This window comes from Acidimicrobiales bacterium, from assembly GCA_030747595.1.
In the GTDB taxonomy this organism is placed as follows: Bacteria; Actinomycetota; Acidimicrobiia; order Acidimicrobiales; family MedAcidi-G1; genus UBA9410.
The window spans coordinates 114,524-169,892 of record JASLKK010000005.1 but is presented as its reverse complement, the minus strand read 5'-3'; the positions used below and the strand labels follow the sequence as shown (position 1 = coordinate 169,892).

The following is a 55,369-nucleotide window of genomic DNA, read 5'->3' as shown; positions in this document are numbered from 1 at the left end:
CTCTGGCCGTCATGACCTATCTGGCCTACGGGCTCTGTGCGGTGGCCAGCCTCGGGGTCCTGATTCGGCGCACTCCGTGGTGGGACGTCACGGCCCACGCGGCGGCCGAGGTGGGAACGGTGTTCTGCGGATTAGTGCTGGTCACCGGCTCCATCTGGGGTCGACCGGTGTGGAACACCTGGTGGGAGTGGGGCGACGTCAGACTCATGACCACGCTCGTCCTCTTCCTGATGTTCGCCGGGTACCTAGCCCTGCGACGCACCACCGGAGACCCCCGGGCGGTCTCCCGTCGGGCCGCCGTGGTGGCGCTTGTCGCCGTACTGGACCTCCCGCTGGTCAACCGGTCGGTTGAATGGTGGGAGAACCGGACCCTGCATCAGCAGTCCACCCTCGGCGACCTCAAGATCGAGGACCTCACCCTGTTCACCCTGATGCTGGGCTTTCTCGTGCTGGGCATGGTTTTAGCCTGGTTGCTACTGCATCGGTTCCGGGTGGGGTGGCTGGAGCGGGCGGCCCTGGACCACTCGGTGGCAGCCGCCATTGTCGAGCGTCGCGGTGAGACGCCCGACGATGAGCTCCGTAGGGCAGTCGGCGACCCGTCTCCCGGGGAATCGTCATGACCCATGTGGGCTACCTGATTGCCGGCTGGGGCATCACCTTGGGCACGCTGGCGATCTACGCGCTACGCCTCATCCGACGCGGACGGGATCTCAGCGCACAGGTGCCCGACGCCCACCGGCGTTGGTTGGAGGACCAGGGGTCCGGCGATGCCTGATCCCGGCGACAAGATGGGGCCAGAAGGCGACCTGATCGACGACCTGACACCGGTACCCACCCGTCCCGAATCAGGCTTGGTCCAACGACGACCCGGCGCGGTCGTGGTGCTCGTGGTGCTAGTGGCGGCCGTGGTGGCCGTCCTTTTCCAGACCCTGGGTGACGCGTCGCTCTTCTTCTACGAGGCGGACCGGGCCGTGGAGCTGCGTTCCGAACTCGACGGCGACCGGTTCCGGGTGGTTGGCACGCCCCAGCCAGGAATCCTCGAGGTTGAGGTGGACGGCGAGTCGGCAGTGGTCTTCACCCTGTGTGCCGGTGACGTCCTGGCCGACGTAGTGCACCTCGGGGACCCGGCCGAGCTGTTCCAACCTGGGGTTCCGGTGGTCCTGCAGGGCTTGTGGGTTCGTGGTCCGGTGCCTCCCGGTCTCGTTGCACCGGCCGCTGACGGTTGGCACCTCCGGACCGACCACATGGTGGTCAAGCACGACAACGACTACCGGGGCGAGGGTGCCGAGCTCAAGGCTTGTGGCCTCCCGGACGGCAACGCCTCGGCGAGCGGGTGAACGCCACCCTCGGAACGCTCTTTGTAGCCCTCGGGCTGGCTGCCTCGGTTGCCGGGATAGTCACCGTGGCCGTCGGACTGGCCACCCGCACGCCGTCGCTGGTCGGCCGGTCACGGACCTGGGCAGTGCTGCTGGCCGTGGCAGCCGTCGGCCAGGTGGCGGTTATGGAACGGGCGCTGATTACACGGGACTTCACCGTGGCCTTCGTGGCCGAGCACGGTAGCCACCGCACCCCGGCGCTGTTCAACGTGGCCACTCTGTGGTCGGCCCTCGAAGGTTCGATTCTCTTGTGGGTCCTGATCCTCGTGGGGTACCTGGTGCTAGTGGTCCGCCGGTTCCGGGATCGCCTCGACGACCCGATGGTCGGCTGGACCCTGTTGGTGATGTTCGCCGTCTGCGCCTTCTTCTTCCTTTTGCTGGCCGGCCCTGCCCAGCCCTTTGGCCGGTTCGAACCGTGGGCCGGCTACGACGGGCCAGGCCCCAACCCGCTGCTCCAGAACCACGTACTGATGGCCTTCCATCCGCCGGTGCTGTACCTCGGCTATGTCGGATTCACCGTGCCCTTTGCCCTGGCGGTGGCCGCCCTGGCCACCGGCCGGCTGGGCGAGGGGTGGCTGCTCGAGGCCCGGCGTTGGACCTTGACGGCTTGGGGATGCCTAACCCTGGGGATCATTCTCGGTGCCTGGTGGTCCTATGAGGTGCTGGGCTGGGGCGGCTACTGGGCGTGGGATCCGGTCGAGAACGCCTCGTTCCTACCGTGGTTGACCGGCACCGCCTACCTCCACTCGGTCATGGTCCAGGAACGAAGGGGGATGCTGCGGGTTTGGAACCTGTCGCTGCTGTGCGCCACGTTCGCCCTCACCATCCTGGGTACGTTCATCACCCGGTCCGGCGTGCTGGAGTCGGTCCACGCCTTCACCGAGTCGGGCATCGGCCCGTTGCTGTTGGGTTTCTTCGCCCTCGTGGTGGCCACCACGGTAGGGCTCATTGCCTGGCGGGGTGACGCCCTCAGGGCGCCGGGGTCCATCGAGTCGCCGTTGTCGCGCACCGGGGCGTTCTTGGGCAACAACCTGCTGTTCGGGGCTTTCGCCTTCGTGGTGTTACTGGGCACCGTGTTCCCGCTGCTGGTCGAAGCGGCCCAGGGCGATCGGATCGCCGTGGGCAACCCGTACTTCGAGCGGATGACCATGCCGGTGGGCTTCGCCCTGCTGTTCCTCATGGCCGTGGCGCCCGCCCTGCCGTGGGGCCGGGGAACCGTAGAGGTCCTGTCGGTCCGGCTGCGTTGGCCGGCGATGGCCGGCGCGGCGGCCATGGTCCTGGCGGTGGTCCTAGGGGGCCGCGGTTGGTCCCCGACTCTGGCCGTGGGCCTGGGGGGCTTCGCTGCCGGAGGGGCGATGCGGCACCTGATACTGGCCGTCCGGGCCCGCGGACTGCGCGGCCTGGTGGGACGGTCCAGCGGCGGGATGGTTGTCCACATCGGGGTGGCCGTGGTCGCCGTGGCCTTTGCCTGCTCGTCGTCGTTCGTCCGCCAGGCCGAGTTCCGGTTCAACGCGGTGGGTGACCGGGCCACGTTCGCCGGCCACCAGTTGGTCTTCGACGGCCTGTCGACCGTGAAACTGCCGGAGAAGACCGAGACCCGGGTCGCCGTGATGGTCGACGGCGAGCGGTTCGAGCCGGCCATCAGCGTGTTCCCGTTCGGCGGGCAGACCATCGGCACGCCAGCCACCCGGTCCACGGTCCGCGATGACGTGCAGTTGGCGGTGCTGGCGGTACCCGACCCCGATGAGGGGCTCGGCGACGCGTCCGGTGACGGGTCCGACAACACGGTGGTCCGGGTGACCGTGCAACCTCTGGTGGCCTGGTTGTGGATCGGGGGGGCAGTGATGGCCATCGGCACTGCGTTGGCCTCCGTCCCCGGTGCTGGCAGCCCGACCGGTCGTGCCCGGCGTAGGGGCCTGCTTGCCGACGAGAGCAGTGAGCAGTCCACATGAATCCGGTACGTCGCGCCGCGTTGGTTGTGGGCCTGGTGCTCGCCGTGCTTGTCATGGTGTTCGCTACCCGTGAGGCCGTGCGGGACCGGATGACCACCCACCTGGTGGGTGCCGTGGCACCACCGGTGGCGGGCATCACGCTCGACGGCACCGTCTGGGACATTGATGATCAACGGGGCCGCTGGGTGCTGGTCAACTTCTTCTCCACCACCTGCGTCCCATGCATCGAGGAACACCCAGAGTTGGTGGCTTTCGCCGAGGTCCACGACGGGTCCGATCCGGCGGTGCCTGAGGTCCGGGTGGTCAGCGTGGCCTTCGACGACCGCTCGTCGGCCATCTCCCGCTTCTTCGCCGAACACGGCGGCGGGTGGCCGGTCCTTCCCGCCGACACCGGTCGGATCGCCGTGGACTGGGGCGTGGTTGCGGTTCCCGAGTCATACCTCGTGACCCCGTCGGGTCACGTAGCCGCCAAGGTGGTCGGTGGCGTAGTCCGCGAGGACCTGGAAGGCCTTCTGAATCGAGGCCTGGCTGCCGTGGCCGGAGATCGGACCGGATCGTGAACGGTCGGCCCGCTCGTACCGGCTGGGGCCGGGCTATCTGGCTGCTGGTGCTCGTTGTGGTGGTGGGCAGCCTTGTGGTGTCCGAAGTAGCCGATCAGGCGCCGCGCACCAATGCCGATCGGGTCCACGCCCTGGCCGGGGACTTCGCCTGTCCGGTCTGTCAGGGCCAGTCCCTGGGTGAGTCCGATGTGCCCATTGCCCGAACCATCCGGACGACCATCCGCACGATGGTCGATGAGGGTCGAACCGATGCCGAGGTCCGGACCATGCTGGTGGACCGCTTCGGCGAGGACATCGACTACACGCCGACCGGTCGGGGCCTGACCGGCTTGGTCTGGGTGCTGCCCGTGCTGGCCGCAGCGGCGGCCCTCACCGGTGTGAGCCTGGCCGTCGCCCGCTGGACATCGGGTTGGCCCAGAACTCAGGCGGGTTCCGCTGCGGGATCGGACGGTGTCGGAACCTCGGGCAACACGTCGAATCGAAATCTGGCGCTGGTCGGGGTGGCGGTGGTCGCCGTGCTGGCCGGCGTTCTAGTGGCTCGCACAGCGGGGGACCGTACGGCCGGCAGTGCCCTCACCGGCGACATCAGGTCGTCAACGCGCACGCTGCTGGCCGAGGCGGGGGTGGCAGCGCCGGCTGACGCTGATGCGCTCTACACCCAGGTCCTGGAGATCCAGCCGTCCAACGTGGAGGCACTGGCCTACCGGGGTTGGTCTCGCTGGCGAACCGGCGACCGGGTCGCCGCTCTGGTTGACCTGGACGATGCCGTGGCCTCCGATGGCGCCTTTGCTGACGTGCGGGTGTTCCGGGCGTCGGCCCGTCACGCCGAGGGTGACCACGTCGGGGCCGCGGTCGACCTGACGGTGCTCGACGACCTAGAAGCACCGCCCATAGTGGGAGACCTGCTGGCCGCCAGCCGGCTCCGCCAGCGGATCGCCGGTGCGTTGGCTTCCGAGGGCGAGTTGTTGGCCGCCCTTGAGCTCCTGGATTCGGGTCTAGATGCCGCCGAGCGGGCGGGTGCGGGTCGCCAACCGGAGCGGGCTGCCCTACTGGCCGAGCGGGGATGGTTGCTGGCCTCGACCCGGGTGCCCGAGTTGGTCGAACGGGGTCTGGCTGGTCTCGACGAGGCGGTAGTCGTCGGGCCGACCGACCCGTACGCGTTGGCCTACCGGGCCGTAGTGGGCATGTCGGTGCCTGCCCGCGCCGATCAGGTGGCTGCAGATGTCCGGGCCTTCGCCGCCCTGGAAGATCCCCCGGCCGATCTCACTGCTTCCCTCATCTCGTTGGGCCTGCTCGACGGCTGAGCCGTTGGCCTGGCGCCTTTTGCCGGCCCGAGATAAGCCGGTCCGCTACTCGTGGTAATGGGCGTGCACGACGGCGCCGTCGGCCACCGTCAGTTCCCAGATCGAGGCGTACGCGCAGCCCCTTCCGCCGCTCAGTCCGACGCCGTCGGAGACCACGTCACGGATCACGTCGGGGATGACGTCGGAGTGGCTACAAAGCACCACGACCCGTCGGTCGGCGTCCTCGGCTCTGGCGTGTCCCCGGACCAGTTCGGTCATGGCGGACGAAGCGCCCTCGAACAGGGAAGGGTCGGTCTCCGGGAGTAGGCCGTGGCGGCCTGCGGTCGGCCCGACGGTCTGAAGGCACCGGACGGCCCGGCTGCTGCGGATTTCGGTCAGCGGCCGACCGGCCAGCAGCCCGTCTACATGGTCGGCTAGACGGGTGGCCTGGTCGGTACCGGCGGCATCCAGCGGTCGGTCGACGTCGTCACCCGACCAGCGGTAGGGATCGCCGGCCGAACCGTGACGGATGAGGAGGATGGTCATGGCTTGTCGTGTGGCTGGTCGTGAGGATCCTGACGGAGTGCCCCGAGGTCCCGAATGATGCCTGACACCGCCGCGGTCGCCGCTTCCAAATCGGCCTGTGTGGAACACCAGCCGACTGACAGGCGTAACGACCGGTAGGCATCGACGTCCATGGCCCCGGTGGCATTCGAGGTGAAGACGACCTCCCGGTTCCAGGCTCCGACTATGGCGGCCAGGGGCTCTCGGGTCTCCTCCGCAGCGTGACGGGCCACCATCTCTTCGTGGTGAATGCGACCGAGATCGCCGATGCCGTTGCTCAGGGTGGCTCTCTTTGGGTCCACGGCCTCCTGGCGGCCCGGCGAGGTAGACGCGCGATCTAGATAGTGGTGGGTCACGGGCGTGCGCACGGAGGCCTGAAGAAGGGTGCGGGTCAGGCTAAGACGTCGGTGACGCACACTGCATCACCCATGGGCAGCGACGACCGCGTCTCAGCAGTCGTCTCGCCATACAGGGCGCCCAGCATTCCGCGTACCAGGCCCCGGTCGACCGCGCAGATCACGGGATGGTCGATCGGTACGCCGCCGAACGGACAGTGTTCGGAGACGATCCTCAGACGATTGTCACCCGACCGTTCAGCTCGAGCGGCGAAACCGTGGGCGGTGAGGGCCTCGGCCACCACCTGCATGGCCGATCGCAACGACCGGTGGGCCTCGTCGGATCCGAGGGAGCCCGCCATGCTCCGACCGACCTCGGCGCCCACCTCCTCGGCCATCTCCTCGGCCTGGTCGCTGGGCAGGAGAGCCAGAGCACGGCCCAGCAGGCTGACCAGCACGGCGTCCTGACGGACCGGGAGTTCAAGGGGGGAGCTGGCGTCGGCCACCCGGTAGTGCTTGGAGGGCCGGCCGGCCGATGCGCCCTCGGGGCGTTCCACGGCGATTTCCAGATAGCCGCCGGCGGCCAGCTTGTCTAGGTGGTGGCGGGCCACGTTGGGATGGAGGTTGAAGGCCGCAGCGGTATCCGTTGCAGTGACGCCCGCGTCCTCGTCGACACGTTCACGGACGTGCAGGTAGATGTCCCGTCGAGTCGGGTCACCGAATGCTCCGGTGATCGCCGTGACCGCCGAAGAGAACTCGGTAGCCGTGAGGGGGGGCCCGTCCACCCGGTTATTCTACCGATCCCGGCACTCCAGACGGCCGCCAGCGGTCGTTTGGACTTGTCGGCCGTGCGCTCGACCAGCGTTCGGTCCCTCGACAGATCCTCGAACAGGAGCCCCGTGCCGGTCACCGAACCCCAGGTGGTTGATGCCCTCCGGCCCGTTCAGGACCCTGAACTCCGCCGCAGCATCGTCGATCTCGGCATGGTTCGTGAGATCGGTATCTCCGGCGCCCAGGTCACCGTCCAGGTAGCCCTGACTGTGCCCGGATGTCCGATGAAGGCCGAGATTCAGCAGTCGGTCGGTGATGCGGTCACAGCGTTGGATGGCGTGGGCGCCACCGAGGTCGAGTTCACCGTGATGACCGAGACCGAACTGGCTGAGCTGCGTGAGCGACTCCACGGCGATCCGGCGGCGACCGCCGGCACGAACTCGACCTACGGCCATTCCGAGGGACGGGCCGTGCCGTTCGCCGAGGCCAACTCGTCGACCAGGGTGCTGCTCATCGCCTCGGGCAAGGGCGGCGTGGGCAAGTCCTCGGTCACCACCAATCTGGCTGTGGCCCTCGCAGGTCGGGGCCGTGACGTAGCCGTCGTGGATGCTGACGTGTGGGGGTTCTCCATTCCCCGGATGCTGGGCGTCAACCAGCCCCCGACGGTTATCGACGACATGCTTATCCCGCCGGAGGGTCACGGGGTGCGTTGTATCTCCATGGGATTCTTTGCCGAGGAGGACCAGCCGGTCATTTGGCGGGGCCCGATGCTCCACAAGGCGCTTGAGCAGTTCCTGACCGACGTCTACTGGGATGAGCCCGACTACCTGCTGGTTGACCTCCCCCCGGGAACCGGAGACATCTCCATCTCGTTGGCTGGCTTCCTGCCGACTGCGGAGATGTACGTGGTGACCACTCCGCAACCCGTTGCCCAGACAGTGGCCCAGCGAGCGGCTTTCATGGCCGACAAGGTCAACCTGAAGGTCCACGGGGTCATCGAGAACATGTCGTGGTTCACCGGCGACGATGGCACTCGCTACGAACTGTTCGGTGCCGGAGGCGGACAGGTGCTGGCTGACCGGGTCGGCGTGCCGCTGCTCGGCCAGGTACCCCTGGTGCCGGCCATGCGCGACGGTGCCGATCGAGGGCAACCGGTCGCCATCGACCCCTCGACTGAGGTGGGCGCGGTATTCGCGGAACTGGCCCGGGTGCTGGACGTGGAGATGAAGCCGACGAAGCGTCGGCACAGAGAACTCAAGGTTCTCTGACGGTCAGGGAACGAAGGAACGGGAGCGGAACGTGGACGTACGCATCGGGGTCACCAACACCCCCAAGGAGATCACCGTCGAACTGGCCGACGACACTGACGTGGACGCCCTGGTGGCCGACGTCGAGTCGGCGGTGGGCGGCGACGGTGCTGTGCTGTGGCTGACCGACGTGCGAGGCCGCCGGGTGGGGGTACCTGCCGAGCGGATCGCCTACGTAGACATCGGTGCCGACGGCGGGCACAACCCCGTCGGCTTCGGCTGATTAACAGCCGGAGAGACGACACGTAGGGGTCGGGGAGCAGCGGGCCGGTGGCGACCCTCCCCGAGTTGGCCCGGGCCCATTCGGACCTCGACGAGGTCCGAATCACCCATCTTCAGAATCTGGTCAGCGTCTGGGGCCTCCTAGCCGACCTGTCGTTCGCCGACCTCATCCTCTATGCCCGGGACTCGCGTCGAGCGGACGGGTCGTTGGTCCTGTTGGGACACATGCGACCCACCACCGGGACCACCCTGTATCGGGCCGATCTCGTCGGCCAGGTATTCGAGCCCCGACGCAGGCCTCTGATCGTCAAAGCATTCGAGGCCGAGTGCACGGTGGACGGCGCGGTCGAGGTTGGTTCGGAGCGAACGGTGCACCTCACGGCCGTGCCGGTACGCCGCGATGGCGAGACCATCGCCGTGCTTGCTCGCGAACGGCTACGACCTGAGGACCGACCGGGCAGCGAGCAGGAACGCACCTACCTGACGGTGTTCGACCGCTTCGCCCGGATGCTCGAGCGAGGGGAGTTTCCGTACCAGGACGAGGAACGGCTTCGACATCGGACGCCCCGGGTGGGCGATGGTCTGCTACTCGTCGACGCCGACGGTCGAATCGAGTTCGCTTCACCCAACGCGGTCTCCACCCTGCACCGCATGGGAGTGACCCGGGGGGTCACCGGCGCCCGGTTCGACGACACCGGGCTGGGTTCGTCGATGCTGCGGTCGGCATTCGCCCGTCGCACTGCAGTGATTGACGAGATGGAACGGCCCGACGAGGTGGCGGTGGTCAGCCATTGCTTCCCCCTGCTGGATGCTGGTACGCCGACCGGGGCCATTGTCCTGGTGCGTGACGTTACCGAGCTGCGGCGTCGCGACCGCCAGCTGGTATCCAAGGACGCCACCATTCGCGAGATCCACCACCGGGTGAAGAACAACCTGCAGACCATCTCGTCGCTGTTGCGCCTCCAGGCCCGGCGCCTGGAGGGCGAAGAGGCCCGGGAGGCCCTCGGGGAGTCGGTGCGACGCATCGGCGCCATCTCGCTGGTGCACGAGACGCTGGCCCAGAGCGCGGACGACGAGGTCGGGTTCGCCGAGATCGTGCGACCGCTGGTCCGGGTGGTGGAAGAGAGCGTGTCCTCGCCGCTCCGCCCAGTGTCGATCACCGTCGAGGGTGATGCCGGTGTGGTGCCCGGCCAGGTTGCCACGACCATGGCCGTCGTCCTCACCGAGTTGTTACAGAACGCCGTCGACCACGCTTTCCCAGCCGCCCAATTGGCCGATCAGGAGGCTGGCGGTACCGATGGAGATTCAGCGCCGGGCTGGGTTCGCATCCAATTGGATCGTCGTGCTGACGGCTTGGTCGTGCGGGTGGTCGACGACGGCGTGGGAATCCCCGAGGGGTTCGATGTGGCCGACGCCACCGGGCTCGGCCTGACCATCGTGCGGACCTTCGTGGAAGGCGAGTTGGGGGGGCGTATCCGCCTGGTGCCGGTCGAGCGGGGCCGCGGCACGGTGGCTGAGGTGTGGGTCCCGAACAACCGGCTTGTCGGACCGTGGGGGGATTCACGAGATCCGGGGTGATGGGACCGCCTGGGTGAAGTGGCGACCTAGGGTCGTTGCCCGTGAGACCCGAACGGCCCGATGGGCGACCGCTGGTGGTGGCCCACCGCGGTGCGTCATACGACCGGACCGAGAACACGGTGGAGGCCTTCGTCGAGGCCCGGGTACAGGGTGCCGACTGGGTCGAACTCGACGTGCGACTCTCAGCCGACGACGTGTTGATGGTCCACCACGACGCCCATTTAGCCGACGGCCGCCTAGTGCGCGAGGTGCGGGCCGCCGATGCACCGGACCACATCCCCAACCTGGCAGAGGCCTTTGAGGCCTGCGACGGGATGGGCGTCAACGTCGAGGTGAAGAACCTTCCCGGCGACCCAGACCATGATGCATCAGCCATGGTGTGCGAGGCGGTGGCCGGTCTGGCTGTCGCCTATCGGTCGCCCAAGCAGTTGCTGGTGTCGTCGTTCGATATCACGGCGGTGGACCGGATCCGGGCCACCGATCCGTCACTGCCCACCGCGTGGATCGTGGCCGAGCGTCACGGGACCGACCTGATGCTGGACCGCACGGCGTCCCACGGGCACGGGTCGGTGAATCCGTGGGACGAACTGGTCGACGAGCATCTGGTGTCGGCCTCCCAAGATCGTGGTCTGGCCGTGCTGGTGTGGACGGTCGACGATCCGGGACGGATGGCTGAACTGATCGACTGGGGGGTCGACGGCATTGTGACCAACCGCCCCGGGTTGGCCCGGGCGGTCATCGACGGTCGGCGAGACGGCACCTGGGTCGACGGCTGATCGGGCCCCTTGTTCCACGCCCGTTGCCATGCGGTCGCCCTAGGAAAAGGCGGGCGAGGCCAGCGGGACTACCAGGTCCATGACGTCCGGGTGGTGGCGAACCACCAATCTCTCGGCTTCGCCGACGTGGTCGCCGTCTACCTGCCAAGGAAGGGGACGCGACGCGATCACCTCGGCCAACTCGACGCCGTCACGCACCTCAAGGCCGGCCCTGCCGTCCGACCGGGGGCGCCTGGCCGATTGGAGGCCGAGGGCGGCGGCCAAGGTGGTGGCCAGCGTGACCGCTGAGAGGTTCCGGAAGGTGGCCACCGAGAGGGGGCTGTCCAGGGTGGCGGCCGGTGCCAGTGAGAGCCCCCGGGTACCCAGATACGTGTAGGGGTCGGTGTTGAGGCAGGCAGCGAACACGCCGGGGATCCCCGGCCCCCCATCGGACGTCCCGCCGGTTGATTGACCCGTCGTTGGGTCAACGTCGGTGGGAAAGGTCACCCGGAAGGCGGGCCGCCGGTGGTCGTAGTGGCGGATCCAAGTATCGATGGTGGCGGCGATGTAGAGGGGATGGCCGGCGAACCGCTTCAGCAGGCCTCCCCGGCGTTCCACCTGTTCGACCACTGCGGCGTCGAACCCGATCCCGGCGTGGAACAGGAAGTGGCGGTCGTTCACCGAACCAAGACCCACCCGACGGATGGCCGCCGCATCGATGGCGTCCAGCAGCGCGCCGGTGGCCTCCACAGGATCGTCGGGCAGGCCGAGTGTTCGGGCGAACACGTTGGTGGAACCGCCGGGCAGCGCGGCCAACGCAGTCTCGGTCCCGACTAGTCCGTTGGCTGCTTCGTTGAGGGTGCCATCACCGCCCAGCACGACGACGACGTCGATGCCGTCGTTGGCCGCACTCTGGGCTAAGCGGGTGGCGTGGCCTCGACGGGTGGTGGCGGCCACCTCCAGTCGGTGGTCGGCTGACAGCGCCTTTTGGATGACGATCCGGGTCCGAGCCGTGACCGACGACGCCGACGGGTTGACGATGAGCAGCAACTTCATGGTCGGCACCCGACTCCGCTCGTCGGGAAGCGGCATGTCTCGAGAAGATGGGTGATGGGGTATCGCATCACGAGACCGTCGCGGCGTTGGTGCCCATGAGGGGCAGGAAAACGAGATCGATGAGGCTCGAGAGAGGGGCTGCCAGGTCAACGGTCGAGGCGTGGCGGAAACCATGCCTCCATTGGTTGGAGAGCGGTTGGGGAGGGCTGGATGCTGATGGTTCGTTGTCGCTCACGGTGATGACCCTACGGCGCCTCCGAGACCCGCTCGGAGGTGGGTCCGCTGGTGACCGACGACCGTTGCGAAATCCCCAGCCGCGGTTGGTCCCGTTTCCTTCGTCGTAAGGCAGACTCGGGCCCATGATCGTCGTCGTATGTGTCAAGCAGATCCCCGATCCGGCAGACCCAGGTGTGCTGGATCCTGAAACCAGAACCCTGAAGCGAGACGTCAAACTCATCCTGGATGAGTCGGACTCCTATGGCGTCGAGATGGGCCTGCAGTTGGTGGACGCCGCGGGCGGCGGCGAGGTGAGGCTCGTCTCCATGGCCCCCAACAATGAGGTAAGCGGTCTGCGGACCGCCCTGGCTATGGGCGCCGAGAGCGCCGTGCTGGTCAGCGACGAGGCCCTAGCGGGTTCCGATGCGCTCTCGACGGCCAAGGTGCTGGCTGCGGCGATTGCCCGCTGTGAGCCCGACCTGATCCTGACGGCCACCGAGTCCAGCGACGGCTACACAGGCACCGTGCCCGTGCAGATCGCCGAGTTGATGGGCCTTCCGTCGGTCACCTTTGGCAAGGAGATTGAGGTCGCCGACGGTGTGGCCACTGTGAAGCGTCAGACCGAGGCCGGTTTCGATCAGGTTGAGTGCCCGCTTCCCGCCGTGGTTTCGGTTACCGCCGGTGTCGTTGAGCCCCGCTACCCCTCGTTCAAGGGGATCATGGCAGCCAAAAATAAGCCGGTCGACGAGCTCGATTTGGCTGGCCTGGGCATTGACCCGGCCACCGTGGGCTGGGCTGGGGCCCGCCAGGAGATCACGACCATCACCGAAGCTCCCGCGCGGGAGGCCGGCGAGGTCATCGTCGACGAGGGTGACGCCCACGAACGCATCCTGGCGTTCCTGGATGACCTCAAAGTTCTGTAGGAGGCGATCATGGGAATCTCAAAGATCTGGGTATTCGGTGAGGCCACGGAGGCTGGAGCCACCGCATCGACGTTGGAACTGCTGACCAAGGCCCGCACGCTGGCCGACTCCGTCGAGGTGGTTTTGGCGGGCGACGGTTCGACAGTGGCTGGCCAGCTCGGTGCGCACGGCGCCACCGCTGTCCACACCGTGGATGATGCCGACGGTGCGCTGCCAGGTGCACGTGTCGCCTCGGCCATCGCCGGTGCGCTGGAGGCCGGGAACGGCCCCGACGTGCTACTGGCCACCACCTCCTACGACGGCCGTGACGTGGCCGGCCGCCTGTCGGCCAAGGTGGACCGCCCGGTGCTGACCAACGTTGTCGACCTGATCGCCAACGGTGACCGTCTGGTGGGTAGCGAGCCCGTGTTCGGCGGCACCACCGACGTACTGACCGGTTTCACCGACACCGGACTGGCCATATTCCTGGTGCGACCCAAGTCGTTCGTCGCTGAGGAGTCCGGCGGCGCGCCCGCCGCGGTGTCGGACCTCGCAGTCGGCGAACTCGGTGGCACCGGTGCCGCCGTCGTCAAGGAGCGCTTTGTAGAGGAGACATCGGGTCCGAAGCTGGACGAGGCGGCCGTGGTGGTCTCCGGTGGCCGTGGGCTGGGCGAGGCCGAGAAGTACGAGATGATCGAGACTCTGGCCAAGCTGGTAAAGGGTGCCCCGGGTGCATCACGTGCCGTGGTGGATGCCGGGTGGGTCCCGTATTCGTACCAGGTCGGTCAGACCGGCAAGGTCGTGAAGCCGACGGTCTACGTGGCGTGTGGAATCTCCGGAGCCACGCAGCACCTGGTCGGCATGAAGGGCTCAGCGAACATCATCGCCATCAACAAGGACGAGGAGGCGCCGATCTTCGGCGTCGCCGACCTCGGCATCGTGGGCGATGTGCACAAGGTGCTGCCCAAGCTGATCGAGGCCCTGCAGGCCCGAGGTTGACCCGCTGGGCTCTGGCCCAGATCTCAGGACGGGCGGTCGCTCGCGGCGAGCGCCCAGGCCAGTCCATCTAACGGGTCGTCGACGGCGATCCCCAGGAACCAACCGGCAGGACGTAGCACGCTGTCCCAACGCCACCATCTCAGGTCGGCTAACGCGTTGCCGAGGGCGTCGGGATGCGGTGGCCAATCATCCTGGGGTCCGTCTAGTCCGACGAGGGCAGCGGTGCACCACCAAGCTTCGAATCGACCCCGGGCCGCCCCTCTGCGTCGCCCATGGGCACCGCCTGAGGCGCCGGCCCAGGCCAGCAACCCGATGGCCTCGTCGGAGGCCAGTTCTCGGAGGCTGATGTGGCCAGCATCGATGGACCGACCGGCACTGGCCGCCGCCTCTGGCCCGGTTCCACACACCGCGACGGCCGTCGCTGTGCCCCGCGACTGTTCGGTCCATGTTGAGACGAGGTCCCGGAGGGCGGCGCGGGCCGAGTCGGCCTCGGGGCCCGCAATGGATTCGTTGACCTTGGGATTGGGAACCTGGGCGACCGAAGCGAGCAGCCCGGTAGGCGGCACCGGGTCGTCGACGCCGTAGGGGCCAATGGTCGGCCCGTCGGTGGCCGGTTCCCAGCAGGCCAGCTGCAGCGGAAGCCCCACCGGGTCGTCGTCGAGTTGGAGGCCACGGAGGTCCTCGCCGCGGGCCACCCGCTCGTGGGCCACCACGGCGCGGCGTGTCCCGGCGTTGGCCAGATGGGGTTCCAGGTCGGCCCAAGTATGTGACGAAGCGGCTACTTCGGCGAGCGGCGCCACTCCGAAGGTGGTGGCGTCTCGGACCACGGCCGCTGCTGCGAACGGCCCCGGGGCCTGTAGCGCTAGCCGGTGTTCGGCATGGTCGGCGGCCGGCCACAGTTGATGGCCTCGTTCCACGGCAGGGCGGGATCGGGTGGCGATCTGTTCGAGGGTGTCCCAGTCACCGTCGTCGCAGGCATCGTCGACGAGTCGGAGCAGGCCATCGAGGTCGCCCTCGAGGAGCAGTCGATCGAGGTCGGTCATATCGCTGGGTAACTGGCGATCGGTCAGACCAGTGGCCAGGGAACCCGGCGTCCGCTTGGATCCGAGGGAAGCTCGCCACCAGCGGCAACAGCGTCGGCCCGGGTCAGCACGGCGTCACGTTCGAGCGGGTCTAGGAGGTCGGCCAGTGCGGTCGAGAGCCCGTCCTCTGTAAGGCGTCGAAGGTCGGCCACCAGGTCGTCGGCCAGTGCGTGTCCGGCGAAGTCCCAGATCACCGTCCGGACCTTGAACTGGTGGTGGAAGCACAGGGCGTTGTCGATGGCCCACAACTTCCCGTCGTCGCCAGCCAGTACGTGGCCGCCTTTACGGTCGGTGTTGTTGGCCACCAGATCCCAGGCTGCGAGGCGCATGAGGGCGTCGGCATGGGCAGGGTCATCGCGCACGGTGAAGTAGTGCTGTTCGTAGTCGCACGGCACGTACAACTGGACTGAGCCTTCACCATGTGGTCCTTCACGAACCACGGTGGGCGGGATGAGCCCCCAGCCCAACTGGGCGGTCAGTTCCCACGCTGCGGCCTCCCGCCGGTAGAGCCCTGGGGGGAAGTCGTGGAGTGGCTGTTCGCCCCGCCCCGGCTTGTAGACACCCTGCAGGAACGGGTCCGTACCGGTCGCCGGATGGGTCACGTCGACCAGAAAGGTGGCGTTGGACGTCCACGGCATCCGCCCCAGGATCTCGATGCCGCCGTTGCTCAGCACCTCGACGGCCACCTGGTCGTCGAGCGGGCCTCGCCGACGGAACGGGTCGACCGGGTCTGCCGGAGTATCGGGAGTTCCCGGGCTGGTTGGCGAGGTGGCGGAACTCTCTGCCGGCGACTTAGTTGACACAGGGGCACCAGCCGGCGGCCGAGGGCTCCAGCGGGGCGCCGCACCAGTCGCACGGGGGTCGGCCGGCGGCCACCAGTACACGGGCCCGGTCGATGAAGCAGGCCACCATTTCGCGACGCATGGGGAACCGGGCCTGAGCGGGGGGTTCGTCCTCGTCGCGCAGCAACTCTTCGGCGATCAGCACCAGACGGTCGGTGGACTGTTGGTAGGTGATGCCCAGACTGCCTACCACCCAGTCGGCCTCGCCGGGATCCTCGAAGCGGACGTTGGCGTCGATCACTTCGAGGGTCCGCTCGTCGGTCGGAGGGAGGTCGCCCATCAGCCCGTCGAGAAATTCGGCCAGACCGGCCATCTGCTGCTTCTCGACCTTGAGCGACACGACCTGACCGGAACGTCGGGCCTGCAGGAAGAACACCCGACGCCCCTGGGGCCCGACGACGCCGGCGGTGAACCCGTCGGTGTCGTCCCAGTCGATCTCTGGTCGTCCCATCGTTCGAACCTACGAGTCGGTGGGGTCGTCGGCGCGCAGTTGGAAGGCGCTGGTCGGGATCCGGGTGTCGGTGCACTCGGCTACATCGAGCCCGGGGGCAGCGCGAGAGACGTTCCTCACCGAGTCGCTCATGATGGCGTCAGGCCTTTCAAGTCGCCGGTGGTGTTGATGGTCAAAACGACGGGTCGCTCCTTGGTGTGTAGCACGGCGCTCACCGAGCACGGTCCAACGACCAGCCGCTGGAAGAGGTCCAGTGGGGTGCCCACGGCTTGGGCGAGGGCCGCCTTGATGGGATCAGCGTGCGAGACGCAGACGATGGTCTCGCCGGGATGGCGGGCCACCAGGTCGGCCACCTGGCCGGTGATACGGGCCTGCATCTCGGCGAACGACTCGCCGCTCGGAAAACGGAAGGCCGACGGCTGGCGTTGGACGGTGGCCCACGCCTTGAGTTTCATGAGTTCTTTGAGGCGTCGACCGGTCCAGCGGCCGAAGTCGCACTCGTTGAGGCCTGGTGCCGTGCGGACCCGTAGGCCGAGGGCCCGGGCGATGGGTGCCGCGGTCTCCCGGGTCCGTTCCATGGGCGAGGCGTACACGGCGGCCACCTGCTGTCCGGTTCCGTCGCGCCCGGCGATGGCGGCCGCCACGGCCTCGGCCTGGGCATGGCCTTCGTCGGACAGGTGCAGACCGGGGGCGCGGCCGGGAAGGCGGGCGCCGGTGGTTGGCGTGCGTCCGTGTCGAACGTAGAGCACGAGGGTGGGGGGCATCGGTCGCCGAACCTACTCTGACCCTGTGACCCGACCTGTTTCCGACCAAGGCGCGTCGACCCTCCGGGCCGTCCACGATGAGGTGGTGTCCTGTCGAGCCTGCCCACGTCTGGTCTCGTGGCGCGAGCAGGTGGCTGCCGAAAAGCGTGCCGCCTACCGGGATCAGGAGTACTGGGGTCGTGGTGTGCCCGGGTTCGGGGACCCGGAGGCCCGGATCTTGATCGTGGGTCTGGCGCCGGCGGCCCACGGTGCCAACCGGACCGGCCGAGTGTTCACCGGTGACCGGTCGGGGGACTTCCTGTTCGCCGCCCTGCATCGGGTGGGTTTGGCCAATCAGGCCGAAGCGGTGGGCATCGACGACGGTTTGGCGTTGACCGACGTGTTCATCACGGCGCCGGTGAAGTGCGCGCCGCCGGCCAACAAGCCCACTCCCGACGAGAAGGCGGCGTGTCGGTCGTTCTTCGAGCGTGAGGTGACCGCCTTGGCGGCGGTGAAGGTCGTGGTGGTCCTCGGTCAGATTGGGTACGTGGCCGCGGCGTCCGAGTTTGGCCTACGACCCCGGCCGACATTCGGGCACGGGGTGGAGGCACCGCTCGACGATGGGCGCACGATCTTGTGCTCGTACCACGTGAGCCAACAGAACACGTTCACCGGTCGGCTCACCGAGCCCATGTTCGACGCTGTGCTGGTCCGGGCGATCGAGTTGGCCGGCGCCGGTGGACCGGGGTCGTCAACCGGCGACCGCCGGTAGCCTCTGGGCCGTGAAGAGCTCCTCTCGAATCCGTCGCCTCCTGCCCCTGGTGGCCGTCGTCCTGGTGGCCACGGCGTGCGTGGCCTCCGGTGAGCCGGTGTCCTGGGAGGATCAGGCCGACGCTTCCGGCGACGGTCTAGGGGAGCGTGAGGGCGTGGCCGCCTGCGTGGAGGCCAACGACGACCTGGGTTCGGTCAAGGCCAAGGCGTTCTGTGGCTGCGTGCTGGACGGCATCCAGTCCGAGGTGTCCTTCGAGAAGTTCCGTGAGTTGGATGCCTTCATCGACGACCAGCGGGACACCGTGACCCGGGACATGCTGGTTGAGCACTACGGCTGGTTCGTCGACATCTCCGACGACTGCGGCGCCTGACCCGACCCCCGCGGGCCCGTCGATCCGTCGGGCCCCGCTCAGGCTTAGCCGGTTCGTTTCAGACTGCCCGGACGGGTAGTCCGACCCGGGCCGTTGGATTGGCCCAATCCGGCCACCGGTCTCGGCTCTTGGCCGCCAACTTGTGCATGAGGGCGATGGCCCCGGGGTCGCTGTCGCCCGGCCGTCCCTCGATGACGCCGTCGGCCAGCATCCCCATGATGACCTGACGGCCCAGTTCGGTCCGCACGATGGTCAGCGTCCAGTCGTTGTTCTCGCCGATCCCGCCGGTGGAGATGTCGGCGTGTTCGGCGGCGAAGTCCGGACAATGGGTGCAGCCCTCACGGGTCCAGGCGTGGCACTCCTTGAGGTTGATCTCGTGGTAGTCGCCGTTCCGCATCCAGATCTGGAAGACACCCTTGATGTTCATCTTGACCATGTCCTCCTTCCGGAGGCGGTACTTGGCCCAGAAGAGCTCCTCGAAGATGGCGTCGTCGAACGACTTGGAGCACAGCAGACCGATATTGAGCTTGATCGGCTTGCCGGCCTTGCCCACCTTGCGGTGCCACATCACCGGCCCGATGGATGTCTGGCAGCTCATGCCGACCAGCGCGAGCGAGGAGAGGCCACGATCCAGAGCTTCGGGCATGGCCAATGTGTTGGCCGAGTAGGTGTAGCGGCTGCCCGCCCCGGCCAGCACCGAGGCACGGTCGGTGGCCACCGCGGGGACGGCCTTCCAACTGCTGGATCCGTCAGGACCCTCGGGTTCGAGGTGGCTGGTCAGCGCGCCGTCGATGATGCCGTTGTCTAGGCACCAGATGAGGATGGCTGACACCAGGCCGCCGTCTTGGCCCATCTGGTGGACGCCGGCGTCACTCGCCCGGGTGAGCAGGACGTCCTTGTAGACACCGGACATCTCATCGGGCTTGCGGGCTCGGGCGAAGAGGTGCTGATCGGCTTCGGTTTCCCAGTCTCGAAAACGTGGGCATGCCCGGGTGCACGACGTGCAGCCCTTTTGGCCGTGGCCGCAGTCATCGAGGCCCAGATCGTCCTCCAGATGGAACGGCTTGTACTGCCCCGGTGCGTGCTCGTAGCCGATGACGTCATGCGGGCAGGCGATGACACAACCGGCGCAGCCCGTGCAGAGGCCGGAGGTGATGACCTCGTCGTAGAGCTCCTTCCACTGGAAGGTCCACTTCTTGCGGGGTGTGGCCATCGCCGGTCACCCTACCCACGGTCTCTTCTGGGCTTGGGGGTTAGGTTCAGGAATAGACGTCGCGTGCGGCCACCCAGGCCATGACCTCGTTGCCGAAATGGGTCACGTCGTAGATGTCCCGCTGGCCTGCTCAGCGGCCGTTGCCCCCGTACGTAAGCACAGTCAGGTTCCAGGGTTCGTGGATATGGCCTTTGCCGGGGTCTCGCAGACGGTTACCGGACTGGGCGACCACCGTGCCCCGACGTTCGTTGACCAGGTGCCAGTGGACGGGGAAGGCGATCATGTCGGCACTCCGGGCGAACTCGGAAAAGGTGGCCGTGAGTTCGTCGCGTGTTGCATCAGGCATGGGGTGAATCCGGTCGTCACCGTGTCTGGCTCTTCGTGGCGTCTGGCGCCCCTGACAGGACTCGAACCTGTGCACACGGCTCCGGAAGCCGATGCTCTATCCGCTGAGCTACAGGGGCTGGAACGGGTCAGGTTACCGGACCGCTCCATGGCCCCACCGGCCGATACCGGTGGGGCCTGATGGAGTCAGCCCCGCCGGAAGACCCCTGCGTGAACTAACGCTCCGTCCAAGGTCAGGGCCTGTCCCGTGACCCGCTCGGCGTTCACGTGGTGTTCGGTGCCTAGGCCGAGGCCAGGGGAGTCCACTGACTTGGCTTCGGCGAAGCGCCGAAGCAGCTTCATGGCGCCGGTGGCCGACCGTTGACCGGTGGCTGTGGGGTGCTCCAGAAGGTGCGAACGCACCAACGGAGCCCAGTGGGCGGCCAGCAGTTCAGGAGAGCCGAACACCTCGGCAGCTATGGCCCGCCAGCCGTGGGCCACGATGATGCCGCACTGACCGGTGAGCGGTCCACGGGTCACCAACTCGTCTACGGCAGCTTGGCGGTGTCCGTCTCGTGCGAAGACCTGGTCGGCATCTGCCACCGCTCCGGTGCTCGACGGCGCAGCCATGCTGTTCATTTCGACCTGGATGGCTTGCCAGACTTGCTGCTGGTCACCGGACCGCACGCCGGCCTCGGCCATGCTCCGGGCCACCTCGCGCTGCTTGGTTCGGCGCACCCGGCGGGGGGTGAAGGTCGGGGCGTGCTCGAAGGCCCGATGCTCACCCCAGCGTCCTACCTCGAGGCACGAGACGGGGATCTCTCGCGTTTCGCCGGCTGGCACCAGCACGCTGGCGTTGGCGGTGCGGTTCTGGCGTCCGCCCACGAACTGCTCGCCCTCGACGATCAGGATGGGTCGGTCGGTGGGGTTGTGGACCACCAGGTGGGGGACCTGGGCGTCGGGTAGCTCGTCGATGGTCAGGCCGGATTCCCGTCCGGTGCCGATGGGGGGCAGGGCGTTGCCGGGTAGGTAGACGGGGTAGATCGAGATCCCACCGCGGGTGATGGGCGGCCCGATGGGGGCGGAGTCGAGCGGGGTGATGGTCAAGGTGTCTCCTCTTGTCGGTTGTGCTGGTCTGTTGTTTGGCTAGTGATGTGATGGGAGAGGGAAGGCCGCCGGCCGGGTCCGTCGACCCGACCGGCCTGCCCTCGGGGAGGCCCGATCAGTTCCGGTCTTGCTCCCTGAGAGCCTGTTCGGCGAGCTTCTGACCCTCGAAGAAGTCGTGCCGGTCGTGCATCCGCTGGCGCCTGGGCTTGCCCCGGTAAGCAACCGTGCTACGTGTGAACTCCGAGAAGGAGTCGCGCACGCTGGCCGGGGTGGCGGCGAAGTCCTGGATGTTGCCGTCGCCGAAACCGACGCCACCGCCCGCCGCGTAGGAGTCCTGGTTGGCGCCCATGAATACGAAGGTCCAGTTGCCGGTGTCCTGACGGTCCTTGATCATTTCGAAGATCCGGGCCCGGTCGTACCGTCTCGAGGCGTTCTCGTGGCCGTCGGTGAAGATGAGGACCAGCTGGTCCTCTGCCTTCCGGCCGGTCTCGGCACGCTGGGCGATCCTCTGGTCGGCTTTTCCCAGGAGGGTGCCCAGGGCGTCGAACAGGGGCGTGGAGCTTCGGGCCTGGTAGATGGCGGGCGTCAACGCCGGAACCTCGGCGATGCGGCGGCCGTCGACCACCACCTCGTAGGGATTCTGGCCGTCGAACAGGACGACCGACATCCGGGCCTTCCCCGGCTGGGCCTTCTGCTGCTTCAGGAACTCGTTGAACCCACCGATCACGTCGTCGGTCAGGTAGCCCATGGAACCGGAGCGGTCCAGTAGGAACCAGATCTTGGTGCGGTCACCGGTGGAGTCCGAACTGGCGAGGGCGGCCTCGGCTGATGCCAGGGCGACCTCCAGTGGGCCGACGTCGAGGCCGTCGGGTGCCTCGGCGATCAACTTGCGGAGCCGTGCGATGTAGGTTTCATTCGTCGTCATGTGTGTGTCCTGTCTCTCTTCCCTGTTCCTGGACGGGCCCCGGTCCGGGTTCCCGTTTCTGACACCTGTTTACCGAGCCCCTGTGACAGTCCATGTTGATGCTGTGTGTGTTGATGCTCTATATTGTGTCAGTATCACTATATAGGAGAATAGACAATAATGTCAACCTCTGACATAAATATCTCGGACGGTGATGGCTCAGGTGATTCGTCACTGAGCGATTACGACCCTTCCGCGTACCCTCCGTTCGCGGTCACGGTTGATGTGGTGGTGTTCACCATCGTCGACGACGTGCTCCAGGTGGTTCTGGTGCGGCGGGGCGAGCCGCCGTTCAAGGATCGCTGGGCGCTACCCGGTGGGTTCGTCCGTGAAGATGAGGCTCCTAGGGAAGCTGCGCGTCGGGAGTTGGCGGAGGAGACGAAGCTCGGCCTGAAACCCGACAAGCTCGAGCAACTCCGGACCTACGGGGAGCCGGATCGGGATCCGAGGATGCGGGTGGTGACCGTCGCCTACTGGACGATCCAGGCCGACGTCGGGGACCTGGCCGGTGGTGGCGATGCGGCTGAGGCCGCTCTCGTTCCCGTGGTCGAGATCGAGCGGGAGGAGCGGAAGCTGGCCTTCGACCACCGGACCATCGTCCTGGATGCTGTCGACCGGGCCAGGTCGAGGTTGGAGTACTCGACGGAGGCCAGCCGCTTCTGTCCTCCCGAGTTCACCATCAGGCAACTACGGCGGGTGTACGAGGCGGTGTGGGGGACCGAGTTCGATCAGGGCAACTTCCAGCGAAAGGTGCGGTCCGAGCCGGACTTCGTGCGGGACCTTGGGCGGACCACCGACCCGAGTGGCTCCAGAGGACGGCCGGCGGCCCTCTTCTCGGCTGGTGAAGTCTCAAGGCTCGAGCAGCCGTTCCTGGCCATGAGATCGGAGTCGAGGGCAATGCCGCCCCCCCGAAGCCGACCCAGTGATGACTATCCGTCGTGGCTGGTCGAATCCGAAAATCAGGAACCGGACGAGCAGGCGGGCGAGAAGGAGTAGGACCGATGATCGATACTCAGAGTGACCGGGACCCGGAGCGTGCCGGCGAGCCAGTGGAGTTCGTGGCGAACGGGCCGACGGCTGGGGGCTACCTGGCCGTTCCAGCGTCGGGCTCGGGGCCCGGGGTGCTTGTGATCCAGGAATGGTGGGGCCTGGTGCCCCAGATCCGGGGGGTCTGTGATCGCCTCGCCGGTGAGGGCTTCGTGGCTCTCGCCCCCGACCTCTATCACGGCGAGTTTGCCGAGCACACGGAGATGGACAAGGCCGGGGAGCTGATGACCTCGCTACCGCCGGACCGGGCCGCTCGGGACATGTCGGCGGCTATCGACTTCCTGCTGGACCACGACGCAACCAACGGCGACGCCGTCGGGGTGGTCGGCTTCTGCATGGGCGGAATGCTCACCCTGCTGATCGCCGCCCTCGAGGGCGACCGGGTGGCCTGTGCCGCCCCGTACTACGGCGCCCCGCTGGGAGACGATGCACCCGACTGGTCCGGGTTGACGGCCGTGGTCGAGGGCCACATGGCCGAACACGACGACTTCTTCCCGATCGAAGACGTGATGGCCCTGGGTGACGATCTCCGGACCATGGGTCGGGACGTGACCTTCCACGTCTACGACGGAACGGGGCATCCGTTCGCCAACGAGGAGGACCCGTTCGGCACCTACGACGCCGACGCGGCCGCCCTCGCTTGGACCCGCACCCTCGCCCTGCTAGACGCCCACCTGTAGTCGGGAGCGTCCACCGGGTATCGGGGCCGTTGTCAGTCGTCGCCCGCCAGGAGGTCGCCGGCAAGTAGGCCGGCACCCAGTGCACCGGCGTCGGACCCCAGCTCGGCTAGCACCACCTCGACGGGAGGTCGCGAGTCGGCACCCGGGGTCAACTGTTCCAGCCACGACGCCACACCGAGCCGCAGCGGCTCGCCGACCTCGACGAGACCACCGCCCAGCACGATCCGTCGACTATCCAGCACGACCACCAGGTTGGCCAGCCCCTGTGCCACCTCCCGGCACCACCGGTCAAACACCTCGGCCGCTCTGGAGTCTTCAGCGGCCATGGCGGCCACCACCGCGGTCCCCGAGTCGAAGCCGGCCTCGGCGGCCATCCGACCCAGGGCGTTGCCTGACGCTAAGGCCTCCCATGGGCCCCGCTGACCAGTCGTATGCTCGGGGCCGCCCGGATCCACCACCATATGGCCCGGTTCGCCAGCGAACCCGTGGGCACCCCGCAATAGTCGTCCATCGACCACGAACCCGGCGCCGATGCCGGTGCCGAGGGTGACCAGAGCGACGTCGTCGCAGTCCCGGCCGGCACCGAGGCGGGACTCGGCCAGGGTGGCTGCCGTAGCGTCGTTGGTGGCGGCCACCGGGAGCCCGCTACCGCCTGCCAGATCGGCGGCCACCGGATGGCCTACGGCTGACGGCAGGTTGGGCGACCACCGGACCATGCCGTCACGGTCCACCAGGCCGGCGATGCCCAGACCTACGGCGCCGACCTCCACGTGAAGACCGGTCGAGCGCTCCCGGAGGGTGTCGACGAGATCGGTCAGGGTGGTCACGAGATTCTCGGCCGATCCGGCACTGGACGCCCGTTCTCGATCTAGGACCGTGCCCGTCAATGGGTCGACGAGCACCGCAGCGGCCTTGGTGCCGCCAACGTCTAGCCCAATGGTGGCCCGTCCAGCGGCGGTCAAGGGGTACGTATCCCGGTCAGGTCGGTCAACACCGCAGCGTTGCGGTCAGCCTCGCCGTCGTCGGCCCCTGGGACCGCTCCCCGGATGATCCGTCGCCGGACGGCGGCCGAGGCGGTGTCGATTGCCAGCACCACGACGATGGTCATGGCCAGCACGGCGCCTACCGCCGGGAAGTTCCGAAACACCAGTTGGGACACCAGTTCCGAGCCCACCCCACCAGCGCCGATCATGCCCAGCACCGCGGAAGCCCGGACATTGATCTCGAAGCGGAATAACCACTGCGACGTGACCACCGGAAGTATCTGGGGGAGTACCCCCCACCGCATGCCTGACACCCACCGCCCCCCGGTAGCGGCCACGGCCTCCAGTGGTCCGGGATCCACGCCCTCGATGGCCTCGGTAGCCCACTTACCAAGCGTCCCTACGGAGTGAATGCCGATGGCTAGGGCCCCGGCCCACGGGCCAAGGCCTGTGATCGGGATGAGTATGACGGCCAGAATCAGTTCGGGAACGGCCCGGATGACGTTAAAGAGCTGTCGGACCGGGGTTCGGATCCACGCGGGGGAGACGTTCCCGGCGGCCAGGAAGGCCAAGGGCAGCGAGAAGACCGCTCCGATCATCGTGCCGATCCAGGCGATGTGCACCGACTCGAGGACCTTGCCGGGTACACCCCGGTCGATGGCCTCACCGAACGCGGGCGGCGCCATCCGACGGAACACATCCCACGCGTTGCCTGGGGCACTGAGGAGGCGGTCCATGGTGACCTCGAGGCCGGAGATCGACCAGACCACGGCAACGACTACCAGAGCGGCCAGCCCCCACCGACGGCCTGCTCGCCGCGGTGCCACCGGCCTACCGCCGTCGGACGGGTAGGCCTCCATCAACGAGGAACCCTCCGCCAGTGGTGGGGAGCCGCCATCGGCGGGAGGCGGGTTGGAGGCCACCTCAGACCAGTCGCTTTCTGATGGCCACACTGACCTGCTCGATCACGAACACCACCACGAACACGATGACCAACACGCCCAGCACACGGTCGAACCTGAAGTACTGCCGTTGAGCCTCCACCACTCGTCCGATACCGCCGGCCCCAACCAGCCCGAGGACCAGGGAGGCTCGGATGTTCAGTTCGAACACGTAGAGCCCGTAGGCCACGTACTCCGGAAGCACGGTGGGTAGCACGCCGGTTCGTACCACCGGCATGTGGCGACCGCCAGCGGCCCGGGCGGCCTCCAATGGCCGGGGATCGGCCCCATCGACGGTTTCGCTGAAAAGCTTCACCATGACGGCCAGTGAGAACACCGATAGGGCCCAGGACCCGGCGAAGGCCCCGATACCCACTGCGGTGACCAACAACTTGGCCCAGAACAGGTCCGGTACGGCCCGCACCACGTTCATGATCGACCGGGTTACCACGAGCACCACTCGGTTGGGCGAGGTCAGTGGCGACATGGCGAGCGCTACTGGGAGAGCCAGTCCGCAACCCAGGATTGTCGACACGATGGCGATCTGGAACGTCTCGATCAGCGGTTCGATCACGTTGTGTCGGTCCAGGACCCAGTCCCAAGGGATGGGCCAGAACTTCTCCCACAGCGGATTGGACCAGACCTGCCAGAAGGTGGACGGGTTGAATCCGACCGTGCGTCCGGCCGCCACGGTGTAGGCCGCCACCGCGGCGGCCATGACCCAGGTCCGTGGTCGGACTCGTGGCGGGGTGGGTCGGGAGGAAGTCGTTTTGCGACTGGCGACCCTGTTGTCGACTCGCCCGGTTTCCGGTGGCGGGCTCACCCGCCGGACGCCTTCAGATCGTCGTCGGTGATGGCCCGGCCGTAGATCTCGAGGAAGGTCTCGTCGGTCACGTCGTCGATGTCGCCGTCGAAAACGATCTCGCCCTCCCGAAGGCCGACCAGGCGCCGCCCGTACTCGCGAGCCAGGTCCAGGAAGTGGAGGTTGATCAGCGTGGTGATGCCGAGATCCCGGTTGATGCGCTGGAGGTCGCCCATCACCTGGCGGCTGGTTACCGGATCCAGGGCGGCCACCGGTTCGTCGGCCAGCATCACCGACGGCTCCTGGGCGAGCGCCCGGGCGATACCCACGCGCTGTTGCTGGCCACCGGACAGGTCAGCGGCCCGGACATAAGCCTTCTCCACGATGCCTACCCGCTCGAGGGCCACCATGGCGGCCTCCCGGTCGTCGGCTGGCCAGAGCCCGAGCGTGGATCGCCAGGCCGGGACCTCTGCTAGGCGTCCCATCAGGACGTTGTTCACCACCGACGTGCGGTGCACGAGGTTGAACGTCTGGAAGATCATTCCGATGCGCGACCGAATGTCGCGCAACTCGGCGCTGCGGGCACCCACCACCTCGGTGCCGCCGACGGTGATCGACCCTTCGGTGGTTGGTACGAGGCCGTTCATGGCCCGGAGCAACGTGCTCTTGCCCGCGCCCGAAAGCCCGACCACGACGACGAACTCGCCGTCGTCGATCGTCAGGTCGACGTGGCGCAGTGCCCTGACCCCGCCCCGGTAGGTCACCGAGACGTTCTTGAATTCGATCATCGGGTCAGGGCCCCGCGTCAGGTCTTACCCTCGTGCTTCGGGGCGACGGGTCAGCGTCAGCCCAGCGGCTCGGTGATGCCCAGGGCTTCGGCGGCAGCGCGTACCACGTCGAAGTCGGAGTCGACGGCTCGGCGGATATCCGTCCACCCGTAGGCCTCGTCGAACACGGCCTCACCTTCCTCGGTCGCGAGGTAGGAACTGATGGCGTCGTATACGGCCGTCTGCAACGAGTCGGGCAGCAGCGAACTGGCGGCCACCACGTCGTTGGGTACCTCGTCGGTGATGTTGAACACCATCACCTTGTCGCCCACGTCCACTTTTTCCTTGCGGAGGGTACGGCGGGCGTCGTCGTAGGACAGGCCGACGTCGGCATCGCCGTTGTAGACGGCTACCACCGCGGCGTCGTGGCCTCCGGTGAAGATCGGGGTGATGTCGTTCACCGGGTCGATGCCCGCTTCGATGAGCTGCAGCGCCGGGAACAGGTAGCCCGAGGTCGATGACTCCGAGGTGAAGGCCACCCGCTTGCCGGCAACCTTAGAAAGGTCAGCCATGCACGAGGTTCCGGGCGAAACGTCGCCGGCATCCACGGATTCACCGAGGGCCTTGCCGGAGTCCCCGAAGTACACGCCGACCTGAAGGGCGACCGCGTCCAGTGCACCGACCTGTGCCAAGCCGTCAGCGGTGTTCTCGAGAGCGGTGGCCGACTCGGGTGCGGTGTCGCACATTGAGGGATCGTTGGTCATCCACTGGCCGTGGTAGGTCGGCGAGCCGTAGCGAATGGCCTGAATCAGTACCTCCATGTTGCCGAACTGCTGCTGGGCCAGGACGTAGCCAAAGGGCCCGAAGGCGCCCAGGTCGGCCTTGCCGGTGCCCATGGCGGTGACCAGGCCGGTGTAGTCGGTGGTGACTATGCCCTCGACCTCGATGCCCAGGGCCTCGGTAAGCACGTCCATGAAGGGCTGGATGTCGTCGGCAAGGGACTCCTGTTCCGTACTCGGGACGAACCCGAAGGTGATCTTGTCGGGCCATGTGCCGTCGCCGGTTGCCGTGCCGGCATCGTCGCTTCCACAGGCCGAGGCGACGAGCACCAGGGCCAGCAGAATGGTGAGCAGAGATCGGATCTTCATGGGTCCTCCTGTCGAGTGGCGTCCCCAGCGGTCCGCCTTAGGCGCGACCGTAGCCAATCCGGCCTCTCCATGTGGACGCCGACGGGTGCCGGTAATCGGGTATCGAAAATCGGGTGCCGGAACTACGCCGTCGTGTGCCCGTCCTAGGGTGCGGCGATGCAGGGCATTCCCACGAATGGCGACCGTTCTACGGCCGGGCGCCGGGCGGCGCTCGGGGCGGGGTTTTTGTGGTGGGGGGGGAAACTGGTCGTGGCCCCGGTCGACATGGGGGGCCTGGCCATTGCCTTCTGGCGCCTGGCCCTCGGTGCGCTGGTCTACGGGATCGGGCTCCACCTCGCGGGCCGCCGTATCACGTGGTCCCAGGTTCGTCTGGCCTTTCCGGTGTCGGTCGTGTTCGGCTTGGAACTGGGTGTGTTCTTCGCCTCCCTGCACCACACCTCGGTGGCCAACGCCACCACTATCGGCTCGCTGCAGACCATTGTCCTAATGGTTGTGGCTTCCCGGCGGTTTGGTGAGCGTATTGGGGCTTGGCTGGCCGGCGTGGCCTTGGTGGCCATCGTCGGGGTGGCCGTGGTCATGTTCGGCGGGGGCGGTAATGCCGGCCTTCACCTACGGGGTGACCTGATGGCACTGGGAGCCATGGTCCTGTTCTCGGCGTACTTTGTCCTGGCCAAGGACGTCCGAGCCCGGATCGACACGTTCACGTTGCAGACCCTCACCATGTCCATCGGCGCCGTCGTACTCCTACCCATGGCGGCGTTTGACGCCGGCCGGATCTTGCCCGGATGGCCATCGGGCTCCCAGTGGGCATGGCTGTGCCTGCTCCTGGCCGTGCCGGGGACGGGCCACTTACTCATGAACTGGGCGCATCTCCACGTGAGCCTGAGCCTCGCCGGCATGTTGACCCTGGCCATACCAGCGCTGTCGGCCTTCGGTGCGTGGCTGGCGTTGGACCAGGGACTGTCACTCGTCCAGGTGGTGGGGATGACGGTGGTCGTGGTCAGCCTCGTCTTCGTGGTTCGGCACGATGCCCGGCTCCACGCCACGCCAGACGAGACCTGACCAGGCCGTCGACGACGGTGGCGGTCGGGCGGTCCCCGGCGACTCGGTCCACTACGACCCGGGTCAGCCGAGCAGCGTGGGCTCGAACGGAAAGTCGCTGAGCAGTTCGATGCCGGTCTCCGTGATCAGGAGATGTTCCTCGAGCTTGACCCCCTCGGAACCCCCCTTGGCACCGATGTAGGACTCCACGCAGATAGTCATGTCGGGCTCGATCATCCCGTCGTAGCCGGAGGCCGCGAAGTCGTGGCGGTGGTACAGGTAGGGATATTCGCCAGTCATTCCGACACCGTGCGACGACAGGTAGTACCGCTGAGCGGCGAATTCGTCAGGGATGTCCCATGCCCGTTCGGCGTACTCCCGGAACGACACTCCGGGGCCGATGATCCCCATGTTGTGGTGGACCTGCTCGTGGGCCAGGCCGTACAGACGCTTCTGTTCAGCCGTCGGGGCATCGGGACCGACATGGAACGTACGAGAGAAGTCCGAGTAGTAGCCGTGGCACCCCACTACGTCGGTGTCCAGCGCCACCAGTGCGTTCGCCGGGATGGGGGAGTCGCCGGCTTCCTGGAACCACGGGTTGGTGTTGGTTCCGGCGGTCATTAGGCGGGTCTCGACGTAGTCGCCGCCCTCGGCAATGACCACCCGGTGTAGTTCGGCCCACAGTTCGTTCTCGGTGATCCCAGGCCGGATGGCATCGCGCACGGCGTGCACCGCTCGTTCGGTGGCCCGGAGGCTCTGGCGGATACAGGTCAGCTCGTCGGGTCCCTTGATGGCCCGGGCCCGCTCGACCGGTTCTTGTGCGTCGACGATTCGGAAGCCTGCGCCGGCCAACGCGGTGGATGCTCCGTGGTTGATCCGTTCGAGGCCGACGGTGGTGCCGTCTCCCACCACCTCGCGCAGCAGTGTTCCGACCTCGTCGGCCCACCGGCGTTCCACGGCGGAGATGGCCGGGCCGGCGGCCACGTAACTAGCCGTGGTGGCCGGCCGAATCTCATCGATGGTCGACAGGCCGGTGGCGAGATGGTGGGCTCCGGCGAACTCGAACAGCACCACCGGGCCTTCGACAGGGAGGAACAGGTACCGCGACGGATTTCTCTGGTGGAACACCTGCATGTTGCGGGCCCCCGTGGCGTAGCGAACATTGACCGGGTCGAACAGCAGGCAGGCGTCGACGCCGCGCTGGACCATTTGCGAGCGGAGGCGGTCCCGCCGGAAGTGGATTAGTGCCTCATGGTCGATGCTCGGGGAGCCCGATGCCGTGTTGGCCATGACGCGCACAATAGGAGCCGGGCCGCCTCCGGTGGCCCCGGTAACATCGGAAGACTGCCCCGACCGGGGCCGCCCCGATCCTGATCAGGACAGACCCCATGGACGTGCGCGACACCATCATCGATGCGGTACGCGCCGCGCTGGGCGACTTGGGCGTCGACCCTGTGCCGAGGGTCGTCCAGTTGGAGCGTCCGGCCAATCCGGACCATGGCGAGTGGTCGACCAACGTGGCGCTCGCCTCAGCTAAGGCTGTTGGCCGCAACCCCCGTGAGTTGGGTGCCCAACTGGCGGAACGCCTGGAGGCCTCGCCGCCGAACCATGTGGTGGGCGTCGAAGTGGCCGGTCCGGGTTTCGTTAACTTTCACCTTGCCGATTCGTGGCTGCACGACGTCTTGGCCGATGTGGTCACCGCCGGGACCGACGGTTGGGCCCGGGTCGACGAGGGTGACGGCACCCGGGTGATTGTCGAGTTCGTGAGCGCCAACCCGACCGGGCCCCTGCACGCAGGCCATGGCCGGGGCGCCTGCTACGGGGATTCGGTGGCCCGCCTCTACGAACGGTGCGGGTACGAGGTGGTGCGCGAGTTCTACATCAACGACCGTGGGCTGCAGATGCAGAACTTCGCCGCATCGTTGGCGGCCCGTGCGGCTGGTCATGACGTGCCCGAGGATGGTTACCACGGGCAGTACATCATCGACTGGGCGGCCGAGATGCACGCCGAATCCGGCGATGCTGCGGACCCGATGGAGTGGGGTTACGCCCGGGCGCTGGCCGCCCATCAGGACGTGCTCGAATCCCTGTCTATTCACTTCGATTCGTGGTTCAGCGAACGCTCGATGATCGCCTCGGGGGCCATCGACGCCACCCTCTCGGACCTGCGGGCCGCTGGCGCGGTGTTTGAAGATGGCGGAGCGGTGTGGCTGCGCAGCACCGAGCATGGAGATGACAAGGATCGGGTACTCATCAAGAGTGATGGTGAGCCCACCTACCTGATGCCGGACGTGGCATACCACCGGGACAAGTTCGGTCGAGCCGACCGCCTGGTAAACGTGTTTGGTGCGGACCACCACGGTTACGTGGCACGAATGCATGCGGCCATGGCGCTCCTCGGTCATGATCCCGCCGAGTTGGAGATCGCCATCACGCAGCTTGTCAACCTGCAGCGCGACGGTCGAGAGGTCCGCCTGTCCAAGCGCACCGGTGAGATGGTCGAGTTGGCCGAGGTGGTCGAGGAGGTGGGAGCTGACGCGGCTCGCTTCACCTACCTCCTGTTGTCGGTCGACTCGAGCCAGACCTTCGACATGGACCTGGTGTCCCGCCAGGTCAATGAAAATCCGGTCTTCTACGTGCAGTACGCGCACGCCCGGATCCACCAGATCATGCAGCGGGCCACCGGCGCGGGAATCGACCGCGGGTCACTGGACGAAGCCGACCTGACGCTGCTGGTCCACCCCCGCGAACTCGAGGTGCTCCGCTCCCTCCATGAGCTTCCCGACGTGGTGGCACGGGCCCGTCGTGAGCGGGCGCCCCACCAGGTCACTACCTGGGTGCGAGACCTGTCGTCATCATTCCACGGCTTCTACCACGACTGTCGGGTGCTTGGTGATGGCATCGATCTGACGCTTACCGTGGCCCGTCTGTGGCTGGCCGAGGGCGCTCGGATCGGCCTGGCTGTGGCGCTAGACCTGCTGGGCGTGGGTGCCCCCACCGAGATGTGGCGCGACGAGCAACGCGTAGGGGAACGGGTCTGATCATGGCCGGTCCCATCTCCGCCCACCTCCTGCCCGACACGGCGGACGTTGCCGATGACGGGAGGCTGTCCATCGGCGGCTGCGACCTCGTGGACCTGGCCGACCAGTTCGGCACGCCTCTGTTCGTCTACGACGAGGACCACTTGCGGGCCCGCTGTCGCGAGGCCGTGGTCGCATTCGGCGATGGTGTGGCCTACGCCGCCAAGGCTTTCCTTTGTGGGGCCATGGCCCGCTTGGCCTACGAGGAGGGCATGCACCTCGACGTGGCCACAGGTGGCGAACTCTTCGTCGCCCGCCACGCAGGGGTGCCCGGCGAACGTCTCGTAATGCATGGCAACAACAAGAGTGACCGTGAGCTGGCCATGGCGGTCGAGGAGGGGGTGGGTCGCATCGTCGTCGACTCGTTCGACGAACTGGACCGCCTCGATGCCCTTGCGGTCGCCACCGGCGCCCGACCCCGGGTACTGCTACGCGTCACACCCGGCGTGGAGGCCCACACCCACGAGTTTGTGACCACCGGTCAGGACGATTCCAAGTTCGGCTTCACCGTGTCCAGCGGCCTGGCCCTGGCGGCCGTGGAGCGGGCCGTCACGGCCGAATCGGTAGAACTGGTCGGACTGCACGCCCACATCGGCAGCCAGGTCTTCGAGGTCGGGGCTTTCGCCCGGGCCGTCGAGGTGCTGACCGACTTCGCCGCGCCGTTCGGCCTGCCGGAGCTCTCGGTGGGTGGCGGCCTCGGTGTCCCCTACGTGGAAGGGGAGTCGGCACCCACGCTGACCGAATGGGCCGCCGGCATCCGTGCCGTGTGCGACGCGGCAGGCGTGACAGCCCACGTTTCGGCCGAACCGGGGCGGGCCATCGTGGCCGCTGCGGCGGTCACCCTCTACCGGGTGGGCACCGTCAAGGACCTTCCCGGCATCCGCACATATGTTGCCGTTGACGGCGGAATGAGTGACAACCCCCGCCCGGTCCTCTACGGCTCGGGCTACGAGACCATGCTGCCCCGCGCCGCCGCCGCCGAGCGTCCCCGAGCCGTTCGAGTGGTGGGCAAGCACTGCGAGTCGGGTGACCTTCTGGTGCGCGAGGGCTGGGTGCCCGAGGATCTGATGGTGGGCGACGTGCTGGCCACGCCGGTCACCGGCGCCTACGGCCACTCCATGGGCTCCAACTACAACCACGTCCTGCGTCCCGCCGTGGTGTTCGTTGCCGGCGGCGAGGCCCGTGAGGTCGTCCGGCGCGAGACGTTCGACGATCTGGTGGCCCGTGATGCCCCGGCCCCGGGGCTTGGGGATGAAGCCGTCGAATCCGGGTCCTGACGGGCCCGTTGTGCCCGGTACCGTCGTGGCCATGAACGATGTTTCTTTGGGATCCCGGGACCACGTCCGCATTGGCCTGCTCGGCTGCGGCCACGTGGGCGCAGCCCTCGCTTCACTGGTGGCCGACCGGCGTGCCGAGGTGGCTCGCCGTCATAGCCTCGATCTCGAGGTGACGCGGATTGCTGTCCGCAACACGGCCATCGACCGGGACGTGCCGGTTGACGACGGAGCCTTCACCACCGATGCAGCGTCGGTGGTCGCCGATCCCGAGGTCGACGTGGTCGTCGAGGTCATGGGTGGCATCGAGCCGGCCCGGGAACTGGTGATGGCCGCCCTGTCCGCGGGCAAACCGGTGGTGACCGCCAACAAGGAACTCCTGGCTAATCACGGCGCCGAGTTGTACGCCCTGGCGGCCGACAACGGCGTCGATCTGCTGTTCGAGGCGGCGGTGGCGGGGGCCATCCCGATCATGCGACCGCTGCGCGAGTCGTTGGCCGGTGAGCCCATCGAACGGGTCATGGGCATCGTGAACGGCACGACCAACTTCATCCTGTCGCGGATGACCGACGACGGAGCCAGCTACGCCGACGCGTTAGCTGAGGCCCAGAGCCTGGGGTACGCCGAGCGTGACCCGACGGCCGATGTCGAGGGCTACGACGCCGGGGCCAAGGCGGCCATCATGGCCACCGTTGCCTTCGGGGCCCGGGTGGTGGCCGGCGACGTCTACCACGAGGGCATCTCGGACATCTCGGTGGCCGACATCGAGTTTGCCGCCAATCTGAAGCACTGCATCAAGCTGTTGGCCGTGGCCGAGCAGACAATGGCCGACGACGGCCAACCACAGGTGGGCGTGCGGGTGCATCCCACGCTGGTTCCGCTGGACCATCCGCTGGCCTCGGTGAACGGCAGCTTCAACGCCGTGTTCATCGAGGGCGGGGCAGCCGGTGACCTCATGCTCTACGGCCGGGGCGCCGGTGGTCGGCCCACCGCGTCGGCCGTGCTGGGTGACCTGATCGACGCGGCGGCCAACTTGCGGCGGGGGAGCGCCCCGGGCATCGGCGTGCTCGAACGCGCGCTCATCGCCCCGATCGACGACGTCACGTCTGCCTACTACCTCAACCTCGAGGTCGACGACCGTCCCGGCGTGTTGGCCGCGGTGGCCGCCGTGTTCGGCGAACACGGCGTGTCGATCCGCTCCATGGAACAGGAAGGCCTGGGTGACGAAGCCCGCCTGGTGTTCATCACCCACGGAGCGCGTGAACGCGATCTACGAGCCACGTTGACCGATCTTCGTTCGTTGGACGCCGTCCGGGCCGTAGGCAGTGTCCTGCGGGTCATCGGCGGCTGACCGGCCGTCTCCCACGGATCACCGGACGACATCATGCGTTACGTGAGTACCCGGGGATCGGCCCCCGTTCTGGACTTTGGCGACACCCTGCTGGCCGGCCTGGCCGACGACGGTGGGCTGTACGTGCCCGAGTCTTGGCCTCTACTAGCCGACGGAGGACAGGGCGACTACGTCGAGACGGCGGTAGAGGTGATGGCACCGTTCGTTGCCGGATCTATCCACGAGGACGACTTCGCCGCCATGGTGAGCGAGGCCTACGCGGCTTTCAACGTCCCGGACGTGACGCCGCTGGTCGAGTTGTCCGACGGCATCCACCTGTTGGAGTTGTTCCACGGGCCGACGCTGGCCTTCAAGGACGTGGCCCTGCAGCTGGTAGGTCGCTTGTTCGATCATGAACTCTCCCGACGCGGCGAACGGGTGACCATCGTGGGCGCTACCTCGGGCGACACCGGTTCGGCGGCCATCGAGGCCTGCCGGGACCGCGACGCAGTCGACATCGTGATTCTCCACCCGGCGGGTCGGATCTCGGACGTCCAACGCCGACAGATGACAACCGTGCAGTCGGCCAACGTGCACAACGTGGCCGTGGACGGCACGTTCGACGATTGCCAGGACCTGGTCAAGGCCATGTTCGCCGACGTGGCCTTCCGCGACGAGGTTCGCCTCTCGGCGGTCAACTCCATCAACTGGGCCCGGGTTATGGCTCAGGTCGTCTACTACGTGGTGGCCGCCGAGCGCCTCGGAGGACGCCGAGCTCCGGTGGCCTTCTCGGTGCCTACCGGGAATTTCGGCAACGTCTTCGCCGGGCACGTGGCCCGTCTGTCCGGTTTGACTGTGCCCCAACTGGTGGTTGGCAGCAATACCAACGACGTCCTGACCCGGTTCTTCACCGAGGGGACGATGGGCATCACCGAGGTGGTGCCCACCACGTCGCCCAGCATGGATATACAGGTGTCGTCCAACCTCGAGCGTCTGTTGTTCGAGATCAACGGCCGTGATGGTGCCGCGGTGGGTGCCCAACTGGACGACTTCCGGGCCACCGGTACCTTTCGGCTGGATCCGGATCAGCACGCCTCCCTAGCCAGCGGTTGGGCCGGCGCCCGCTTCAATGACGACGCTGTTCGGGCCTGCATTGCCGATGAGGCTGATCGCTCTGGACTGGTGCTCGACCCGCACACGGCGGTCGGTGTGCTGGCCGCCCGGGCCTGCCGCCGTGATCCGTCGATCCCCATGGTGGCCCTGGCCACGGCTCACCCAGCCAAGTTCCCCGATGCGGTTGAGGCGGCCACCGGCTTCCGGCCGGGTTTACCAGGTCATCTGGCCGACCTCCACGATCGGCCCGAACGCCTGACGGCCCTGCCCGCCGACCTGGCGGTCATCGAGGACTTCGTGCGGTCGCATAAGCGGTGACCAGTCTGAACCGATGGTCTGGAATGATCCCTCCATGGAGAGCAGCGTGAAGTATCCGTCATGAAGTACGTCATCTGTGTTCCCGACGGTTGCGCCGACCTGCCGGTGCCCGAACTCGACGGGCGTACTCCGCTTGAGGTCGCTCACATGCCGATGCTGGACACTCTGGCTGCCCGGGCCGTCGTGGGTCGTGCCGCAGTGATTCCCGAGGGGATGCCACCGGGGAGCGACGTCGGCAACATGTCGATCATGGGATTCGATCCGGCCCAGTTCCACACCGGTCGGGCCCCCATCGAGGTGGCAGCCATGGGCCGTACGCTGCGCCCCGACCAGACGGCCTTCCGGTGCAATCTGGTGGTGGTCCGCGACGGCGTGATGGTCGACTACGCAGGCGCCAACCCGTCCAGCGCGGAGGGTGCCGCAGTAGTGGCCGCCCTGCAGGACGAGGTCGCACCGCGCTACGAAGGGGTCGAGTTCCTGGCTGGTGTGGGGTTCCGCAACGCCATGATCGCTCCCAAGGAGTGGATAGATGCCGACTGCACGCCCCCGCACGATCTCTCCGGTGATCCCATCGTGTTGCCCAAGGGCCCGGCGGCCGGACGGCTCATCGAGGTCATGGAGGCCTCCCGGGAGGTGATGGAGCATTTCGACATGGAGGCCGACCAGACATGGCTCTGGGGCCAGGGCTTCCAGCCGCAGGTGCCCTCGTTCCGCGAGACCCACGGCGTCGAGGCCGGGCTGGTCACCGCGGTCGACCTGGTACGTGGCATCGGCGTGCTCTCCGGCATGAAGATCTGCGACATCCCCGGCGCCACCGGGTGGTACGACACCGACTACGAGGGCAAGAGGGACATCGCCCTCGCCGAGTTGGAAGCAGGTCTCGACCTGTTCGTGATCCACGTGGAGGCCACCGACGAGGCCGGTCACGCTGGCGACGTGGCTGCCAAGGTGGAAGCCCTCGAACACTGGGACCGGCGGATCCTGGCCGACCTGGTTCCGGCGTTGGAAGCCATGGGCCCGTGGCGCCTGCTGATGCTCCCGGACCACGCCACACCGTTGACCACCCGGACCCACACCCCGGATCCCGTGCCGTACCTGCTGGTGGATTCGACTGTCGACGGACCGGGTGGCACGTTCACCGAGGTCGGGGTGGCCGACCGGTCTCCGGTTCCCGGACATACCCTGATGGGAAGGCTCCTAGCCGGCTGATTTCCTTGCCCTGTAACGGATCCGGGGATTCCGACCAGGGGCATGTTGCTGTCGTTCGCGGCGATTCGGTAGAGTGGGACGGTCGTCGGGCGGGCGACGTGTTCTCCGGAAACCTCGTTTCCTCCTCATGGACTCCACTTCGTGGCCCCAATCGTGGGGGATGGACAGGTTCCGGAGATGCCGTCCACGACACACCCTCCATCCCGATCTTCGGTGGTGGACGGTGGATTCCGATGGGAACCGAACCCGGTTCGCATCCATCCGATGGGCCTCTGGTCCTTGGAAGACCCGCAGGGCTTCTGGCCCTCGAAAAACCGAAGGGCCATCGGCCCTCGAGAAACAGGTGTTGTGAGCATGGACTCCACCCAACTGGAACGCGGAACGCTGGAAAGCAAGGACCGCGACGAACTGACGACGATCGCCACTGCGCTGGGCGGCAAGCCCGGTTCGCGTGCCCGCAAGGCTGAGATCGTCGACCTGATCCTGGATCTGTCCGGCGGAGGCAACGGTTCGTCCTCCAACGGTGGACGGCCTCCTACCGTTGCCACCGAGCCTGTGGCACCTGCTGAGGAGTCTGCGGAGGAGCCGCTGGCCGAGTGGGAGGTGGCTGCCGAGGCCGAGGAGGCAGTTGGCACCGATGGTGATCAGTCCGCCGACTCGGATGCCAGCGCAGAAGCCAACGCAGAAACCAGCACGGAAGCCGACACTGACCGCTCTGGCGACCAGAAGTCGGATCGTGACGGTGGTCGTGGTCAGGGTGGCCAGAATCGTGACCGTCAGGGTGGTCATAACCGCGACCGTCAGGGTGGCCAGAATCGTGACCGTCAGGGTGGTCACAACCGCGACGGACAAGGGGACACCGCCGACCCGGGTAACCGCCGCCGCCGCCGCCGGGGTCGCGAGCGTGACCAGTCGAGTGGCCCCGAAGAGGTCTGGGACGGTGAGCCCGTCGAGGTCGAGGGTCACATTGACCTCCGTGACGAGGGCTACGGCTTCCTCCGGACCGGCGGCTACAAGCCGTCCAAGAAAGACGCCTACATCTCGGTCAAGCAGGTCCGCCAGTTCAGCCTGCGCCGGGGAGACCACCTGGTCGGTGCATCCCGACCGGCCAACCGCAGCGAGAAGAACCCGGCTCTGTTGCGTATCGACAAAGTCAACGGACGAGATCCCGAGTTGGCCAAGAGCCGACCCAAGTTCGAGGATCTCACCCCGCTGTTCCCCGACGAGAAGCTCCGCATGGAGGTCGACGGCGATCCGACCAACATGACGGCCCGCATCATCGACCTGCTCTCGCCGATCGGCAAGGGCCAGCGCGGCATGATCGTGTCTCCCCCCAAGGCGGGAAAGACCACGATCATGAAGTCGATCGTGCGGTCCATAGAGACCAACCATCCCGAGGTGAAGCTCATCGTCCTGCTGGTCGACGAGCGTCCCGAGGAGGTCACCGATATGAAGCGCTGGTTGCAGCGCGGCGAGGTGGTTGGATCCACGTTCGATCGTCCCAGCGATGAGCACACCCAGTTGGCCGAGGTCACCATCGAGCGGGCCAAGCGCATGGTGGAGTACGGCGACGACGTGGTGATCGTCTTGGACGGGATCACCCGACTGTCCAGGGCCTACAACCTGGCTGCCCCGGCTACCGGTCGGATCATGTCCGGTGGCGTGGACAGCGGTGCGCTCTATCCGCCCAAGCGGTTCTTCGGTGCGGCTCGGAACCTAGAGGAGGGCGGTTCGCTGACCGTCCTGGCCACGGCGCTGGTCGACACGGGCTCCAAGATGGACGAGGTGATCTTCGAGGAGTTCAAGGGCACCGGCAATATGGAGCTCCGTCTGGATCGTCGGATTGCCGAACGCCGGATCTATCCGGCCATTGACGTGGACGCCTCGTCGACCCGGCACGAAGAACTCCTGTTCGAACGCCAGCAGCTGAACCAGGTGTGGAAGCTGCGGCGGGTGCTCAACGGCCTGGCCAACGACGGCAGCGGTGCGGCGGCCGGTCTAGAACTTCTCATCGACCGACTCAAGACCTTCAACAACAACGAAGAGTTCCTGGTCGAGATCGCCAAGGGACCGAGCATGGGCGACTGAACGGGTATCCGGATCCGACACCCGAACCTGATACCCAAAGGCGACCCGTCACGCGGGTTGCCGAACCCCCGACCGCACCGCAGACTGGACGAGTTATGAAGCAGGACATCCACCCGAACTATCGCCCCGTGGTCTTTCAGGACCTTTCCGAGGGCACCAACTTCGTGATCCGTTCGACGGTTGAGACCGACGACGTGATCACCCTGGACGACGGCGTGGAGTACCCGCTGGTCAAGGTTGAGATCTCGTCGGCCAGCCACCCGTTCTTCACCGGCACGATGAAGATCGTGGACACCGCCGGCCGCGTCGAGCGCTTCGAGCGCCGGTACGGCCAGCGCCGCAAGGGCTGAGCCCCATACGGTTCGCTTCGGCCGAGCAGGCTGAAGTGGACCGGGCCCACTCCTGACCGGATACCCGTGGCCCTCGATCCCGAGCGTCGCACCGCCCTTCGTGGGGCCAAGTTGCGCGCCCTGGTCGCTGAAGCGACCGATGGGGCGTCGGTCCCGGAACCTGACGGCGACCACCTCTTCGACGGCACACGGCTCTGGACCCTTGCGTCTGAGGACGAGCCCGGCTCTGCGCTCGGTGTGGGGCTGCTACGGGCCGGCCGCCATGGCGATGCCACGCCGCTCACCGTCTGTTTCGACGATGCCTTCGAGGCCGCCCTGGCGGCCCGTTGGGTGGCCGCACTGGAACCGACACCAGAGGTGCGTCACGTCGACGGCCGGTTGCTGGTCACGGTGGCGCCGGCTGATGAACCCAATCCAACAACGGACAGGTCGCCCGAAGGCTTCGCGGTCGAGTTCGACGATCTCTGCCGCGGCGTCGGGGTGGAGCCGATCCTGGAACACGGCACGTGGCGTGGCGAGGTGCTGGGCCTAGAGGTCGTGCGAGCGGTTGACGGGATCGACCCGATGGCCGGTGAGCTTGAGGGGGGCCGTTCAGATGGCCTTTCCGATGCTCGTCCGATGATCGAGGTGGGCGTGGGCCGGTTTGACCGGGAGGCCGGCGTGCTGATGCGTGCCGGACGTTCCGATGCCGAAGCCCTCGCCGCGGCGGCCGACCTGGTGCGAGCCCAGCGCCGACCTGGTGCCGGTGCCCATCCATTGGCCACCCTGGCTCGGGAACGGTGGATGCGGAGAGACTTGTGTGCCCACCCCGAACTACTAGACCTCGTCAACTTGGTGCCGGTGGATCCGGCCATTGAGCGTCTGAACCTCCGTGACCCCGCACCCGCCCCGGCGGTGGGTAGCGACGCCGACCGAGGCCGGGTCCTGGTTATCTGTTCGGTGGGGGTCGACCCCCACCTTGTTTCGGCGGCCGCCGAACTGGTGCTCCGCGAGGTGCCCGATCGGGTCGTGGTGGCCCTTCCAACCCGTGATGTGATGACCCCGGTCAAGCGGGTGATGGCCCGCCTCCGGGTCCCGACCACGGTGGTAGGTGTGGCCTGTAGTTGGGATGCCTGACCAACAGGCCGGCCTCCGGGGTCCGCTCGGGGCCCCTCGCTAGCCTTGACCTGATGCTGGATCAGGTCGAGGCCCTCGAAGCCGAGTACTCCGAGGTGGAGTCGCGACTCGCCGACCCTGAGGTGATCAGTGACTCGGACCGCCTGCAGGCTGCTGGTCGGCGTTTCAAGGAACTCGACGAGGTGCTGGCCGTGGGCCGTCCGTTGGCGATCGCCCACGGCGACCTCGAGACGGCTCGCGAGCTGGCCGACATGGCCGATGGAGACGACCGCGACCAACTCAGGGTCGAGATTGCCGAGCTTGAACGCGAGATCGACCGCTTGGAGGGCGAGCTTCGGACCCTCCTGCTACCTCGGGATCCCAATGACGGCCGTCCGGTCATCTTGGAGATTCGGGGTGCTGAGGGTGGTGAGGAGGCCAACCTGTTCGCCCGCGACCTCCACGAGATGTATTTGGCCTTCGCCACCATCCACGGCTGGAAGATCGAGCTATTGGAGGCTCGAGAGTCCGACATGGGCGGCTTCAGCGAGGTGATGGTCCTGGTCAAGGGTGACGATGCCTGGACCCGTCTCAAGTACGAGGGCGGGGTGCACCGGGTCCAGCGGGTGCCGGTGACCGAATCCCAGGGGCGGATCCACACATCGTCGGCCACGGTCAGCGTGCTTCCGGAGGCCGACGAGGTAGAGGTGGAGCTCGACGAGAACGACCTGCAGGTCGACGTGTATCGGGCGTCGGGCCCGGGCGGCCAGTCGGTCAACACCACCGACTCGGCGGTCCGGCTAACCCACAAGCCGACGGGGCTGGTCGTGTCGATGCAGGATGAGAAGAGCCAGCTCCAGAACAAGACCAAGGCCTTGCGGGTGCTTCGGTCCCGGCTCCTCCAGATCGAGCAGGAGCGCCAGATGTCGGAGGCGTCCGAAGCCCGGCGGGGTCAGATCGGCAGTGGCGGTCGGTCCGAGAAGGTCCGGACGTACAACTTCAAGGAGAACCGGGTCACCGATCACCGCATCGGCCTGACCCTCCACAAGCTGGATCGGATCTTGGCGGGCGAACTGGACGATGTGACCGACGGGCTGTTGGCCGACGAACGCACCCGACAGTTGGCCGCCGGCCTCGAGGACGGGCCGGCTGGTGCCGCCTGACGAGGGAACCATCTCGTGGCGTGAGGTGTTGGCCGAGACCGAGGGCCGGTTGCTCGCGGCGGGCCATGATGCCGGATCGGCTGTTCGGGAGTCCCGATGGATTGTCGAGGAGGCTTTCGGTGTCCTGGGCGTTTCGCGAGCGATGTCCCCAGCGGAGATGGAGGCGTTGGTCACCGTGCGGGGCATGGCCCACCACGACGCCATGGTGGAGCGTCGTCTGGCTGGTGAGCCGTTGCAATACGTTCTAGGGCGTTGGCCGTTTCGCACGCTCGACTTGATGGTGGACAAGCGGGTGCTGATCCCCCGACCCGAGACCGAAGTGGTGGCCGGGCTGGTACTCGACGAGGTGGACCGGTTCGCCGTGGGGCGTGACCTGTCATCCGAACCGGTGCTGGTTGCCGATCTGGGCACCGGCTCGGGCGCAATTGGCCTATCGGTGGCTGTCGAACGGGTGGGTGCCCGGGTGTGGTGCACCGATGCCTCGTCCGATGCGTTGGCCGTGGCTCGAGCCAACTGCGTGGGGCTGGGACGTCCGGCCCAGCGGGTGACTCTGGCCGAGGGCTCGTGGTTCGACGCCCTGCCTGTTGACCTGTGGGGCCGGTTCGACGTGATCGCATCCAATCCGCCTTACGTGGCCAGAGACGACGGGCTGCCGTCGGAGGTGGCCGATTGGGAACCCGATGCCGCCCTGTACGCAGACGATCAGGGAACGGCCGACGTACGAGTCCTAATCGAGGGGGCTCCAGGCTGGTTGGCTCCCGGTGGCTCGCTGGTCCTGGAGATGGCGCCCGACCAGATCGGTGTAATGGCCGACCTAGCCCGGTCCAGCGGGTTTGTCGACGTGGTCGTCTATCGGGACCTGGCGGACCGGGACCGGGCCCTGGTGGCCCGCCGACCGTGATGCTGGACACGCAGTGATGCTGAGCGCGCCGTGATACTGGATGTATCGACGGATCCGGCCGGGGCGGTGGACGCCGCGGTGGCGTGTCTGCGGGCGGGTGGGGTGGTGGTGCTGCCCACTGAGACCGTCTATGGCGTGGCGGCCCTAGCCGATGATTCCTCGGCCGTCGCGGAACTATTCGTGCGAAAGGGTCGACCGACCGATCGACGGGTGGCAGTGCTGGTCGCCGACCTGGATCAGGCCCGGTCGCTGGCCGTTGTCGATGAGCGTACGATCGCGCTGGCTGAGGTGGCATGGCCGGGCCCGTTGACCATGGTGCTCCCGACAGTTCCGGGATCCGACGAGGCCACGGTGGGGGTGCGTTGTCCCGACCATGCCCTGGTGCAGGCCGTCGCGACGTCCGTCGGGCCGATCGCCACCACATCGGCCAACCGGTCGGGCGACCCCACACCTGCCGATGCCGCATCGGCGGCCGCATCTCTGGGCGGGGACCTGCTAGTGCTGGACGGTGGCCGGTGCACCGGGATGCCCTCCACGGTGGTCGACCTGACCGTCGATCCGGCGGTCATCCTCCGGGAGGGCACGGTCACCGTTGCTGATCTGGAGGCGGCCGGAATCCGGGTAGAGCCGGGATCGGCCGGCCCCGGAGACGACCGCTAGCCTCGACTCATGGCCACCATTGCCGTCGGTTCCGATCACGCCGGATACGCGCTCAAGGAGCAGTTGGCCGGGGAGTTACGAGATCTCGGCCACGAGGTGCTCGACCTGGGCGCCCACTCGTCCGAGCGGGTCGATTACCCGGACTTCGGTGCAGCGGTGGGCCGGGCGGTGGTCGGCGGCGACGCCGAACTAGGCCTATGCGTGTGTGGGTCTGGCATCGGCATTGCCATGGCGGCCAACAAGGTTCCCGGGGTTCGGGCCGCGACCGTGCATGACGTCACGTCGGCTCGCCTGACACGTCAGCACAATGATGCCAACGTGATTTGCCTCGGCGAACGCCTGATCGAGCCCGAGGTGGCATCCGAAACCCTCCGGGCCTGGCTGGATGCCGAATTCGAGGGCGGTCGCCACACTGGGCGTATCGACAAGCTGTCCGACCTCGACGGTTCGCTCGACCGGCACGCCGCGGACTGATCGGCGACCTCGATGCACACCTTGCAGTTCGCGGTCCTCTCGGATCTCGAGACGATCACCCCGGTCGATCCCCTCCTAGACGATCCGATCCTCGACGACGGCGACCACGACCGGTTCTCGCACTACGCCCGCAAGTCCGACATCGTCGAGTCGGCGGTGACCGGTAAGCCGGTGGTGGCCCTGTGCGGAAAGGTCTGGGTGCCAGGCCGTGATCCGGACCGCTTTTCGGTCTGTCCAACGTGCCGGGAGATCTACGAGAAGCGAAAGGCCGACGAGATGGGCGGCTGACGCCCCTCTCGACAGTTCCTCCCATGGGCATGATCCGAACGTTGCGAGCCGTGGTGCGCTTGCGTCGCCCGGTGGGCGATCGGACGGCCCGACGCCTGCGGGGTGCCGCCAATGTCGACGACCTACGGGAGATGGCCCGCCGTCGTCTCCCGGCCGGTGTATTCGACTACATCGACGGCGGGGCCGAGGACGAGCTGACGCTGGACCGCAACGTCCAGGCCTTCCAGGAGATGACGTTTCGGCCGCGGGTACTGCAGGGTCTCGACGAGTTGGATACCTCGACCACGTTGTTGGGGCGCCCGCTGGCCTTCCCGCTGGTGTTGGCGCCCACCGGATTCACCCGCATCGCCGATCCGGCTGGCGAGCTGGCCGTGGTCCGGGCTGCCGGGCGGGCCGGCATTCCGTTCACCCTCTCGACCATGGGGACCCGATCAATTGACGAGTGTGCGGCGGTGGCCGGACCGGGTGCCCGGTTGTGGTTTCAGGTGTACGCCTGGCGCGACCGCAACCTCATCCGGGCCCTGTTGGACCGCGCCGCGGCGGCCGGCTTCGAGGCCATCTGCCTGACAGTCGACACGGCCATGCTGGGTCGACGGGAGCGTGATGTCCGGCGGGGCCTGACCTTGCCACCGGAGATCGGGCCCGGGACCTTTCTGGACGGGATACGCCGTCCGGGTTGGACGTGGCGTTTCCTCCGATCCGATCCGATCCGGTTCGCCAACGTGGAGGGGCTGGCCAACGATGGGGCCGGCGCTCGGCCCGGCGAGATTACCGAAACGGGGGGTGCCCCGGGAGCCGGCGAGAGGGCGGTGGACCTGGCCGGGTACATGAACGCCCAGTTCGACCATGGCCTGTCTTGGGACGACGTGGCGTGGCTGCGCACCGTCTGGGACGGGCCGATCCTCGTGAAGGGCATCCAGTCGGTGGTCGACGCCGTGCTGGCCGTCGAACACGGGGTGGAGGGGATCATCCTGTCGAACCATGGTGGACGCCAGCTCGACACGGCCCCAGCACCCTTTGATCTGGTGCCATCGGTGGCCAGTGCAGTGGCCACCGCGGTAGCTGAAGCGGGAACTGGTCGGATCGAGGTGATCTGCGACGGAGGTATCCGTCGGGGGTCCGACATCGTCAAGGCGGTGGCTGCCGGCGCCGACGCCACGATGGGTGGGCGCCTCTTCCTCTATGCGTTGGCGGCGGCCGGCGAGCAGGGCGTGGACCATGTTCTGGAGTTGCTCCGCTCGGGCACCGAACGCACCATGGCCCTCGTGGGGGCCTCCACGGTCGACCAACTGGGCCCGGATCTGTTGGAGTCCCGCTGAGGAAAGCTCCTACCCGGTTGCTGTTCAGGAAGTGGGAGCGGACAGTGGCCGACGGTTGAAGGTGGTGCCCGGGCGTTCGGCGCCCCGGAAGGCACCCACCACTGCGGTGCGCTCCGCGTCGAAATGGGCGACCTCGTTGGCGCTGGCCACCGAGCAGTACGGGTCGGTGGGGCCGTCCTCGCCGGAGGGGTCGCCACCCGGCGGCGTGACCTCGACCCGGCTGATTGACGTGTAGTCGAGGCGAAAGCCGGCGCCGTCATTGCCGGCGACATGGGCGAGGATGGTACGGATCGTCCCGCCATGGCAGGCCACCAGCACCCGTTCGCCCGGCGGGTTGCGGCAGAGGTCGTCCCAGGTGGCTACCACCCGGTCGCGGAACGCCTCGGGGGAGTCCCACCCGATCTCGTCGTACCGCTTCTCGCAGATCTGGTCCCAGTACGCGCCGCCCTGGGTGGGCAGCAGTTCGGTGGGTAGGTAGGTGTGGGCGCCGCGGTCGATCTCGTCGAGGTCGTTGACGACCCGGGGGGTAATGCCGAGCCCCTCGACCGTCCCGGCCGCCGTCTGGATGGCTCGGGCCTTGGGGCTGGTGATTACCGCGTCAATCTCCTCGCACGCCAGCCACGCGGTAAGGCGTTCGGCCTGCCATCGACCGATTTCGTCCAGACTGGGGTCGGCAATGGTGGGGGAGTCGACGACGATCTCGGGGCGTCCGTGTCGGACGAGGATGACGTGCACGGCGGGCGACGGTACCGGACACGTGGAGCGGTTTAGGTGCTGGGCGCAGTGAGCACACCGGTCAGGACGTCTACCAGGTGCCGCTCGTAGGCTGTGGAATCGAGGTGGGGCCGCCGGTGTTCCATCTCACCGGCCCGGGCGGCCAGTGACACTGTCATGAGTTGGATCATGGCCAGCAGGCGGGCCTCGCGTGCCGCCGGTCCGTCGCCGGCGGCCACCCCCTCCAAGAGGTCCAAGGCCCTTTCCAGATGGGTCTGGTCAACGCCCGACGGGGCGTCCCGCCAGGCCGGGAAGCGGTCCGAGAGTTGGGCGATGATCCGCACGTAGCGGCGTCCCCGTGGGTCGTCCAGCACGGCGGTCATGGGTCGCACCAGGGTCGACACCAGGTCCCGCACAGCCGGGGTGTCAGTGGTGGGTCCTCCCTCAAGGTTGCTCAGCAGTTCGCCCCGCCGCTGGTCGACCGGGTTGCCGTGCTCGGCGAGGATGGCGTCGAGCGCCCCCTCACGTGACCCGAAGTGATATGTCAGCGCCGAGGCGTTGCGTTGGCCGGCGGAGCGGACGATGTCGCCAGTGGCGGCCTGCCAGACTCCGACCTCGGCGAAGAGACGCTCGGCTTCCATTAGAAGTCGGGTCCGAGTTTCGGTTCCGTCGCGGGCCATGGCGCGCCTGTTTCCGGTTCGGCGGTTCCGGTCGGGTTCGGACGTCAGCCCAGGGAGAGCAGGGCGGTGGTCGGGATGATCGACACGTCAATGCCTTCGGGCACCGGGTAACCAAAGTCGGGGAACTGGCGCTCGGCGGTGGCCCGATAGCGGTCAGTGGAGTGGACCCGGTCGCCGTCGTGCTCGGGGATGACCTGGTCGCCGAACAGCTCGATCATCTCGAGGGTCTGGTCGTGGGTGAGGCCCTCGGTGGGCAGGCCGAAGACCACCTGGTCGCAGCCCACGTCCCGGTAGCGGTTGAGCTGCTCGCAGACCTCCTCGGGGTTGCCGCAGAGCATGTAGCCACCGTCGATGGCCATGTCGAGGAGTTCCTCGGTCCAGCCTGGATCCATGGGTGCGTTGGGCCAGACGATGGCGTCGGGCGACTTGGGCATGGTGTCGTGGTACATGTTGACCATGGTCACCAGGTAGCCGCGGCCCTTGGCCATGGCCACGGCCCGAGCTTCGTCGCGGTCCTCCAGGCAGATGCAGGCGTTGGTCATCATGACGTTGTCGTTCTTGTACTGGCCGATCTGGTCGATCGGGTCCTGGATGGCCTCCTTGTAGGCGTCGACCCGGCCTTTGAGGTTGTGGATGGGTTCGAAGTTGAAGGCGATGGCGCCGATGCCCATGGAGCCGGCCTTGGCGAAGGTCGGCGGGTTGCCGCAGGCCACCCAGATGGGTGGATGGCCGGGGCCGTAGGGCTTGGGGAGGATGTTGTGTGGGGTGGGCACGGTGAAGAACTCGCCGTCGAAGTCGTAGTCCTTCTGTTCCCACATCCGCGGGATCTCGTGGATGACCTCGTCCCACTGGGCCTTGGTCTCGCTCGGGTCCATCACGTTGAAGGTCCGGAGCTCGTGGCTTCCGGCCCCCCGACCAGTGCCGAACTCGAACCGGTTGTTCGTGACGTGGTCGAGCATGGCGGCCCGCTCGGCGATTCGGACCGGGTGCTCCTTCTTGGTCGGGAGACTGGTGATGGCCGACCCGATGTGGATGTAGTCGGTCTGGGCGGCTACCCAGCCCATCATCGGGGCGGGGGCCGACATGTGGCTGTACTCGACTAGCCCGTGGTGCTCGCCGAACCAGATGTACTTCCAGTTGTGCTTGTCGGCGAGGATGGCGTACTCAGCCTCCCGCATCAGTTCGGTGTGCTCGCTTTCCGAGTCGTGAGCAGCGGGGCCCGGGGTGTAGCCGTTGCTGAAGATGCCGAATTCCATGAAGTTGCTCTCCGTGTTGATCTAATGGATGTCATTAGTATGGATCAACCGGTCTCTCGGGTCAAGTCGCCCTCCCGAATCCGGCCAGCCCCGGCGTCGACGGTACGGTCCGGACGATGAATGATCTCCGGCACTGGAGTGCACACCTGCCGGTAGGGGCTCCGGACGGATTCGACCTTCCTCGCCCTGGCACGCTGGCCGGGGCGTGGACCGCGGTCCTCGGTGCAGAACCTGACCGCCCGCTGTTGTGGGGTTCGATCGACGGCGGTCCGGCCCGGTGGGTGGCCAGAGGCGAGTTCCTGGATCGCACCGAACGCCTGGCGGCCCGTCTGGCCGGGGCGGGCCTGGTGGACGGTGAGCGACTGCTGCTCTCGGGACCGTCGACCGTCGACCTGGCGGTGGCCCATGTGGCTTGTCTACGGCTCGGCCTGGTCGTGGTGCCGACCAATGGGTCCTACCGCGAGGCTGAACTGGCCCACGTGATCGCCGACTGCACCCCCCGGGCAGCGCTGGTCGGCCATGACGGTTGGGCCGAACTGCTGGCAGGGCTGGATCCCGACCTCCTGGTAGCCCAGTTGGTCGATCCGTTCCCCGACGTGCCCGCCGATGACGGGACGGCAGCACTTCTCGATGTATCGCTACCCGGTGATCCGGCGATCATCGGCTATACGTCGGGTACCACGGGGCGCCCCAAGGGCGCGGTCCTAACCCAGGCCAACCTGTTGGCCGGCGCCCAGTCGGTTCGTGTGGCCTGGCGTTGGACCGAAGTCGACCGGCTCGTCCTGTGTTTGCCGTTGTTCCATATGCACGGCCTCGGTGTGGGCCTCCACGGGACCCTGCTGGCCGGGGCCTCAGCGGTTCTGCAGTCGGGGTTCGCCCCCGACGACGTGCTGGACGCCCTCGACGTCCATGACGCCACGATGTTCTTCGGCGTGCCGACCATGTACCACCGCCTGGCCGACCACGATCGGGTCGACCTCCTCGGAGGCCTTCGCCTCTGCGTGGCCGGTTCTGCGCCGCTGGCTGCCGAACTCCACGTTCGTCTGGCCGAACGGGCCGGCGTTTCGGTCCTAGAGCGTTACGGGATGACCGAGACGGTGATGCTGGTCTCCAACCCGTTTGACGATGTTCGACGTCCGGGAGCGGTGGGCATCCCGCTGCCCGGAGTAGACGTCCGGCTGGCCGACGGGTCTGATGGGCCGGTCGGCGAGATCCTCGTCAGGGGACCCAACGTGTTCGCCGGTTACTGGGAGCGACCTGAGGCCACGGCCGAGGCGTTCGTGGCCGATCCGGATGGTGGCGACCCGTGGTTCCGGACCGGCGACCTGGGCGCGGTCGACGACGGATACCTGGCCATCGTCGGACGGGCCAAGGAGCTCATCATCAGCGGTGGCCTCAACGTCTATCCCCGGGAGGTTGACGACGCCCTGGTCCTCCACCATGCGGTGGCTGAGGTGGCGGTGGCCGGCGTGCCCTCGCCCGAGTGGGGCGAGGAGGTGGTGGCGTGGATCGTGGCGGCCGACGGACACGACTGCCCCGAAGTCGATGAGTTGCGGGCCTTCGCCCAGGACCACCTGGCGGCCTACAAGCTGCCCCGGCGGGTGGTGGCCGTCGATGCCCTACCCCGCAACGCCCTAGGCAAGGTGACCCGTCATGAGCTTCGTGTCCCCGACTGACCCCTCGCTACGAGTCTGCGCGAGGCTCCGTTTATGGATGAAAAACCGATGCGGGTCGACTTTCACTTCGACGTGATCTGCCCGTGGGCCTACCAGACCTCGCTGTGGATGCGCGAGGTCCGCGACCGGCTCGAACTCGACGTGGACTGGCGGTTCTTCAGCCTCGAGGAGGTCAACCGGGCCGAGGGGAAGAAGCATCCGTGGGAACGGGAGTGGTCCTACGGCTGGTCGATGATGCGGATCGGCGCCCTGCTCAAGCGTGAGGCCCCGGAGCTGAACGACGCCTGGTACCTACGGTCGGGCACTGCCCTGCACGTCGAGGGTCGCAAGCCCCACCGTCCCGAGGTAGCCCGCGAGTTGCTCGTCGAGATGGACCTCGATCCCGGCTACGTGGATGCCGCGTTGGCCGATGAGACCACCCACGACGACGTCCGGGCCGATCATGATCGTGTGCTGGGCATGGGTGGTTGGGGGGTCCCGACGTTGGTGTTCCCAGGTGCCGATGCCGACGACTCCCGGAAGCTGTTCGGCCCGGTCCTCATCGAACCACCGACCGGAGAGGCTGCCGAGCGACTCTGGGACCTGGTGCTTGGATGGCTTGAGTTTCCTCACCTCTACGAGTTGCAGCGCCCCAAGACCCCAGCCGACCTGCACGCGGTCGGCGAGGTGTTCAAGCCCTACCTCGACGCCCGGGAGTGGCAGTCCGTGGCCAACCCGACCCCCTGATCAACGTCACGCCCTGACCAGACCCGAACGCTCGACGAACGACCCCCCCCGAACGGAGATTCCATGGACATCACGTTGGACCGCGACCACATTCTCGGCGGACTCGCCGAAATCTGGAACGAGTGGATCGACTGGGCGGAGGGCTTGTCGGCCGACGACTGGGCCACGCCCAGCCGGTGTCCTGGCTGGACCGTCCAGGACAACCTGGCCCATATCATCGGAACCGAGCGGATGCTCCGGGGCGAGCAGGCTCCCCAGGTCGAGTTCCCGACCGAGCACCTCAAGAACGCCATCGCGGCGGGCAACGAACAGTGGGTGGAATCGATGCGGTCGATGTCGGGCGCCGAGGTGCTGGACGCCTTCCGGACCATCTCGACCGAACGGCTCGATCAACTGAACGCCATGCCCGACGAGGAGATCCTGAAGGTCGGCTGGTCGCCGGTAGGCGAGGTGCCGTACCTACGATTCATGCACGTTCGGGTCTACGACTCGTGGCTCCACCTCGAGGACTGTCGTGCGCCGTTGGGTCACCCGCAGGGAACTGCCGGTCGGCCGGCCGAGATGTCAGTGGCCGAGGTGAGTACTGCGGCCGGATTCGTCATCGGCAAGAAGGCGGGAGCGCCCGACGGGAGCCGGGTCGAGGTGACCCTCACCGGACCGGTCGAGGCCACCATTCGGGTGGCCGTCGATGGACGGGCGGCGGTGGTCGACGAGCTGGAAGGCGAACCGACGGTGACCCTGGCCATGTCGTCACACGACTGGTTGTCGCTCACCGGTGGTCGGATCGATCCGCAGCCGCTACTGGACGACGGTCGGGTGACGGTGGGTGGCGACGTCGATCTGGGAACCCAAATGGCCACCCGCCTGGCCTTCACCATCTGACCGGGAGTCGGAGCGGATCTGGTTCGAGTCGATCCGGGCCCGTCCTAGGATCACGCCATGTTCGGACACAAGCCACTTTCCATTCCGGATCCAGCCGACGCGCTGCCCGGTCGGCCCGATGTCATGGCCGTCCCAGCCGCCCACTTCGTGAACGGGCGACCCCTGGTCGGCCCATTCGTCGACGGCATCGAGACAGTCATCGTGGGAATGGGCTGCTTCTGGGGCGCTGAGCGCATGTTCTGGGACACGCCCGGCGTGTGGACCACTGCGGTGGGTTACGCCGGCGGCCACACCCCCAACCCCACCTACGAAGAGGTCTGCTCGGGTTACACCGGACACAACGAGGTCGTGCTGGTGGCGTGGGAGACCGCGGCGATCGACCTAACCAGTGTGCTCCGGGTGTTCTGGGAGAACCACGATCCGACCCAGTTGATGCGACAGGGCAACGACGTGGGCACTCAGTACCGGTCCGAGATCCACGTGGCCGACGCCACCCAACGGGCCACCGCTGAGGCCACCCGCAATGACTTTGCCCCCCGGCTGGCCGAGGCTGGTTACGACGAGATTGTCACCGGGATCGTGGATCGATCCGAGTTCTTCTACGCCGAGGAATACCACCAGCAGTACCTAGCCAAGAACCCCATGGGCTACTGCGGTCTTGGTGGCACCGGCGTGTCCTGTCCGATCGGCGTCACCGGCTGACGGTCCGGGTTAGCCGTCGAGCACGGTGACCGTTCCGGCGGTGCCGTCCACCTCGACCAGCGCCCCGTCAGGAATCCGTCGGGTGGCGCCTTCGACGGACACCACGCACGGGATGCCCAGTTCACGCGACACGATTACCGCGTGGCTCATGAGCGCCCCTACGTCGACCACCACGGCGGCCGACGGCAGGAACAGCGGAGTCCACGCCGGGTCGGTGATGGGGGCCACCAACACTTCGCCTGGCTCGAGGTCGAGGGCATCGGCCGGATCCATCACGATGCGGGCCCGGCCCCGGGCCACGCCCTGGCATCCCGATGCACCGGTGAGCACATCACCGGGAGCGGCGATGGTGTCGGCGGCTCGGGCGGCCTGGTCGGCTTCGAGCTCCTCGATGGTGGGCACCTCGTCTTGGCTGGTGATGAAGAAGCGCGGTTCGACTGCCGCATACCGGTCGAACAGGGCGCCCCGCTCGGCTAGCAGGTTGGCGAACGCTCCCGGATCGGCCAGGTAGGCGGGGAGCTCGTCGAGTGGATCCAGCAGGGCGACTCGCACCGGATTCGGGTCGCCTCCACGCTTGGCAGCCCGACGGACGAGTTCGCGGTACACCTGCTTGGTGGGGGCGCCGATGCGAATGGCCCGATCCCGGGTGGCTTCGCGGGCCTGAGCCCACCAGCCGGTGGCAGCCAACGCCTTGTCGAAATTCTTCCGGTCCAGTCCCTTGACGTGGGGACGGACCACGGCAATGGCTGCGGCGCGACGCTCACCGTCGTCGGCTAGGCGGGCCGCCGGGTCCAGGTCGTGGTCGGCCAGACGCATGCGGTCGATGGCCACGAGGGCCATCTCCGGCGTGTTCTCCCAGTTGCGCGACGAGAGCTCCCAGTCGTTGGGGCCGCGGTGTCCATGGTCGGCCACGAAGGCGGCGAATCGTTCGAGGAAGTCAGCCACGTTGGAATCGCCGGCCCGAGAACCGTCCAACCGTTGAAGGAGCCCGGCCACGCCGGCGTCAAAGGCGGCGGCCACCGTGGGCTGGTTCTGCACCGTCAGGGCAATGGCGTACAGGTCGCGGGCGTACTCGGCCGACTTCACGTCACCTGCCGACCCGAGTAGGTGGGTCACCAGGCCAGGTTGACCTGCCGCTGCACAGGCATCAGCCAGAAAGCCGGCCACGATTGACGCTAGGCCCGATGAGAGCATGTGGTTCTTGAAGGCCGGACCAAAGGCCGCGGGAAAGGCGTGGAGGTAGGCCAGCAGATCCTCGTCAGAGGCGTCGAGTGGCGGACAGGCCTCTCGGTGGGCGTCGGCCAGGGCGTAGCTCTCGGCCACCATTGACGGCATGGCCTTCGTGCCCAGAGCGCCCATCACCGACTTCAGGATCCGGAGCGTGGAGCGGAGGTTCCGGTCGCCCTTCCTCGGTTCGTAGGGCGGGGGATCACCTTCACCGAAGAAAGCCACATCGATGGCCTCCGGAGACGACCCGGGAGCCCGGACGCCGAGGATTCGCAGGTAGGAGAGGTTGAGGTAGGCGTAGCCGCCGTAGAGGCCGATGATCACCGGGTCGTCGCCAGCGAAGTCGCTCTTCACGGCCACTCCGAGTTCGGCATAGGCATCACGCCATGCCTTCTCTGCAGCGATCACCCCCAGCCGGTACGAGAGTGGAGTTAGGACCTCGGGGAAGACCTCGCCGACGTTGCCCCGGGTGTTGATCGGCCAACGGTCATCGACCGAGCCCTCGATGATCCAAGACGTTCCCATGGTGCCCCCCCGGCGTCCTCCGCAGACCGGTCGTCTGACAGGGTCCGGACGTTAGGGCATCCACGTCCGGTTGCTTCCAGCCGGCCCCCAGTCGGAAGCAACATCTTCTGGGACGGGTCAGTCGAGGACGGCGGCAGCGATCAGGTCCTCGAGGTGGTCGTTGTCGAACCAGTTCAGCTGCCAGGATTTTGCCCGGCGGAAGTACAGCTGGGCATCGCACTCCACGGTGAAGCCCATACCGCCGTGCACCTGGATGGCCACACCGGTCACGTCCCGGCAGGCCTGGGTGGCAAACAGCTTGGCCATGGGGGCCAGCGAGGCCACGTCCCGCCCCTCGTCGCGGGTCCAAGCGGCCCGGTGGACCAGCACCCGGGCACCGTCGATGGCCGTGATGCCGTCGGCCAGATAGTGGCTGATGGCCTGAAACGAGCCGATGGGCTTGTCGAACTGGTGTCGCTCTTTGGCGTATTCCGTGGTCAGGGCGTGGGTGGCCTCGGCAGCGCCTACTGCCTGGGCCGCCACTAGAACCATTGCGTCGGTCATGACCGACGACCAGGTGGTCCAGCCGGTACCGGCCTCACCGATCCGATCGTCGGCCGTCACCCGGACGCCGTCGAGGTCGACCCGGTACTGGGTGTCGCCGGCCACCGTCGGTTGGAGGGTCAGTGTGACGCCCGGGGCCGTGGGATCCACCAAGAACAGGTCGATCGCCTCGCTTCGGTCTCCCGTTCGGGCCAGAACCACCAGTCGGTCGGCCGACGAGGCGAAGGGGACGTGTCGCTTGACGCCGGTCAGGACGAATTCCCGGTCGTCGCCTCTGGTCGGGTCGGCCTGCGCAGTCAGTTGGACGCCGCTGGGGCCCGAGCTGTTGTCCGGCTCCAGCCACGCCGGGGACAGCACGGCGTCGCCAGTGGCCATGGCGGGCAGCCATTCGGCCTGCTGGGCGTCGGATCCGGCGGTAGCCAGCACGCCGGCGGCCACTACCGCCGACGCCAGATGAGGTGAGGGCACGAGGCTGCGGCCCAGTTCCTCGTAGACCACCACAGCGTCCAACAGCCCCATGTCCGAGCCGCCGAGGGCTTCGGAGGTCATGAGCCCGGTCAGGCCCATGGCCGCTAGGCCCTGCCAGAAGTCGTCGTCGAAGCCCTTCGGATCGTTCTCCATGG

58 protein-coding genes and 1 tRNA gene (2 of these 59 cut by a window edge) are annotated in these 55,369 nt (G+C 67.3%); 35 read left to right on the top strand and 24 right to left on the bottom strand.

The window, feature by feature from the left end; genetic code table 11:
* The 6 genes in view from ccsA to QF777_05790 are tightly spaced (each overlapping or abutting the next) and all read left to right on the top strand, a layout consistent with a single transcriptional unit that may run on beyond the window.
* A protein-coding gene (gene ccsA / locus QF777_05815) for a cytochrome c biogenesis protein CcsA (GenBank protein ID MDP6911065.1) crosses the window boundary here: on the top strand, nt 1-620 show its 3' portion. It extends 208 nt beyond the left edge of the window; only the last 620 of its 828 coding nucleotides appear in the window; its start codon lies off the left edge, out of view; it ends in the stop codon at nt 618-620.
* A complete protein-coding gene (locus tag QF777_05810; GenBank protein MDP6911064.1) occupies nt 617-775 on the top strand; it encodes a hypothetical protein in 159 nt (52 codons plus the stop codon). Before ccsA ends, QF777_05810 begins: the two co-directional genes overlap by 4 nt.
* Nucleotides 768-1,337, top strand: coding sequence for a cytochrome c maturation protein CcmE (locus tag QF777_05805; protein MDP6911063.1), 570 nt, complete (start codon nt 768-770; stop codon nt 1,335-1,337). The genes QF777_05810 and QF777_05805 overlap by 8 nt, the downstream gene beginning before the upstream one ends.
* A complete protein-coding gene (locus tag QF777_05800; GenBank protein MDP6911062.1) occupies nt 1,334-3,328 on the top strand; it encodes a cytochrome c-type biogenesis CcmF C-terminal domain-containing protein in 1,995 nt (664 codons plus the stop codon). Before QF777_05805 ends, QF777_05800 begins: the two co-directional genes overlap by 4 nt.
* Nucleotides 3,325-3,888: a TlpA disulfide reductase family protein gene (locus QF777_05795; GenBank protein ID MDP6911061.1), complete on the top strand. Its 564-nt coding sequence runs from the start codon at nt 3,325-3,327 to the stop codon at nt 3,886-3,888. Before QF777_05800 ends, QF777_05795 begins: the two co-directional genes overlap by 4 nt.
* Nucleotides 3,885-5,192: a cytochrome c-type biogenesis protein CcmH gene (locus QF777_05790; GenBank protein MDP6911060.1), complete on the top strand. Its 1,308-nt coding sequence runs from the start codon at nt 3,885-3,887 to the stop codon at nt 5,190-5,192. Before QF777_05795 ends, QF777_05790 begins: the two co-directional genes overlap by 4 nt.
* 45 nt (nt 5,193-5,237) lie before the next feature.
* Here the strand turns inward: QF777_05790 and QF777_05785 are convergent, their stop codons facing one another.
* Genes QF777_05785 through QF777_05775 form a run of 3 tightly spaced genes read right to left on the bottom strand, consistent with a single transcriptional unit; the run spans nt 5,238 to nt 6,855 of the window.
* The gene (locus QF777_05785) at nt 5,238-5,717 is read right to left on the bottom strand and encodes a histidine phosphatase family protein (protein MDP6911059.1); all 480 of its coding nucleotides are present in this window, start codon (nt 5,715-5,717) and stop codon (nt 5,238-5,240) included.
* Nucleotides 5,714-6,103 carry an aminotransferase class V-fold PLP-dependent enzyme gene (locus QF777_05780; GenBank protein ID MDP6911058.1) on the bottom strand — a complete coding sequence of 130 codons (390 nt, stop codon included), beginning with the start codon at nt 6,101-6,103 and terminating at the stop codon, nt 5,714-5,716. The genes QF777_05785 and QF777_05780 overlap by 4 nt, the downstream gene beginning before the upstream one ends.
* 23 nt (nt 6,104-6,126) lie before the next feature.
* Entirely contained in the window at nt 6,127-6,855 is a 729-nt protein-coding gene (locus tag QF777_05775) for a helix-turn-helix domain-containing protein (GenBank protein MDP6911057.1), read from the bottom strand.
* Nucleotides 6,856-6,969: 114 nt separating this feature from the next.
* Here QF777_05775 and QF777_05770 point away from each other — a divergent pair, with 114 nt between their 5' ends.
* The 4 genes from QF777_05770 to QF777_05755 are packed head-to-tail and all read left to right on the top strand — an operon-like array spanning nt 6,970 to nt 10,724.
* Complete coding sequence (locus QF777_05770) at nt 6,970-8,109, top strand: Mrp/NBP35 family ATP-binding protein (GenBank protein MDP6911056.1); 1,140 nt, start codon at nt 6,970-6,972, stop codon at nt 8,107-8,109.
* 31 nt (nt 8,110-8,140) lie between these two features.
* The gene (locus QF777_05765) at nt 8,141-8,371 is read left to right on the top strand and encodes a DUF3107 domain-containing protein (GenBank protein ID MDP6911055.1); all 231 of its coding nucleotides are present in this window, start codon (nt 8,141-8,143) and stop codon (nt 8,369-8,371) included.
* A gap of 47 nt (nt 8,372-8,418) precedes the next feature.
* Complete coding sequence (locus QF777_05760) at nt 8,419-9,948, top strand: histidine kinase N-terminal domain-containing protein (protein MDP6911054.1); 1,530 nt, start codon at nt 8,419-8,421, stop codon at nt 9,946-9,948.
* Nucleotides 9,949-9,989: 41 nt separating this feature from the next.
* Nucleotides 9,990-10,724: a glycerophosphodiester phosphodiesterase gene (locus QF777_05755; GenBank protein MDP6911053.1), complete on the top strand. Its 735-nt coding sequence runs from the start codon at nt 9,990-9,992 to the stop codon at nt 10,722-10,724.
* 39 nt (nt 10,725-10,763) lie between these two features.
* On the opposite strand, the gene QF777_05750 is transcribed toward QF777_05755, so the two are convergent.
* The gene (locus QF777_05750) at nt 10,764-11,795 is read right to left on the bottom strand and encodes a diacylglycerol kinase family protein (protein ID MDP6911052.1); all 1,032 of its coding nucleotides are present in this window, start codon (nt 11,793-11,795) and stop codon (nt 10,764-10,766) included.
* A gap of 323 nt (nt 11,796-12,118) precedes the next feature.
* Between QF777_05750 and QF777_05745 the strand changes: the two genes are divergently transcribed.
* Both QF777_05745 and QF777_05740 read left to right on the top strand, forming a co-directional pair.
* Nucleotides 12,119-12,898, top strand: a complete 780-nt coding sequence (locus QF777_05745; protein MDP6911051.1) for an electron transfer flavoprotein subunit beta/FixA family protein — start codon at nt 12,119-12,121, stop codon at nt 12,896-12,898.
* A gap of 9 nt (nt 12,899-12,907) precedes the next feature.
* A complete protein-coding gene (locus tag QF777_05740) occupies nt 12,908-13,876 on the top strand; it encodes an electron transfer flavoprotein subunit alpha/FixB family protein (GenBank protein ID MDP6911050.1) in 969 nt (322 codons plus the stop codon).
* A gap of 23 nt (nt 13,877-13,899) precedes the next feature.
* On the opposite strand, the gene QF777_05735 is transcribed toward QF777_05740, so the two are convergent.
* The 4 genes from QF777_05735 to QF777_05720 form a co-directional block, all read right to left on the bottom strand.
* Complete coding sequence (locus QF777_05735) at nt 13,900-14,919, bottom strand: hypothetical protein (protein MDP6911049.1); 1,020 nt, start codon at nt 14,917-14,919, stop codon at nt 13,900-13,902.
* Between the two features lie 23 nt (nt 14,920-14,942).
* The gene (locus QF777_05730) at nt 14,943-15,761 is read right to left on the bottom strand and encodes an SCO1664 family protein (protein MDP6911048.1); all 819 of its coding nucleotides are present in this window, start codon (nt 15,759-15,761) and stop codon (nt 14,943-14,945) included.
* Nucleotides 15,751-16,251 carry a DUF3090 family protein gene (locus QF777_05725; protein ID MDP6911047.1) on the bottom strand — a complete coding sequence of 167 codons (501 nt, stop codon included), beginning with the start codon at nt 16,249-16,251 and terminating at the stop codon, nt 15,751-15,753. The genes QF777_05730 and QF777_05725 overlap by 11 nt, the downstream gene beginning before the upstream one ends.
* A 128-nt stretch (nt 16,252-16,379) precedes the next feature.
* Entirely contained in the window at nt 16,380-17,015 is a 636-nt protein-coding gene (locus tag QF777_05720; GenBank protein ID MDP6911046.1) for an MSMEG_4193 family putative phosphomutase, read from the bottom strand.
* Nucleotides 17,016-17,040: 25 nt separating this feature from the next.
* On the opposite strand from QF777_05720, the gene QF777_05715 reads away from it, so the two are divergent.
* Complete coding sequence (locus tag QF777_05715) at nt 17,041-17,766, top strand: uracil-DNA glycosylase (protein ID MDP6911045.1); 726 nt, start codon at nt 17,041-17,043, stop codon at nt 17,764-17,766.
* Between the two features lie 10 nt (nt 17,767-17,776).
* The gene (locus QF777_05710) at nt 17,777-18,136 is read left to right on the top strand and encodes a hypothetical protein (protein ID MDP6911044.1); all 360 of its coding nucleotides are present in this window, start codon (nt 17,777-17,779) and stop codon (nt 18,134-18,136) included.
* A 58-nt stretch (nt 18,137-18,194) separates the two neighbouring features.
* Here QF777_05710 and QF777_05705 read toward each other — a convergent pair whose 3' ends face one another.
* The 5 genes from QF777_05705 to QF777_05685 all read right to left on the bottom strand — a co-directional run bounded on the left by QF777_05705 (nt 18,195) and on the right by QF777_05685 (nt 21,705).
* Nucleotides 18,195-19,349: a Coenzyme F420 hydrogenase/dehydrogenase, beta subunit C-terminal domain gene (locus QF777_05705; GenBank protein ID MDP6911043.1), complete on the bottom strand. Its 1,155-nt coding sequence runs from the start codon at nt 19,347-19,349 to the stop codon at nt 18,195-18,197.
* Between the two features lie 130 nt (nt 19,350-19,479).
* Nucleotides 19,480-19,695, bottom strand: coding sequence for a hypothetical protein (locus QF777_05700; GenBank protein ID MDP6911042.1), 216 nt, complete (start codon nt 19,693-19,695; stop codon nt 19,480-19,482).
* Between the two features lie 43 nt (nt 19,696-19,738).
* Nucleotides 19,739-19,813 (bottom strand) — tRNA-Arg (locus tag QF777_05695).
* A 67-nt stretch (nt 19,814-19,880) separates the two neighbouring features.
* Nucleotides 19,881-20,780 (bottom strand): hypothetical protein, encoded by a 900-nt coding sequence (locus tag QF777_05690; GenBank protein ID MDP6911041.1) that lies wholly within the window; start codon nt 20,778-20,780, stop codon nt 19,881-19,883.
* A gap of 115 nt (nt 20,781-20,895) precedes the next feature.
* On the bottom strand, nt 20,896-21,705 hold the full coding sequence (locus QF777_05685; GenBank protein ID MDP6911040.1) for a VWA domain-containing protein: 810 nt from the start codon (nt 21,703-21,705) through the stop codon (nt 20,896-20,898).
* A 159-nt stretch (nt 21,706-21,864) separates the two neighbouring features.
* On the opposite strand from QF777_05685, the gene QF777_05680 reads away from it, so the two are divergent.
* Entirely contained in the window at nt 21,865-22,740 is an 876-nt protein-coding gene (locus QF777_05680; GenBank protein ID MDP6911039.1) for an NUDIX domain-containing protein, read from the top strand.
* 5 nt (nt 22,741-22,745) lie between these two features.
* Nucleotides 22,746-23,471, top strand: coding sequence for a dienelactone hydrolase family protein (locus QF777_05675; GenBank protein MDP6911038.1), 726 nt, complete (start codon nt 22,746-22,748; stop codon nt 23,469-23,471).
* A gap of 32 nt (nt 23,472-23,503) precedes the next feature.
* Here QF777_05675 and QF777_05670 read toward each other — a convergent pair whose 3' ends face one another.
* The 5 genes from QF777_05670 to QF777_05650 all read right to left on the bottom strand — a co-directional run bounded on the left by QF777_05670 (nt 23,504) and on the right by QF777_05650 (nt 28,112).
* Nucleotides 23,504-24,433, bottom strand: coding sequence for an ROK family protein (locus QF777_05670; protein ID MDP6911037.1), 930 nt, complete (start codon nt 24,431-24,433; stop codon nt 23,504-23,506).
* Nucleotides 24,430-25,314: a phosphonate ABC transporter, permease protein PhnE gene (gene phnE, locus QF777_05665; protein ID MDP6911036.1), complete on the bottom strand. Its 885-nt coding sequence runs from the start codon at nt 25,312-25,314 to the stop codon at nt 24,430-24,432. Before phnE (QF777_05665) ends, QF777_05670 begins: the two co-directional genes overlap by 4 nt.
* A gap of 64 nt (nt 25,315-25,378) precedes the next feature.
* A complete protein-coding gene (gene phnE, locus QF777_05660; protein MDP6911035.1) occupies nt 25,379-26,218 on the bottom strand; it encodes a phosphonate ABC transporter, permease protein PhnE in 840 nt (279 codons plus the stop codon).
* Nucleotides 26,215-26,985 carry a phosphonate ABC transporter ATP-binding protein gene (gene phnC, locus QF777_05655; protein MDP6911034.1) on the bottom strand — a complete coding sequence of 257 codons (771 nt, stop codon included), beginning with the start codon at nt 26,983-26,985 and terminating at the stop codon, nt 26,215-26,217. Before phnC ends, phnE (QF777_05660) begins: the two co-directional genes overlap by 4 nt.
* A 56-nt stretch (nt 26,986-27,041) precedes the next feature.
* Nucleotides 27,042-28,112, bottom strand: coding sequence for a phosphate/phosphite/phosphonate ABC transporter substrate-binding protein (locus QF777_05650; protein MDP6911033.1), 1,071 nt, complete (start codon nt 28,110-28,112; stop codon nt 27,042-27,044).
* A gap of 156 nt (nt 28,113-28,268) precedes the next feature.
* On the opposite strand from QF777_05650, the gene QF777_05645 reads away from it, so the two are divergent.
* On the top strand, nt 28,269-29,174 hold the full coding sequence (locus QF777_05645; protein MDP6911032.1) for a DMT family transporter: 906 nt from the start codon (nt 28,269-28,271) through the stop codon (nt 29,172-29,174).
* Nucleotides 29,175-29,237: 63 nt separating this feature from the next.
* Here QF777_05645 and QF777_05640 read toward each other — a convergent pair whose 3' ends face one another.
* Complete coding sequence (locus QF777_05640; protein MDP6911031.1) at nt 29,238-30,443, bottom strand: Xaa-Pro peptidase family protein; 1,206 nt, start codon at nt 30,441-30,443, stop codon at nt 29,238-29,240.
* 98 nt (nt 30,444-30,541) lie between these two features.
* Between QF777_05640 and argS the strand changes: the two genes are divergently transcribed.
* The 14 genes from argS (at nt 30,542) to QF777_05570 (ending at nt 45,815) form a co-directional block, all read left to right on the top strand.
* Nucleotides 30,542-32,194, top strand: a complete 1,653-nt coding sequence (gene argS / locus QF777_05635) for an arginine--tRNA ligase (protein ID MDP6911030.1) — start codon at nt 30,542-30,544, stop codon at nt 32,192-32,194.
* Between the two features lie 2 nt (nt 32,195-32,196).
* The gene (lysA, locus tag QF777_05630; protein MDP6911029.1) at nt 32,197-33,510 is read left to right on the top strand and encodes a diaminopimelate decarboxylase; all 1,314 of its coding nucleotides are present in this window, start codon (nt 32,197-32,199) and stop codon (nt 33,508-33,510) included.
* Nucleotides 33,511-33,541: 31 nt separating this feature from the next.
* Entirely contained in the window at nt 33,542-34,858 is a 1,317-nt protein-coding gene (locus QF777_05625; GenBank protein ID MDP6911028.1) for a homoserine dehydrogenase, read from the top strand.
* A 33-nt stretch (nt 34,859-34,891) separates the two neighbouring features.
* Nucleotides 34,892-36,268, top strand: coding sequence for a threonine synthase (gene thrC / locus QF777_05620; GenBank protein MDP6911027.1), 1,377 nt, complete (start codon nt 34,892-34,894; stop codon nt 36,266-36,268).
* 60 nt (nt 36,269-36,328) lie between these two features.
* A complete protein-coding gene (apgM, locus tag QF777_05615; protein ID MDP6911026.1) occupies nt 36,329-37,477 on the top strand; it encodes a 2,3-bisphosphoglycerate-independent phosphoglycerate mutase in 1,149 nt (382 codons plus the stop codon).
* A gap of 354 nt (nt 37,478-37,831) precedes the next feature.
* A complete protein-coding gene (rho, locus tag QF777_05610) occupies nt 37,832-39,565 on the top strand; it encodes a transcription termination factor Rho (protein ID MDP6911025.1) in 1,734 nt (577 codons plus the stop codon).
* A gap of 95 nt (nt 39,566-39,660) precedes the next feature.
* Complete coding sequence (locus tag QF777_05605) at nt 39,661-39,915, top strand: type B 50S ribosomal protein L31 (protein ID MDP6911024.1); 255 nt, start codon at nt 39,661-39,663, stop codon at nt 39,913-39,915.
* Between the two features lie 66 nt (nt 39,916-39,981).
* Nucleotides 39,982-41,031: a hypothetical protein gene (locus QF777_05600; GenBank protein ID MDP6911023.1), complete on the top strand. Its 1,050-nt coding sequence runs from the start codon at nt 39,982-39,984 to the stop codon at nt 41,029-41,031.
* A 53-nt stretch (nt 41,032-41,084) separates the two neighbouring features.
* Nucleotides 41,085-42,173 carry a peptide chain release factor 1 gene (prfA, locus tag QF777_05595; protein MDP6911022.1) on the top strand — a complete coding sequence of 363 codons (1,089 nt, stop codon included), beginning with the start codon at nt 41,085-41,087 and terminating at the stop codon, nt 42,171-42,173.
* A complete protein-coding gene (gene prmC, locus QF777_05590; GenBank protein MDP6911021.1) occupies nt 42,163-43,074 on the top strand; it encodes a peptide chain release factor N(5)-glutamine methyltransferase in 912 nt (303 codons plus the stop codon). The genes prfA and prmC overlap by 11 nt, the downstream gene beginning before the upstream one ends.
* Before the next feature lie 30 nt (nt 43,075-43,104).
* Nucleotides 43,105-43,734, top strand: a complete 630-nt coding sequence (locus QF777_05585) for an L-threonylcarbamoyladenylate synthase (protein MDP6911020.1) — start codon at nt 43,105-43,107, stop codon at nt 43,732-43,734.
* Nucleotides 43,735-43,743: 9 nt separating this feature from the next.
* Nucleotides 43,744-44,208: a ribose 5-phosphate isomerase B gene (gene rpiB / locus QF777_05580; GenBank protein MDP6911019.1), complete on the top strand. Its 465-nt coding sequence runs from the start codon at nt 43,744-43,746 to the stop codon at nt 44,206-44,208.
* A gap of 12 nt (nt 44,209-44,220) precedes the next feature.
* Nucleotides 44,221-44,496, top strand: coding sequence for a DUF3039 domain-containing protein (locus QF777_05575; protein ID MDP6911018.1), 276 nt, complete (start codon nt 44,221-44,223; stop codon nt 44,494-44,496).
* Nucleotides 44,497-44,519: 23 nt separating this feature from the next.
* On the top strand, nt 44,520-45,815 hold the full coding sequence (locus QF777_05570; GenBank protein MDP6911017.1) for an alpha-hydroxy acid oxidase: 1,296 nt from the start codon (nt 44,520-44,522) through the stop codon (nt 45,813-45,815).
* A 24-nt stretch (nt 45,816-45,839) separates the two neighbouring features.
* Here QF777_05570 and QF777_05565 read toward each other — a convergent pair whose 3' ends face one another.
* From QF777_05565 to QF777_05555, 3 genes are read right to left on the bottom strand one after another with little or no spacing between them, the layout of a single operon-like run.
* Nucleotides 45,840-46,550 (bottom strand): histidine phosphatase family protein, encoded by a 711-nt coding sequence (locus QF777_05565; GenBank protein ID MDP6911016.1) that lies wholly within the window; start codon nt 46,548-46,550, stop codon nt 45,840-45,842.
* Nucleotides 46,551-46,582: 32 nt separating this feature from the next.
* Complete coding sequence (locus QF777_05560) at nt 46,583-47,209, bottom strand: hypothetical protein (protein MDP6911015.1); 627 nt, start codon at nt 47,207-47,209, stop codon at nt 46,583-46,585.
* Nucleotides 47,210-47,253: 44 nt separating this feature from the next.
* Complete coding sequence (locus QF777_05555; GenBank protein MDP6911014.1) at nt 47,254-48,465, bottom strand: LLM class flavin-dependent oxidoreductase; 1,212 nt, start codon at nt 48,463-48,465, stop codon at nt 47,254-47,256.
* 116 nt (nt 48,466-48,581) lie between these two features.
* Between QF777_05555 and QF777_05550 the strand changes: the two genes are divergently transcribed.
* The 4 genes from QF777_05550 to msrA all read left to right on the top strand — a co-directional run bounded on the left by QF777_05550 (nt 48,582) and on the right by msrA (nt 52,451).
* Nucleotides 48,582-50,141: an AMP-binding protein gene (locus tag QF777_05550; protein MDP6911013.1), complete on the top strand. Its 1,560-nt coding sequence runs from the start codon at nt 48,582-48,584 to the stop codon at nt 50,139-50,141.
* Nucleotides 50,142-50,174: 33 nt separating this feature from the next.
* On the top strand, nt 50,175-50,867 hold the full coding sequence (locus QF777_05545; GenBank protein ID MDP6911012.1) for a DsbA family protein: 693 nt from the start codon (nt 50,175-50,177) through the stop codon (nt 50,865-50,867).
* Nucleotides 50,868-50,930: 63 nt separating this feature from the next.
* Entirely contained in the window at nt 50,931-51,749 is an 819-nt protein-coding gene (locus QF777_05540) for a maleylpyruvate isomerase family mycothiol-dependent enzyme (protein ID MDP6911011.1), read from the top strand.
* A gap of 57 nt (nt 51,750-51,806) precedes the next feature.
* Nucleotides 51,807-52,451, top strand: coding sequence for a peptide-methionine (S)-S-oxide reductase MsrA (msrA, locus tag QF777_05535; GenBank protein ID MDP6911010.1), 645 nt, complete (start codon nt 51,807-51,809; stop codon nt 52,449-52,451).
* Nucleotides 52,452-52,460: 9 nt separating this feature from the next.
* Here msrA and QF777_05530 read toward each other — a convergent pair whose 3' ends face one another.
* Nucleotides 52,461-54,203: a PEP-utilizing enzyme gene (locus QF777_05530; protein ID MDP6911009.1), complete on the bottom strand. Its 1,743-nt coding sequence runs from the start codon at nt 54,201-54,203 to the stop codon at nt 52,461-52,463.
* 117 nt (nt 54,204-54,320) lie between these two features.
* Nucleotides 54,321-55,369 carry the 3' portion of an acyl-CoA dehydrogenase family protein gene (locus QF777_05525; GenBank protein ID MDP6911008.1) on the bottom strand. Its footprint extends 85 nt past the window's final position, so only the last 1,049 of its 1,134 coding nucleotides appear in the window; its start codon lies beyond the right edge, outside the window — the gene reads right to left on this strand; its stop codon occupies nt 54,321-54,323.

What these genes read in the sequence shown, in the direction of transcription:
- QF777_05810 (MDP6911064.1), top strand. Translation starts at nt 617, where the DNA reads ATGACCCATGTGGGCTACCTGATTGCCGGCTGGGGCATCACCTTGGGC.
- QF777_05805 (MDP6911063.1), top strand. Translation starts at nt 768, where the DNA reads ATGCCTGATCCCGGCGACAAGATGGGGCCAGAAGGCGACCTGATCGAC.
- QF777_05795 (MDP6911061.1), top strand. Translation starts at nt 3,325, where the DNA reads ATGAATCCGGTACGTCGCGCCGCGTTGGTTGTGGGCCTGGTGCTCGCC.
- QF777_05785 (MDP6911059.1), bottom strand. Translation starts at nt 5,717, where the DNA reads ATGACCATCCTCCTCATCCGTCACGGTTCGGCCGGCGATCCCTACCGC.
- QF777_05750 (MDP6911052.1), bottom strand. Translation starts at nt 11,795, where the DNA reads ATGCCGCTTCCCGACGAGCGGAGTCGGGTGCCGACCATGAAGTTGCTG.
- QF777_05745 (MDP6911051.1), top strand. Translation starts at nt 12,119, where the DNA reads ATGATCGTCGTCGTATGTGTCAAGCAGATCCCCGATCCGGCAGACCCA.
- QF777_05740 (MDP6911050.1), top strand. Translation starts at nt 12,908, where the DNA reads ATGGGAATCTCAAAGATCTGGGTATTCGGTGAGGCCACGGAGGCTGGA.
- QF777_05735 (MDP6911049.1), bottom strand. Translation starts at nt 14,919, where the DNA reads ATGACCGACCTCGATCGACTGCTCCTCGAGGGCGACCTCGATGGCCTG.
- QF777_05725 (MDP6911047.1), bottom strand. Translation starts at nt 16,251, where the DNA reads ATGGGACGACCAGAGATCGACTGGGACGACACCGACGGGTTCACCGCC.
- QF777_05720 (MDP6911046.1), bottom strand. Translation starts at nt 17,015, where the DNA reads ATGCCCCCCACCCTCGTGCTCTACGTTCGACACGGACGCACGCCAACC.
- QF777_05705 (MDP6911043.1), bottom strand. Translation starts at nt 19,349, where the DNA reads ATGGCCACACCCCGCAAGAAGTGGACCTTCCAGTGGAAGGAGCTCTAC.
- QF777_05700 (MDP6911042.1), bottom strand. Translation starts at nt 19,695, where the DNA reads ATGCCTGATGCAACACGCGACGAACTCACGGCCACCTTTTCCGAGTTC.
- QF777_05685 (MDP6911040.1), bottom strand. Translation starts at nt 21,705, where the DNA reads ATGACGACGAATGAAACCTACATCGCACGGCTCCGCAAGTTGATCGCC.
- QF777_05680 (MDP6911039.1), top strand. Translation starts at nt 21,865, where the DNA reads ATGTCAACCTCTGACATAAATATCTCGGACGGTGATGGCTCAGGTGAT.
- QF777_05675 (MDP6911038.1), top strand. Translation starts at nt 22,746, where the DNA reads ATGATCGATACTCAGAGTGACCGGGACCCGGAGCGTGCCGGCGAGCCA.
- phnE (MDP6911036.1), bottom strand. Translation starts at nt 25,314, where the DNA reads ATGGAGGCCTACCCGTCCGACGGCGGTAGGCCGGTGGCACCGCGGCGA.
- phnC (MDP6911034.1), bottom strand. Translation starts at nt 26,985, where the DNA reads ATGATCGAATTCAAGAACGTCTCGGTGACCTACCGGGGCGGGGTCAGG.
- QF777_05650 (MDP6911033.1), bottom strand. Translation starts at nt 28,112, where the DNA reads ATGAAGATCCGATCTCTGCTCACCATTCTGCTGGCCCTGGTGCTCGTC.
- QF777_05645 (MDP6911032.1), top strand. Translation starts at nt 28,269, where the DNA reads ATGCAGGGCATTCCCACGAATGGCGACCGTTCTACGGCCGGGCGCCGG.
- QF777_05640 (MDP6911031.1), bottom strand. Translation starts at nt 30,443, where the DNA reads ATGGCCAACACGGCATCGGGCTCCCCGAGCATCGACCATGAGGCACTA.
- argS (MDP6911030.1), top strand. Translation starts at nt 30,542, where the DNA reads ATGGACGTGCGCGACACCATCATCGATGCGGTACGCGCCGCGCTGGGC.
- lysA (MDP6911029.1), top strand. Translation starts at nt 32,197, where the DNA reads ATGGCCGGTCCCATCTCCGCCCACCTCCTGCCCGACACGGCGGACGTT.
- QF777_05625 (MDP6911028.1), top strand. Translation starts at nt 33,542, where the DNA reads ATGAACGATGTTTCTTTGGGATCCCGGGACCACGTCCGCATTGGCCTG.
- thrC (MDP6911027.1), top strand. Translation starts at nt 34,892, where the DNA reads ATGCGTTACGTGAGTACCCGGGGATCGGCCCCCGTTCTGGACTTTGGC.
- apgM (MDP6911026.1), top strand. Translation starts at nt 36,329, where the DNA reads ATGAAGTACGTCATCTGTGTTCCCGACGGTTGCGCCGACCTGCCGGTG.
- rho (MDP6911025.1), top strand. Translation starts at nt 37,832, where the DNA reads ATGGACTCCACCCAACTGGAACGCGGAACGCTGGAAAGCAAGGACCGC.
- QF777_05605 (MDP6911024.1), top strand. Translation starts at nt 39,661, where the DNA reads ATGAAGCAGGACATCCACCCGAACTATCGCCCCGTGGTCTTTCAGGAC.
- prfA (MDP6911022.1), top strand. Translation starts at nt 41,085, where the DNA reads ATGCTGGATCAGGTCGAGGCCCTCGAAGCCGAGTACTCCGAGGTGGAG.
- rpiB (MDP6911019.1), top strand. Translation starts at nt 43,744, where the DNA reads ATGGCCACCATTGCCGTCGGTTCCGATCACGCCGGATACGCGCTCAAG.
- QF777_05575 (MDP6911018.1), top strand. Translation starts at nt 44,221, where the DNA reads ATGCACACCTTGCAGTTCGCGGTCCTCTCGGATCTCGAGACGATCACC.
- QF777_05570 (MDP6911017.1), top strand. Translation starts at nt 44,520, where the DNA reads ATGGGCATGATCCGAACGTTGCGAGCCGTGGTGCGCTTGCGTCGCCCG.
- QF777_05560 (MDP6911015.1), bottom strand. Translation starts at nt 47,209, where the DNA reads ATGGCCCGCGACGGAACCGAAACTCGGACCCGACTTCTAATGGAAGCC.
- QF777_05555 (MDP6911014.1), bottom strand. Translation starts at nt 48,465, where the DNA reads ATGGAATTCGGCATCTTCAGCAACGGCTACACCCCGGGCCCCGCTGCT.
- QF777_05550 (MDP6911013.1), top strand. Translation starts at nt 48,582, where the DNA reads ATGAATGATCTCCGGCACTGGAGTGCACACCTGCCGGTAGGGGCTCCG.
- QF777_05545 (MDP6911012.1), top strand. Translation starts at nt 50,175, where the DNA reads ATGGATGAAAAACCGATGCGGGTCGACTTTCACTTCGACGTGATCTGC.
- QF777_05540 (MDP6911011.1), top strand. Translation starts at nt 50,931, where the DNA reads ATGGACATCACGTTGGACCGCGACCACATTCTCGGCGGACTCGCCGAA.
- msrA (MDP6911010.1), top strand. Translation starts at nt 51,807, where the DNA reads ATGTTCGGACACAAGCCACTTTCCATTCCGGATCCAGCCGACGCGCTG.
- QF777_05530 (MDP6911009.1), bottom strand. Translation starts at nt 54,203, where the DNA reads ATGGGAACGTCTTGGATCATCGAGGGCTCGGTCGATGACCGTTGGCCG.